The following is a 57,671-nucleotide window of genomic DNA, read 5'->3' as shown; positions in this document are numbered from 1 at the left end:
TATCGCTGAACCTATATTATTTGGCCATGTTATTTACGGCATCTCTGCTAACGCGGATAAACAAGATTTGTTTACAAATATAGGCCTATGGATGGGCTTTGGCATATTTAATATTATAGCATATGTACTAGTAGCAAGAAGCGCGGACAGACTAGCACATAAATGCCGCATAGACTTATTAGTAAATAGCTTTACTAAAATTATCAGCATGCCTATAGACTGGCATCAAAAAAAAGGTTCATCCAATTGCTTACATATTATGCTCCGCGCTTGCGACTCTATGTCTAGCATTTGGTTAGATTTTATGCGTCAACATTTATCTACAGCTGTGGCCTTACTTATATTAATTCCCACAGCTATGGCCATGGACCTTCGCCTTTCCAGTATATTGGCTGTTTTAGCTTTTATTTACCTAATGGTTGCTCGCTTAATAATGCGAAAAACAAAAAGCGGACAGCAGGCAGTAGAAAAAAATCATCACAACGTTTTTTCCCATATTTGCGATGTTATAACAAATATAAAAGTAGTCCAAAGCTACAATCGTATTAAGGCCGAAAGCGACACCCTTGTACAGCAAGCTGACAGTTTACTAGCAGCACAATTTCCAGTATTAAATTGGTGGGCTCTTGCCAGCGGACTGAACCGCATGGCTTCAACTCTTTCTATGGTTGTAGTCTTATTTTTAGGTGCAGTTTTAGTGCTCAAGGGGCAAATGAATGTTGGAAAAGTTGTCGCTTTTGTTGGCTTTGCACAATTAATGATTAGTAGACTTGATCAAATCAGCGCTTTTATAAATCTTACAATTGCTGCAAGAGAACCATTGAATCGTTTTTTTGAAATAGAAAAAGAAACAAACGCCTTTAATCCAAAAGGCGGAGAAAATAAATTGGGTAATATCAGCGGCAAAATTACATTTAATAATGTCACTTTTCAGCACAAAGAATCTAATCAAGGTGTTTTTGACATCTCGTTTGAGATAGAGGCAGGCCAAACAGCTGCCATCGTAGGGCCTACAGGCGCAGGAAAAACTACAATAATAAATTTACTGCAAAAGATCTATCAACCTGACAAAGGTAAAATTATGATAGATAACCAAGATATACAAGACGTAGAAAATGATTCTTTACGTAACAATTTATCCACGGTGTTTCAAGAAGCAGGACTATTCAACCGCAGTATAAAAGATAATATAAAAATTGGCTGTGAAACCGCTTCCTATGCTGAAATAATTGACGCGGCAGCAAAAGCAAGTGCCCATGAGTTTATAAGCAACAAAACATATGGGTATAACACAAAGGTTGGAGAACAAGGCTCTCAACTATCTGGCGGCGAAAGACAACGCCTTTCGATAGCTCGCGCTATATTAAAAAATGCACCTATCTTAATTCTAGACGAGGCAACAAGTGCACTAGATATGGAAACTGAAAATAGAGTAAAAAACGCTATTAACCTGGTAAGTAAATATCGAACTACGATAATAATAGCTCATAGATTATCTACTATAAAAAATGCCGATGTCGTATTTTTTATTGAAAAAGGACGAATCATAGAATCAGGGAGCTTTAATGAGTTAGCGGAAAAAAAAGGTCGTTTTGCGCAATTACTCAAAGCCGCAGAAATTACCATAGACAGTACAGAACCCAACAAAAGGCCGTTGGAACGGGTATCCTAAATTTTCAAACTCTATACGTCTAAAGATACTCGTAAATATTCTTTTAGACTATGCAAAGCTTGCTGCGCATTTTGACCTAAATGCCCCCCTGCCTGTGCTAAGTCCTTGCGACCACCACCACTTTTACCACCGAGCTCTTTTGCTAAGATTTTAACCAAATCTACAGCATTATAAGAATCCAATAAATCTTTACTAATACCTACAATAGCACTGGCCTTATTTTCTTCATCCACTGTAATAAAAGCAATAATACCAGTTTTTACAATTTTTCTTGCTTTATCAACTAGTGGCTTTAGCTCGCGGGTTGCTATATTCTGCAAAATATCAAAAAGAATTTCTATATTACCAATTTGCTCTATATGACTTGTATTTACTCCATCAGTGATTTGCAAAGCAGTAGCTATAGCAACTTGTTTTTTCAAATTTTTGCCTTCATCTAATAAATTTTCTACACGTGGTACAACCGAAAGCATTGTAGTTTTTAAAAGCTTCGCTGTGTTATCCAATTGCTGCAGGCGTTCATTTATATAACTAAGCGCTTGCAGCCCAGTAACAGCTTCGATACGGCGTATACCTGACGACACGGAACTTTGAGCAATAATCTTAAAAACCCCAATGTCTCCTGTAAACTTGACGTGCGTCCCACCACACAACTCCATAGACCAAAATTTATTTTCCATATCGTGTGAACCCATTGAAACTAATCGCACTAGGTCACCATATTTTTCTCCAAACAAAGCCATAGCTCCAGCTTCAACAGCTTCACCCTTAGACATTAAAGAAATTAATACAGGATTATTTAATATAATTTGCTGGTTTACCTCTAACTCAATTATCGCCAAATCTTGCATTGTAAGGGCTTTATTATAAGCAAAATCAAACCGCAAGCGGTCCCACATAACATTAGAACCTTTTTGGGTAACTGTATTGCCCAATCTTTGTCGCAACGCTTTATGCAGCAGGTGTGTAGCTGAATGATTTGCGCTAATTAATTTTCGTAAAGCTCTGTCAACTATGGCTTGACCAAAAGCACCTATTTTCACTACACCTTTTTTTACCTTTGCCTTATGAACATAAAGAGTATTTAATTTTTTTTGCACGTCTAAGATCTCTATAGTAAAATCTCGCCCCTGAATAATGCCACGATCTCCAATTTGACCACCAGACTCTGCATAAAAAGGGGTTTTATCTAAAAGTAAAAAGCATACCTCTCCTTCTTTAATAGTTGAGAAAGTAGCCATGTCTTTTACTATAGCTTTTATTTGCACCTCACTTTGGACCTGTTCATAACCTACAAAATTACTGTCACCCATTTCATTTTTTAAGCTAAACCAAATAGCATCGGTAGCTATATCACCCGACCCAGCCCAATTAGCACGTGCTCGCGCTTGTTGCTCTTGCATGGCTTTATCAAAGCTAGCTTGCTCTAATTGATGATTAGAGCCTCTTAAAATATCAATTGTCAAATCTAAAGGAAAGCCATATGTATCATATAATTTAAATGCTGTTTCACCACTTAATTTTTGATCAGCACTGAGTAGAGAAATCTCTTGAGACAAAAGTTCTAAGCCACGATGCAACGTTTTACCAAATCGCTCTTCTTCATCCTTAATTGTTTCTTGTATTATTTTTTCCTCTATGGATAACTGCGTATAAGCCGCTCCCATTTCTTGCACAAGGACTGGAACTAACTGCCAAATCATGGGCTCCTTTGCCCCCAATAAGTGAGCATGACGCATAGCGCGGCGCATAATTCGTCGCAAAACATAGCCTCTCCCTTCATTGCTTGGCGAAACTCCGTCTGCAATCAAAAACGCCATCGCCCGCAAATGATCCGCGATTACCCTATGGCTAACAGCTTTTTTTCCAATCGCCTTAATAGAAGAAACGTCCTCTACCGCACTTATCAAATTTTTAAAAAGATCAATATCATAATTATTGCAAACGCCCTGTAAAACAGCCGCTAACCGCTCAATTCCTGCTCCAGTATCAATAGATGGTTTTGGCAAAGACACTCTTTGTTCAACAGATATTTGGTCATATTGCATAAAAACCAAATTCCATATCTCAACAAAACGGTCTCCATCTTCATCCGGGCTCCCAGGTGGACCACCCCGTATGTGTGCTCCATGGTCATAAAAAATTTCTGAGCACGGTCCGCACGGACCTGTATCACCCATAGACCAAAAATTATCACTTGTTTTTATAGAAATAATTTTTTCATCCGCAAACCCGGCAACCTTTTTCCATAAAGCTTTGGCTTCAAGATCGTCATGATAAACAGTAACAAGAAGCTTATCATTAGGTAAGGCTAAAACCTGCGTTAAAAACTCCCAGGCATAAACTATAGCTTCTTCCTTAAAATAATCACCAAAAGAAAAATTGCCCAGCATCTCAAAAAAAGTATGATGCCGAGCTGTATAACCTACATTATCTAAATCATTATGTTTGCCTCCAGCACGCACACATTTTTGCGCTGTAACGGCTTTTGTATAATTGCGTTTTTCTAACCCAGTAAAAACATTTTTAAACTGCACCATACCAGCATTGGTAAACATAAGAGTAGCATCATTGTCTGGAACCAATGAGCTAGAAGGCACAATCTTATGCCCATTTTGTTGAAAAAAACCAAAAAAGCTATCTCTTATATTATTTACGGTTTTCATAATCTATTCTTCTATAAGTGGCTCTTCTAAAAATTCAGGCTCTGCTGGTACGGCGATGATATCAGCAATCAATCCTGCGTTGCGCCGTAAAGAAGTTTCTATTTCATCAGCAATAACAGGATTTTCACGCAAAAACTGCTTTGCCTTTTCTCTTCCTTGTCCTAAACGCTGCGAATTATAAGAAAACCAAGCGCCAGATTTTTCTACTATACCGGCTTTTACGCCTAAATCAACTAATTCACCAACTTTAGAAATACCTTCGCCATACAATATGTCGAATTCAACTTGCTTAAATGGAGGGGCAACCTTGTTTTTTACCACTTTCACCTTAGTTTGATTACCAATTACCTCATCACGCTCCTTTATCGCCCCAATACGCCGTATATCTATACGAACAGAAGAGTAAAATTTCAAAGCATTGCCGCCAGTAGTAGTATCAGGTGTGCCAAACATCACACCTATCTTCATGCGCATCTGATTAATAAATATTACCATGCATTTAGAGCGAGAAATAGAAGCAGTAAGTTTACGCAAAGCCTGACTCATTAACCTTGCTTGCAAACCTGGTAACTGATCTCCCATTTCTCCTTCAATTTCTGCCCTTGGTGTTAAAGCGGCAACGGAATCTATTACTAAAACATCCAAACTACCTGAGCGCACCAAAGTGTCTGTAATTTCTAATGCCTGCTCACCTGTATCTGGCTGCGAAATATATAAATTATCTAACTGAACACCCAATTTTCTTGCATAAACTGGATCTAAAGCATGCTCAGCATCAATAAAAGCACAGCAACCACCATTTTTCTGCGCTTGAGCGATAGTTTGTAAAGCCAACGTAGTTTTACCAGAACTTTCTGGGCCGAAAATTTCTATCACACGGCCTCGCGGAAACCCGCCAATGCCAAGCGCTATATCAAGCGACAAAGAGCCACTGGAAATAGCCTCTATTTCATCTAGCTTTGCTCCAGCCTCTAACCGCATAATAGAACCCTTACCAAATGCGCGTTCAATTTGCGATAATGCTGCTTCTAAAGCTTTTACTTTTTCCACTTTTAAATCCTTTTGCTTTACTAAAAAGCTTAAAAATTACTTAAGCCCTAACAAATATTACACCACTTAATATTGCAATTCAATACGTTAGCTACTGCTATTCATGTTCTTTTTAAAGTCTCACGCAACTTATTCCACCAAGTAAGACGCTTTGCAATTTCTCGTTCAAAACCACGTTCTACAGGGTGATAATAAATTTGATGCCCTAGTTCTATAGGAAAATACTCCTGTCCAGAAAATCCATGCGGTTCATCGCCATCATAAATATAGCCAACCCCATAATTCTCACTCTTCATCAACTTAGTTGGAGCATTTAAAATATATTTAGGCGGCATCAATGACCCGCGTGAAACGGCATCTCGCATTGCTTTATTGTATGCTTTATAAACAGCGTTAGATTTAGGAGCAGTAGAAAGATACACACAAGCATTAGCTAGCGCCAACTCCCCCTCTGGCGACCCTAAAAAATGATATGCATCTTTTGCTGCATTCGCAATTAATAAAGCTTGCGGGTCAGCTAGCCCTATGTCCTCTACGGCCATACGCACAAAACGCCTTGCTAAAAACATCATATCCTCACCCGCATCGACCATACGAGAAAAATAATATAACGCAGCATCTGGATCGCTACCACGCACTGATTTATGCAAAGCAGAGATTAAATTATAATGTCCATCTTGATTCTTATCATAAATAACGGCTTTTTTTTGTACCAGTTTTTGTAATTTATTAGCATCCAAAATTTCTTCTTCTTTAGCAACACGCCATATTTCTTCAGCAAAACTTAATAAAACACGTGCATCACCATCGGCAAGCTTAAGCAATAATTCTCGAGCAACTTGATCTAGCGGTAAGGATTTTTCTTCCAACCTCTCCGCTCTATGAAGCAGCATACGCAGACTTTCTATATCATGAGCCCGAAAAATTACAATCCTCATTCGAGACAAGAGAGCCGAGTTAAGTTCAAAAGAAGGATTTTGTGTGGTAGCACCAATACATATAATAGTACCATCCTCTATAACTGGTAAAAGGCTATCTTGCTGGGCCCTGTTAAATCTATGAATTTCGTCAATAAACAATAAAGTAGTACGGCCCTCACATTTTTTTTGGCGCGCTGCCGCAAAAATTTTTTTTAAATCAGCCACGCCAGCAAATATGGCAGACAATTGGATAAAATCATAACCAATATTATTAGCCAATATTCTTGCAATTGTAGTTTTTCCACTACCCGGAGGCCCCCAAAACACCATGGATCCAATTGAGTTAGCTTGCAACAACCGTGTAAATAAACCATCTTTATCTGTTAAATGAGGTTGTCCAGCAACCTCTTTGAAATCAAGCGGACGCAATTTATTTGCTAAAGGTTCACTTTTTGATCCATCATTCATTATGATAAACTCTTAAAGCTCTAAAACAGAAAAACACCACTGCTATTATCACAGTGATGTTAAATAAATTATAAAAAAACAACAAGCTAACGATTAGGCTGATTCCGGTAAGTCGACCTTAGGTTTAACATCAACTAATTTTGCATTTATATCACGATCTACAAATTCTATAACAGCCATAGGCGCACTGTCTCCCGTACGAAAGCCAGCTTTCATAATACGTAAATAACCCCCATGACGGTCTGCGTAACGCGGAGCCAATACATCAAATAATTTTGCAACCAATTTAACATCCTTTATAGCAGCGATAGCTTGTCTACGCGCATGTAAAGAACCTATTTTTCCAAGGGTTAATAACTTTTCCAAAATAGGACGTATCTCTTTTGCCTTAGGAAGAGTTGTAGTGATTTGCTCGTATTTAATCAGCGAGGCAGCCATATTGGCAAACATTGCCTTACGGTGGCTAGCAGTCCGATTTAATTTACGTCCTGAATTACCGTGACGCATATGCTATCTCCTTAATTTTATCTATTATTAAATTAATAATTCTCATTATATTGTTTAGCAAGCCCCTCTATATCAGCAGGTGGCCAACCAGGTACCTCCATACCAAGATACAACCCCATACTCGCCAATACTTCCTTAATTTCATTTAATGATTTACGTCCAAAATTTGGCGTACGCAGCATATCAAACTCAGTTTTCATTATAAGATCACCGATATATACTATATTATCATTTTTCAAACAATTGGCTGAACGAACAGAAAGCTCTAGCTCATCAACTTTTTTTAACAAAACTGGATTAAAAGGAATTTCACGGGCATAATCCGCAGCCCCTTCTTTTGGCGGCTCCACGAAATTAACAAATATGGAAAGCTGATCCTGTAATATACGTGCAGCATAAGCTACTGCATCCTCTACACTCACGGCACCATTCGTCTCAACAGACAAAATTAGCTTATCATAATCCAATACTTGACCTTCTCGTGTATTTTCAACCTTATACGATACTTTACGGACTGGAGAATATAGACTATCTACCGCAATCAAACCTATAGGTGAAGATTCATCGCTATTTTTTTCTGCCGGAACATACCCCTTACCCTTTTGCACATAAAGTTCCATATTAACTTCAGAGCCTTCGTCAAGAGTACAAATCACATGATCTGGATTTAAAATTTTTGCATCTCCAGAAAGCTGAATGTCATCGGCAGTAACTACCCCTGGGCCCGTTTTGTTAATAACAAAACGCTTAGCGCCATCTTCGCCAAGCTTAAACGCCACTTCTTTCAAATTTAAAATTATGTCTGTTACATCCTCACGCACACCAGAAATCGTAGAAAACTCATGCAACACGCCAGAGATACGGACGGCTGTTATAGCAGCACCTCGCAACGAGGACAACAAAACACGTCTCAAAGCATTACCAAGTGTAAGTCCAAACCCACGCTCTAATGGCTCCGCAACAACAAAAGCCAAATGTGGTTTACTACCCGGATTAATCTTAACATTATTCGGCTTAATTAATTCTTGCCAATTTTTCTGAAACATTTATAATTCCTATTTTCACTAACACCATTCATTCGTGGTAGCTAACATAAGCAAAAAAAGCTATCAAGCTTTTTTAAACCAATTTAAACACGACGCCTTTTTGGCGGACGACAACCATTATGCGCTATTGGAGTAACATCACGTATAGAAGTTACAACCAAACCAACAGATTGCAATGCCCGCAAAGCAGACTCTCGACCTGATCCAGGCCCTGCTATTTCAACCTCAACCGTTCGTAATCCATGTTCTTGAGCTTTTTTAGCACAATCTTCAGAGGCCACCTGTGCCGCGAAAGGGGTAGATTTACGCGACCCTTTAAATCCATGCGCCCCTGCAGATGACCAAGCTATAGTATTTCCCTGAACATCAGTTATAGTTATCATTGTATTATTAAAAGTTGAATTTATATGAACCACCCCCGTAGAGATATTTTTTCTCTCTCTACGTTTAATTCTACTAGATTCTTTTGCCATTCCTGTCCTTTCAAGATATCTACACTGCCGGAACCACAGCAGCTACATCATAATCATTAATAGGCAATTATTTCTTTTTGCCTGCAATCGCCTTAGCTGGACCTTTACGCGTACGTGCATTAGTATGCGTTCTTTGCCCACGTACAGGCAGTGAACGACGGTGTCTTAAACCACGATAACAACCAAGATCCATTAAGCGCTTAATATTCATCGCAACTTCACGACGTAAATCACCTTCGACTTTATAATCACGATCAATAATTTCACGAATACGTAAAATTTCACTATCAGACAAACCATTTACACGCTTGTCTAATGATAAACCTACCTCGTTTACTATTTTTTGTGCAAATTTTGGTCCAATCCCATGAATGTACTGAAGAGCAATAACTACTCGTTTTCCAGATGGAATATTAACACCAGCAATACGTGCCACGTTTGTCTCCTTTATATATCATAACATTCACGCTAATCCTTAATTACAAAAAATACATCCTTTGTCAACTAAAAAATAACATTATGCCCTATCTTAATTAGTAAATAAAATATTATTTATTTGTGCTGAAACTATGTCTATTTTTTCCATAGCATCAATTTTTTCTAATATATTAATGTTATCGTAAAAATCCAAAAGAGGTTTAGTTTTTTCTCTATATTCAGCCAAACGTTTAACAAATGTCTCGGGATTGTCATCACTTCTGACAGATTTTCCGCGCTGTGACGCAGCCTTAGCACGCGCCTTTACTCGCTTTAATAAAATTGTATCATTAACAGTAAACCCTATAACTTTATCTATAGGCTTATTATAAGTTAAAAGAATAGAATTTAATACGATAGCCTGTTCAACAGTTCTGGGATAACCATCTAAAATAAATCCTTGATATTCTGGCAAGGATTTTATAGCCTCTTCTACAAGACTGTTCACAGTTTCATCATCTACCAACTCACCAGCAGCCATAAGAGATTTGACAATAATACCTATCTCAGTCTCTTGATTAACAGCCTCTCTCAGCATATCCCCTGTTGATAAATGCTTCAAATGATATTTATTACAAAAAATTTTAGCCTGTGTTCCTTTTCCAGCGCCCGGCGGTCCCAAAAAGACAAAATTTCTCACCGATTTTTACCTTTCCTCAGCTTAGATTTTTTGATAAGCGCCTCATATTGATGAGTCATCAAATAACCCTGTATTTGTGCAACCGTATCTAAAGTCACGCTAACAACAATAAGCAAAGAGGTTCCGCCAAGTTGAAAAGGAATAACAGGAACAAGCATTCTGATAACTTCCGGCAAAAGACATATAGCAACAATATAAACAGATCCTATAACTGTTATACGCGTAAGCACATAATCAATATATTCAGCAGTACGAGCGCCTGGACGATAACCTGGAATAAATCCGGATTGTTTCTTTAATTGTTCTGCTGTATCAACTGGATTAAAAACAATAGAGGTATAAAAAAAACTAAAAAATATAACTAAAAAAGCAAAGCTTATCATATATAAAGGTTGGCCACGACCAAAATTATAAGCAAGTCCCTGTATCCAATGTGGCATATGTGAAGAAAAATTTGTCAAAGTTGCTGGTAGCATTAATAAAGAAGAAGCAAAAATTGGAGGAATAACACCAGCAGTATTTAACTTTAATGGTAAATGCGAAGACTCTCCCTGAAAAATTCTATTTCCCATTTGCCGCTTAGGATACTGTATCAAAAGCCTTCTCTGCGCTCTTTCAGCAAAAACTACGGCAAAAACTACGGCAAAAACTAATAAAATAATTCCAACTACAGCAAAAGATGAAAGATTACCGTAACGATTAGCAGACAACAGACTAAAAAAAGCAGACGGCAACTGGGCTACAATTCCAGAAAAAATTATTAAAGAAGCCCCATTTCCTATTCCACGACTTGTAATTTGTTCACCCAGCCAAATAAGCAGCATGGTACCACCAATTAAAGTAACCATAGCGATAAATCTAAATCCCCAGCCGGGTTCAATTACCAGATGATAATTAGTTCCCATCCCACTTTCTAAAGCCAAAGTTATAGCATAAGATTGGAAAATCGCTAAAACTAAAGCGCCGTAACGTGTATACTGGGCTATAGTTCGGCGACCTGCTTCCCCTTCATTTTTTAAACTCTCTAACGCAGGAACGGCAGTAACCAACAACTGCACAATAATTGATGCTGAAATATACGGCATAACTCCAAGAGCGAAAACAGCCATACGACCGACAGCACCACCAGCAAACATATTAAACATACCCAACATACCGCTCGCATGCTGAGCCATCATCATTTTTAAAGCATCAGTATTTATCCCAGGCAAAGGCACATAAGTACCCAAGCGAAAAACTAGCAATACGACAAGAGTAAATAATATACGTTGTTTTAACTCCGTTGCTTTAGAGAAAGCCTTAAAATCTAAATTAGAAGCAAGCTGCTCAACAGCTGAAGCCATATATTAACTCCTTAAAAATAAGAAAATTCAATTTAACATTAAAATTAAGCAGAAGGGGCTAATTTTAAAATCTTAACTACCCCTCCAATTTTTTCAACTTTTTTTAACGCCACTTTAGAAACTGAAAAAACCTCAAAAGTTAATTTCGTTTTAAGCTCGCCATCAGCCAAAAGCTTAACGCCCTGCTTTAATTTACTTATCAGCCCAGCTTGCTTAAGTAAATCTTGGGTAATCACCTGAGAGCTATCGATTTTATTTGAATCAATAGCCGCCTGTATACGTCCCAAAGAAATTATATTAAATTCCTTTGCAAAAATATTATTAAATCCTCGCTTTGGCAAACGACGATAAATAGGCATCTGACCACCCTCAAAACCATTTATCGCAACACCAGAACGAGATTTTTGGCCTTTTACGCCCCGCCCAGCTGTCTTACCTTTGCCCGAACCTATCCCGCGCCCAACTCTCTTAGAGACAGTAATGGCACCTTCACAGTCACGTAATTCATTCAATTTCATTAATAATTACTCCAAATATAATTAATAACTTAGCTTTCTAAACAAACTAAGTGTTTAACTTTAGCAATCATTCCACGTATAGACGGAGAATCTTCCAAAATACGTACACGATTTAACTTATTCAACCCCAGGCCAATTAAGGTAGAGCGTTGATTAGATGAGCGGCGTATAGGACTTCCAATTTGTCTCACTGTCAAACCTTTAGAAGAGGGGGCTTTCTTAACCATTTCATATTCCTTTTACAGCAAAAGCGACTTATTCGCTTACATTTACACGACCACGTCGCGCTTGAAGAGTTGCATACTTCAAATCTCTTTGAGCAGCTATAGTCCTCGGATGTATTTGCTTTTGCAAAGCATCAAAAGTTGCACGAACCATGTTATACGGATTAGAAGACCCAAGAGATTTAGCAACTACATCTTGTACACCTACAGCTTCAAATACTGCGCGCATAGGCCCACCTGCTATAATTCCTGTACCAACAGAAGCTGAACGTAAAAGAACTTTACCAGCTCCATGCCTGCCCTCTATGTCATGATGCAAGGTTCTACCTGCATTCAAAGGAACACGTATAAGAACACGCTTTGCTGCATCAGTAGCTTTTCGAACAGCCTCTGAAACTTCACGAGCCTTACCATGCCCGAAACCAACTCTGCCTTTTTGATCCCCTACCACCACAAGAGCAGCAAAACCAAACCTACGTCCACCCTTAACAACTTTTGCTACACGATTGATATGAACCAGACGTTCGACAAAAGCATTAGTTCGATTTTCATCATTATTTCGTTCTTTTGGTGCCATTCCTATATTCCTTTTTCTTTTCCGGAAGCACTCCGATTTAATGCAAGCTTAAAAACTTTACCTTAAGCCAAGCACAATAAATTAAAAAGCCAAACCACCTTCACGAGCAGCATCGGCTAAAGCTTTCACACGACCATGATAAAGGTAAGCCCCCCTATCAAACACTAATTTTGAAATATCTTGCTTAATTGCACGCTCCGCAAGCAGCTTTCCCACAGCGATCGCAGCGTTGACGTTACCGCCATTTTTAAACTCATTTTTTAAAATTGAATCCAAAGAAGACGCGGAAACAAGCGTCAAACCTTTAGAATCATCGATTATTTGAGCATAAATATTCAAGTTAGATCGATAAACACTTAAACGAAATCTATCGGCAGATACCGCCTTAAGCTTACGACGTACTCTAGCAGCACGACGGTGAATCATTTTTTTAGACGAAGACATAATGCTATTTCCTACTTTTTCTTACCTTCTTTACGAACTACACGTTCATCAACATATTTTATTCCCTTACCCTTATATGGCTCCGGCGAGCGATATTCACGAATTTCAGCAGCTACTTGACCAACTTGTTGCTTATCTATACCAGAAACAATAATCTCTGTGGGTTTTGGCACAACTACAGTCACACCAGAAGGCACTTTATATAATACATCATGGCTAAAACCTAATGATAATTGCACATCTGCCCCCTTCATAGCTGCCCGGTAGCCCACGCCATTAATTTCAAGTTTCTTCTCAAACCCAGTTGTAACACCTTTAACCAAATTTTCAATCATACTACGAGAAAGCCCCCACTTAGCACGAGCACTTTTAGTTTGATCACGTGGTTCGACTGAAATAAAATTATCAACTGACTTTAACATTATTTCATCATTAGCTACAAAAACTAATTGACCCTTGGGCCCCTTAATTGTTACTTTTTGCCCAGAAACCTCCGCTGTAACACCAGAAGGAAGAGAAATAGGTTTTTTACCAATACGAGACATCAACTTATCCTGTCTTCTTTATAACATATTTTAGTTATTATTAAAAAATCTGGCACAATAACTCGCCGCCAACATTTTTTTCCTTAGCTTCATGATCAGCCATAACCCCACGAGGTGTAGACAAAATTGCAACACCCAGCCCATTCGAAATCTGTGGGATAGAATCTACTGAAACATAAACACGACGTCCAGGCTTAGAAATTCTTGACAACTTTCTTATTACTGGCTGCCCATCATAATATTTAAGTTCAATTTGTATTTTAGATTTACCATTTTCATAAGCAATTTTAGAGAAATCTTTAAGATATCCCTCAGCTTTCAACACCTGCAAAACTCGCAGCCGTAAAGTAGAAGCAGGAGTTTCAATTTTTTCTTTTCTACGAGCTACAGCGTTTCTTATACGAGTAAGCATATCACCTATAGGATCAGATATCGACATAATAGTTCCTTTTACCAGCTAGATTTAACAATACCCGGGATATAACCCAGAGACCCAAGCTCACGCAAAGCTATACGAGACATCTTTAATTTACGATAATAAGCACGTGGACGCCCAGAAACCTCGCATCTATTACGAATACGATTCTTTGCAGAATTTCTAGGCATTTCAGCTAATTTTATAGTTGCCTTAAACCGCTCTTCAAGCGGAAGCGATTGATTCATAACTAAATCTTTAAGACGCTTACGACGATTAAAATTACTTTTAACCAATTCCTTACGACGATTGTTTTTTTGAACTGAACTTACCTTAGCCATCTAATCTCACTTACCTTTTTGTGTAATACGAAAAGGAAAATTAAAGGCCTTGAGTAACTCCCGTGCCTCATTATCCGTTTTCGCCGTAGTACAAACAATTATATCCATACCCCAAATCTGATCAACTTTATCATAATTAATTTCTGGAAAAACTATATGTTCTTTTAAACCAAATGCAAAATTGCCTCTACCATCAAAGCTCTTTGGGTTAAGCCCGCGGAAGTCACGAACACGAGGCAAAGCAATATTAATCAAGCGATCAATAAACTCATACATATGATTTTTACGCAAAGTAACTTTTGCACCCAAAGGCATGTTCTCCCGCACCTTAAACCCAGCGATAGAGTTCTTTGCTCGTGTAACTACGGCTTTTTGCCCTGCAATCAAACTAAGATCAGCTGCCGCCGTCGTTGGCTTCTTTGAATCACCAACAGCCTCACCTACTCCCATATTAAGTACAATCTTAGAAATACGAGGGATTTGCAATTCATTAATATACGAGAACTGCTCCAAAAGCTGCTTGGAAACAACATCTTTATAATATTTCTTCAAACGTGCTTCGTGCGTATACTCAGCCATCTATTTTTTCTCCTGAACGCTTAGACACTCTCAGCTTCTTACCATCTTCAATAATAAAACCGATTCTAGTTGGCCTGCCTGTTGTAACATCAAGAATAGCGACATTGGACAAATGAATTGGAGCTTCTTTACTAATTATGCCACCTTCTTGCTTTTGATTCTGTTTTTGATGCCGTTTTACAATATTAATATTTTCTACAACAACGCAATTGTCCCTAATATGCACCTCTAAAACAATACCAGATCGCCCCTTATCCTTACCAGAAAGCACGACAACCTTATCGCCTTTTTTTATTTTCTGCATTTACTTAACTCCTTACAGAACTTCTGGTGCCAGTGACACAATTTTCATATGCCCCTTACCACGAAGTTCACGAGGGACAGGTCCAAAAATACGAGTCCCTATCGGCTCTTTTTTATTATCTACCAAAACTGCAGCATTATTATCAAATCTAATTACACTACCGTCAGCGCGGCGTATGTCCTTTGCCGTACGAACAACAACGGCTTTCATAACATCACCCTTTTTAACCCGCGCGCGCGGGATAGCTTCTTTAACGGAAACCACTATAATATCTCCCACCGAAGCAAATTTACGCTTAGACCCGCCTAGCACTTTGATGCACATAACACGACGAGCACCGGAATTATCTGCGACATCAAGATTGGTTTGCATCTGAATCATAGCTAGCTGCCTTCCTTCATAATTAATTCATCACAACATGTTTGACATAACTAAGATCAACTGTCAAACAATTATTTTAAGTTACAAGCAAATTAACTATTATTTGCTAAAACTATCCAACATTTATCTTTGGAAATCGGTCGCGATTCTTGAATAGAAACTTGATCTCCAATATTAAAAGCATTGTGCTCATCATGAGCTTTATATTTTTTTGTCTGACTCACAGTCTTTTTCAAAAGCGGGTGAGAAAAACGACGTTCAACTTTAACAACAACAGTCTTATCACCCTTATTACTGGAGACAACACCTTGTAAAACACGCTTTGGCATACTCAGTAGATCCTTATTCTTTATTTAGCTTTTTGACAGACTATTGTGCGAACGCGAGCAATTTGACGTCGCACCTTTTTAATATCTGAAGTTTTTTCTACTTGTCCAGCTGCCTGTTGAAAACGTAAATTAAACTGTTCTTTTTTTAATTTAGAAAGCTCTTCACGCAGCTGATCAAGCGATTGTAGTTTTAACTCTGATAACTTCATTTAATCCTCACCATAAAACCTAATCAATAATACGTTGCACAAAACGAGTTTTTACAGGCAATTTAGCAGCGCCTAATCTAAAAGCTTCACGAGCAATTTCCTCTGATACTCCGTCCAACTCAAATAGAATACGACCAGGAGCCACACGCATAGCCCAATAATCTACGCTACCCTTACCCTTTCCCATACGAACCTCAGTTGGCTTCGCTGTGACAGGAAGATCTGGAAAAATTCGGATCCAAACACGACCAGCTCTTTTCATATAACGAGTAATTGCACGCCTAGCCGCTTCAATTTGCCTAGCAGTTACACGTTCTGGCTCAAGAGCTTTAATGCCATAAGTTCCAAAATTTAATTCAACTCCGCCCTTAGAAACACCATGAATCCGCCCTTTAAATTGCTTTCGAAATTTTGTGCGCTTTGGCTGTAACATTTCAGTATACTCCCATATCCCTTTACATTAACGCTTAAGCGTTCTCATGACGACGACCAGCTGTTTTATTCAAACTATCACCATCTAAAAAACGTCGCTCAGCAGCCATAACATCATGTTCCAAAATTTCGCCTTTAAAGACCCAAACTTTTACACCACAGATGCCATACGCTGTAAGAGCTTCTGCCGTGCCATAATCTATATCAGCACGCAAGGTATGAAGAGGAACACGACCTTCCCTATACCACTCCATACGAGCAATTTCAGCACCGCCAAGGCGACCTGAACAATTAATTCTGATACCTTCTGCGCCTAATCGCATAGCAGCTTGTACAGCTCTTTTCATAGCCCTACGAAAAGCGACACGCCGTTCTAGCTGCTGCGCTATAGAGCTAGCAATAGAATTAGCGTCAATCTCAGGCTTACGAACCTCAACTATATTAAGGGAAACCTCAGAATTTGCCACAAGCGCAATACGGCGACGTAACTTTTCAATTTCAGCACCCTTTTTACCAATAAGCAGCCCCGGACGAGCGCAATAAATAGTAATTCGACATTTACGATGCGGTCTCTCTATAAAAATTTTTGAAATACCAGCTTGTTTAATTTCCTTATTAATCAGAGATCTAATCTTTAAATCATTATGTAGTAAATTTCCAAAATCCCCAGAATCGGCATACCACTTTGAATCCCAAGTGCGATTTATCCCCAAACGCAAGCCAATTGGATTTATCTTTTGACCCATTACGCCGCCTCCTCTGTATCAGGCATTTGTTTAACAATTATAGTAAGATGAGAAAAAGGTTTTTCTATTCTACTAGCTCGGCCACGACCTCGAACATGAAAACGCTTCATAACCATAGCTTTACCCACATATGATTCTTTAACAACCAACCTATCAATATCTAAATTGTGATTATTTTCCGCATTTGAAATAGCAGATTCAAGAGTCTTCTTAACAGTTAGCGCGATTCTTTTTCTTGAAAATTGTAACTCAGCCAAAGCAACAGCGACGTTTTTATTACGTATCATAGCAGCAACTAACTGCAACTTTTGTGGACTAACACGTATAGACTTAGTTACAGCCTTAGCTTCATCATCTTTCAAATAGCGAGGAGTCTTAGATTTACTCATTATTACTATTTCCTCTTTGCCTTTTTATCGGCCCCATGGCCGTAATAAGTTCTAGTAGGAGAAAATTCTCCAAATTTATGCCCAACCATTTCTTCAGTAACCGAAACCGGTATATGCTTAATACCATTATATACTGCAAAGGTTAATCCTACAAATTGAGGCAAAATTGTAGACCGCCTACTCCACATCTTTATAACATCATGACGACCACTATTTTTAACAGTATCAGCTTTTTTAAGCAGATACCCATCAACAAATGGTCCTTTCCAAATTGAACGTGACACGGTAAAAATTCCTCACTTATTTTTTGCGCTGATGACGTGACCTCATAATAAACTTATCAGTAAGTTTATTAGAACGTGTTTTTTTGCCTTTAGTAGGCTTCCCCCAAGGGGAAACTGGATGACGCCCGCCTGAAGTACGACCTTCACCGCCACCATGCGGGTGATCAACTGGATTCATAGCAACACCACGGACATGAGGGCGCTTACCTCGCCATCTAGACCGACCTGCTTTACCATCTTTGATATTAGAGTGATCTGGATTGGAAACAGCCCCTATAGTAGCATAACAAGACCCAAGAACCAAGCGTTGTTCACCAGAGTTTAATCTAACGATAACCATACCCTGATCCCTGCCTATCAATTGTGCATACGCCCCAGCAGAACGAGCTATTTGCCCCCCTTTACCTGGTTTAAGCTCTACATTATGAATAATAGTTCCAACCGGAATATTAGAAAGCATCATAGCATTTCCAATTTTAACATCAACAGAGTCCCCAGCCAGCACCACATCGCCAACAGACATCTTTTGCGGCGCCAAAATATAACTATATTGTGAGTCCTGATACCTTATCAAAGCTATAAATGCAGATCTATTTGGATCATACTCCAAGCGCTCAACATTACCAACAATGTTTCTCTTACTTCTTTTAAAATCTATTAACCGATAAGTACGTTTATGGCCACCACCTTGAAAACGTGCAGTAATACGACCTGTATTATTACGCCCACCCTTAGAAGACAATCCCTGAGTAAGAGTTTTTAAAGGCTTACCTTTATGCAAAGATGAACGATCCACAGAAACTAACTGGCGCTGTCCTGGCGTTGTCGGGTTAAAATGCTTAAGTGCCATATCCTACTCTCCCAATTTTCCTAAAGACTACTTGAAACATCTATTGATTGACCAGCCATCAAACGCACAAATGCCTTCTTTAAATCGCGTTGCTTACCGACAACCCCCTTAAACCTTTTGGTTTTTCCTTTACGAATAGAAGTATTAATAGATTTTACATTAACACCAAAAAGAGCTTCAACAGCTGCCTTTATGGATGGTTTAGTAGAATCACGCGCAACTTTAAAAACAAAAACATCGCTCTCAGACAATAAAGTAGATTTTTCAGTTACTATTGGACTAAGAATTGTGTCATAATGTCGTAAATCTATCATTTAAAACGCTCCTCAAGAGATTCCACAGCTGCCTTTGATAAAACAAGTTTATCACGACGCAAAATATCGTAAACATTAATACCAGCAACTGAAAGCACATCAACATTTGGAATGTTTCGTACTCCGCGAGAAAATATCTCCGCCTCATCTCCATCAGCGATAAAAAGAACATTCAACAAATCGAGAGAATGAAGCAACTTGCTAATACTAGATGTTTTTACATCATCAATATCAAACTTGTCAACCACCAACAAATCATTTGTTTGAGTTTTTGAAGAAAGCGCACACTTCAAGCCCAAAGCACGTATTTTTTTAGGAAGATCTATAGCATAAGATCTAGTAACTGGACCGTGAGACTTTCCACCACCTCGAAACTGCGATACCCTGGCCGAAGAATGCCGCGCTCGCCCAGTACCCTTTTGCTTATACATCTTGGCACCAGTTCTACTAACATCAGATCTAGTTTGCACATCATGCGTACCCTGTTGCCGTTTTAGCAACTGCCATCGAACCACACGTTGCAAAATATCTTCACGAGGAGGCAAAGCAAATATAGAATCAGAAACTACTATAGCCCCCAAATCTAAGTTAGTCAAACTCTTAACAGATAACTCCATTACGCAACCCCCTCAGTAACAAAGCCTACATTATTTGCAATTTCGCTAGATACAAGCCCAGCTGGAATTGGCACATTAACTGGTAAAGAAGACTTTATAGCGTCCCTCATAAGCACCCAGGACCCCTTAGCTCCGGGGACAGCGCCTTTAACCAATATAAGTTTACGATTAGTGTCTGTAGAAACAACTTCCAAATTTTGTATGGTTACGCGGCTATTTCCCATATGCCCAGCCATTTTCTTTCCTTTAAAAACTTTACCAGGATCCTGACATTGCCCTGTAGAACCATGAGCACGATGAGTTATAGAATTACCATGACTAGCTCTATGCCCACCAAAATTATGCCGCTTCATAACACCAGCAAACCCCTTACCTATAGAAATACCAGTAATATCAACCTTTTGCCCAACAACAAAATGTTCTACGCTAAATTCTGCACCTGGTGGTAAAAGATTTTCAGCAGAAACCCTAAATTCAACCAATTTCATCTTAGGCTCAATTGAGACTTTAGAAAAATGCCCCCGTAATGCCTTAGAAACATTTTTTACTTTGGCTGCTCCTATAGCAAGCTGAAGAGCTACGTAACCATTAGTTTCCTTAGTAAGCTGTGTAACAACTTGACATCCATCTAACTGCAGAACAGTTACAGGAATATGATCACCCGCATCGTTATAAATACGAGTCATACCTAGCTTTTGCGCAATAACACCTGACCGCATCTAGCACCCCCTCTATATTCAAGCTCAAAGCTTGATTTCAATATCTACACCTGCAGACAAATCGAGCTTCATAAGAGCATCAACAGTCTGCGGTGTTGGATCAATAATATCAAGCAAACGCTTGTGTGTACGGATTTCAAATTGCTCACGACTTTTTTTATCGATATGAGGACCTCTATTAACCGTAAATTTTTCAATTCTAAGCGGTAACGGAATAGGCCCACGCACATTAGCACCTGTACGCTTAGCCGTCGAAACAATTTCCCTTGTAGAAATGTCAATAATCCGGTGATCAAACGCCTTAAGGCGAATACGGATATTCTGGCCATTCATATTAAAAATCCTTATATCTTGGAACCAACAAAATCGAAAGAAACTTATTCTATTGAAAAGTTCCTATATACTCTTACTCTATTATCTTTGCCACTATTCCAGCCCCGACGGTCCGACCACCTTCACGTATAGCAAAACGTAATTTTTCTTCCATTGCTATTGGAACAATCAACGAAACATCTACAGCAACATTATCACCTGGCATCACCATTTCCACATCAGCCGGAAGGCTAACTATACCAGTGACATCTGTAGTCCTAAAATAAAATTGCGGACGATAATTTGTAAAAAATGGAGTATGGCGACCACCTTCATCTTTTGTCAAAATATAAGCCTCTGCCTGAAATTTCGTATGTGGAGTAACTGTTCCGGGCTTTGCTAAAACCTGCCCACGTTCAACACCTTCTCTGTCAACCCCGCGCAACAAAGCCCCAATATTATCACCAGCTTCACCTTGATCTAGAAGCTTGCGGAACATTTCTACACCAGTTACTGTAGTTTTTGAAGTAGGTTTAATACCCACAATTTCAATTTCTTCGCCAACTTTCACCACGCCACGCTCAACACGCCCTGTAACAACAGTACCACGACCAGAAATAGAAAAAACATCCTCGATTGGCATCAAAAACGGCTGATCAATCGGGCGCTGAGGAGTTGGAATATATTTATCAACTTCGGCCATTAATTGTCTAACAGCATCTTCTCCAATAGTTTTATCACTGTCCTCTAACGCAGCTAAAGCAGAACCCTTCACAACAGGTATGTCATCGCCGGGAAAGTCGTATTTAGATAATAGCTCACGAACTTCTAGCTCAACTAATTCCAGAAGCTCTGCGTCATCAACTTGATCTACCTTATTCAGAAAAACCACTATAGCAGGAACCCCAACTTGTCGAGCAAGCAAAATATGCTCACGCGTTTGCGGCATAGGGCCATCAGCTGCAGAAACAACCAATATCGCTCCATCCATCTGAGCCGCACCAGTAATCATATTTTTTACATAATCGGCATGTCCAGGGCAATCCACATGCGCATAATGGCGCTGTTCTGTTTCATACTCCACATGAGCCGTAGAAATAGTTATACCGCGAGCTCTTTCTTCTGGAGCTGCATCGATTTGATCATAAGCGCGAAACTCACCGAAATATTTCGTAATTGCCGCCGTCAATGAGGTCTTTCCATGATCAACATGCCCTATCGTACCTATATTAACATGCGGCTTATTACGTTCAAACTTACTTTTTGCCATGTGAAATCTCCACTTTTGCTTTTAAAATTTAATTAACCTAACGCAGCAGTTACAATAATTACTACGCATATTTTTTCTGAATTTCTTGCGAAACCGCTGCAGGCACAGCCTCATAATGATCAAATATCATTATATATTGAGCCCGCCCCTGACTCATAGACCTAAGGGAGTTAACATAACCAAACATGTTCGCCAAAGGAACCATAGCATTAACCACAGTAGAAACACCCCGAGTTTCTGTACCAGATATCTGCCCACGACGTGAATTTAAATCTCCGATAACATCTCCAACATAATCTTCAGGAGTAACCACTTCAACCTTCATAATCGGCTCTAAAAGCTGTGCTCCAGCTTTTTTAGCACCATCCCGAAAAGCAGCACGAGCAGCAATCTCAAACGCCAAAACAGAAGAGTCAACATCATGATAAGCACCATCAATTAAAGTAGCTTTTACACCAAGCATAGGAAACCCAGCCAACGGCCCAGATCCCATTACGCTTTCTATACCCTTCTTTACACCAGGGATATATTCTTTCGGCACAGCCCCACCAACAATTTTTGAATCAAAGACAAAATCATCGCCATCATGAGGCTCAAAAACAATTTTAACACGAGCAAACTGACCAGAACCACCGGACTGCTTTTTATGCGTATAATCAATTTCAGCTTCGCGAGTAATAGTTTCACGATAAGCTACCTGAGGCTGCCCAACATTAGCCTCCACCTTAAACTCACGCTTCATCCTATCAATAATAATATCCAAATGCAACTCACCCATACCAGCTATTATAGTCTGACCAGATTCTTCATCAGATTTCACGCGAAAAGAAGGATCTTCTGCAGCCAATCTATTGAGTGCCAATCCCATTTTTTCCTGATCAGCTTTAGTTTTTGGTTCTATAGCGATCTCAATAACAGGCTCAGGAAACTCCATGCGCTCCAATATTATCGGCTTGAGAGGATCACACAATGTATCGCCAGTAGTTGTCTCTTTAAGACCAGCAAGAGCTATAATATCACCAGCAAAAGCCTCCTCAATATCTTCACGAGAATTGGAATGCATTTGCAACATACGCCCCAATCGCTCCTTTTTACCCTTAACAGTATTTTCTAAAGAAAGCCCTTTTGTAACCTTTCCAGAATAAACACGACAAAAAGTCAAGGATCCAACAAACGGATCATTCATGATTTTAAAAGCCAACATCGAAAGAGGAGCATCATCAGAAGACTCTCGAGTTGCTTCTTGCTCAGTCTTAACGTCAATCCCAGAGATAGCAGGAACATCTACTGGAGAAGGAAGATAAGCAATAACCGCATCCAAAAGCGGCTGAACACCGCGATTTTTAAAAGCAGACCCACAAAGCACAGGATGAAAATTTACTTTTATCGTACCACTACGTATAAGAGCAACAAGCTCCTCATTAGTAGGCATAACACCATTGAGATAAGCTTCGGTAGCAGCCTCATCTACTTCCACCGCTGTCTCTATAAGAAGCTCACGATACTGCGCGGCCCTATCTTTCAAATCTTCAGGAATATCAATCTCTGTCGCTGACGCACCAATAGTACCATCCCAGATATAGGCCTTCATTTCAACTAAATCAACTATACCCTGAAAATCATTTTCAGCGCCTATAGGTAATTGCAAAACTAAAGCCTTCGCACCCAGTCTTGACCCAACCATTTCAACAGAACGATAAAAATCTGCACCAATTTTGTCCATTTTATTAACAAAAACCATACGAGGCACACGATATTTCTCCGCCTGGCGCCAAACTGTTTCCGTTTGAGGCTCAACACCAGCATTAGCATCCAAAAGCGCTATAGCACCGTCCAGAACACGCAAAGAGCGCTCCACCTCTATAGTAAAATCAACGTGGCCAGGAGTATCTATAATATTAAAACGACATTTTTGACCATTTTTATCTTGCCAAAACGTTGTAGTAGCGGCAGAAGTAATAGTAATACCACGCTCTTGCTCTTGAGCCATCCAATCCATAGTAGAAGCGCCATCATGCGTCTCCCCAATTTTATGATTTTTACCCGTATAGAACAAAATACGCTCCGTCATCGTAGTCTTACCAGCATCGATATGAGCCATAATACCAAAATTACGATAATCCTGTATCTTATATTCGCGCGCCATTTATTTTGCCTTCGTTAATCTACATTTACCATTTATAGTGCGAGAATGCACGATTAGCCTCAGCCATACGATGCGTATCTTCACGCTTTTTAATCGCCGACCCACGATTATTAGCAGCGTCGGCCAACTCAGCAGAAAGACGCCCCACCATAGTATTTTCATTACGAGAACGGGCAGCGGAAATCAACCAACGAATTGCAAGAGCCTGACGACGGCTAGGACGAACCTCCACCGGAACCTGATAAGTAGCACCACCAACACGACGAGAGCGCACTTCAACATGCGGAGCCACACTATCCAAAGCTTTATGAAAAATCTCAACAGGATCAGACTTAAGCTTAGATTCTATCGCATCTAAAGCACCATAAACGATACGCTCTGCTACCGATTTTTTACCATTATACATGATAGAATTCATAAATTTCATCAACACCAAATCACCATATTTAGGATCTGGATTAATTTCACGTTTTTCGGCTTTATGACGACGCGACATCTTTTACCCTTCTAATATTATTTAGGACGCTTAGCGCCATACTTAGAGCGACGCTGCTTTCTGTCTTTAACACCCTGCGTATCCAAAACACCACGAATAACATGGTAACGAACACCAGGCAAGTCTTTTACACGCCCTCCACGAATCATAACAACAGAGTGCTCTTGAAGATTATGCCCCTCACCAGGAATATAACCTATAACCTCGAACCCATTAGTAAGTCTAATTTTAGCAACTTTTCGCAAAGCTGAGTTAGGTTTTTTGGGCGTAGTAGTATATACCCTAGTACAGACACCACGCTTTTGTGGATTTTCTTGCAAAGCAGGCACTTTATTACGCTTACCAGGAACCTCTCTAGGTTTACGTATCAACTGATTTACGGTAGGCATATAACCTTTTCCCTTTTTAAAAGCTCTTTAAATAAGAGCAAGATAATTAACAAACACAGCAAGCAAAAGCAAGCAAAAAAAACAAAATCTCTACGGCTAGCCACAAATTAGCACACGCGAAACTAGCACGCCCTTAATATGATAGGAAGCAAAAGCTTCATCAGATAGCAATAGAAATAAAATCAATAAAACCGACACAAAACATAATGGGTTAAACATTAAACTTTGTAGTCGTTTACAGTGATCTATTGATACGCATTAATTAACTATATGTCAAGAGCTTATACATAAAATTGCGAGATAATTTTATTTTATTTTCAAAACACTATCCGAATGTACAATTTATGCTAATAGCCACATGGAATATCGCTGGAATCAAAGCTCGATTAGGAACTTTATTAAAATGGATCGAAGATTGCAACCCAGACATAATATGCCTACAAGAAACTAAAAGCGCGCCAGAAAATTTCCCTTTTAACGACTTTGAAACCTTAGGTTACCAAATCGCCTTAAATACACAGCCCCAATTTAATGGTGTAGCAATCTTAACAAAAGAAAAGCCTTCTCAAATTGTTTGGGGGCTTGCAACACTAGAATCAAATGAACAGGCCAGATTGATTAAAATAACTATTAATAACAAATGTGGAGATATCCATTTATATTGTTTATACGCGCCTAACGGGAATCCATTACACAGCGAAAAATATATTTATAAATTAAATTGGTTAAATGACTTTTACAATTTATTAAAAATCCAAGCCTCTCTAGATAAAATTATAATTCTTGCTGGCGACTTTAATATTATTTCAAAAAAAACTGATGCAAAAGACATAGAGCAGTGGAAAGAAGATGCGCTATACAGTTTACAGGCCAGGAAAAGCCTAAATAAAATAAAGCAGCTGGGCTTTCTTGACGCTAATGAATTATGTAATTTAAACTCACATTATAGTTTTTGGGATTTTCAGAAAGGTGCATGGCAAAAAAACAACGGCATAAGAATAGATTTTTTATTATTATCCCCAAGAGCAGCAGATTTTTTAACGTTTTCTTCTACACAAAAATATGTACGGAATTGGGAAAAGCCATCCGACCACGTGCCTGTAATAGCAAAGCTAAACTTTACTGTGGCGACAAAGCGCGCATAGCATTTTCTAATTTTTCCTTTATGTCATGTAATTCGGCCAAACGCTGCTTGCTATTTTCAATGATTTCTATCTTAGCTTTTTTAATAAAATTCTCATTATTGAATTTAAACATTAGCTTATCTATTTCAACGCATATCTGAGATAACTCTTTCTCTAAGCGCTTTTTTTCAGCTGTAATATCAATAAATTTTCCTAAATCCATATAAAAAACAGCATCATTGATGATAATTTGCACGGCAGAATTCAAGGGCTGAGTTATTTTTTCAATAGAAGAAATACGCGCCAATTTTTTAATAATTTGCTCGTACGTACCAATAGCCTTTATTCTATCCTCATCGACTTTATATATTAGTAAAGAAGGCAAAGCGCTAGGAGCTATATTCATTTGTGAACGAACTGAACGAATTTCAGTAATTAAACTTATTATAAAATTAAGTTCCATAGCAGAATTTACAGCAGAAAATTTTAACTCAGGCCAACTAGTTACCGCTAACGCCCTGACCTCAGCCATGGGAGCAGTCGTCTGCTGCCACAACTCTTCTGTGATATATGGCATAAAAGGATGCAATAATTTATAAATCTGCTGCAAACAAAAGCCCATAACAAAGCGTACTTCTTGCTTATTATCGTCAGTTTGATCACTAAGCAAAATTGGCTTAACTAGTTCTAAATACCAATCGCAAAATGCCCCCCAAGTAAATTTATATAATTGCGAAGCAGCATCATTAAAGCGATTCGTGCCAATTGCTTCGGTAACAGCACAAATCGTTTGCGACAACTCATGCAAAATCCAAGAATTTATTGAGTAAGAAATCTTACTTAAATCAATTTCTTTAGCAAAATTTGCCTCATGCATTTGTGCAAATCGCGTCGCATTCCATAATTTAGTTGCAAAATTCCTATAACCAGCAATACGGGCAGGATCTAATTTAATATCTCGTCCCTGTGCGGCCATGATAGCCAAGGTAAAACGTAAAGCATCAGCTCCATATTCATCTATAAGCTCTAAAGGATCTACAACATTTCCCTTAGATTTAGACATCTTAGCTCCATATTTATCACGCACAAGTGCATGCATATATATAGTTTTAAACGGCACTTTATGGGTAAAATGCACGCCCATCATAATCATACGAGCTACCCAGAAAAAAATTAAATCAAATCCAGTTACCAGGTAATCTGTAGGATAATAAAGCTGAAAAGCTTCTGTCGGCTCTGGCCAACCCAAAGAAGAAAATGGCCACAATGCTGAAGAAAACCAGGTGTCCAGCACATCTTCATCACGCCTTAAAGAAACAGATTTACCATAATGGGCAAAAGCTGCAGCTTGAGCCTCCGCTTCTGTTTTTTCCACAAAAATTTTATCATCTGGACCATACCAAGCCGGAATTTGGTGGCCCCACCATAATTGACGTGAAACACACCAAGGCTGAATATTTTCCATCCACTGAAAATACGTCTTTTGCCAATTTTCCGGAACGAATTTAATTTGACCATCTCGTACAGCTTCTATAGCTGGTCCAGCAAGCGCTTTGGCATTTACGTACCATTGCTCTGTCAAAAACGGCTCAATTACAGCGCCACTGCGATCACCATGAGGAACAGCATGCGTATGATCTTCTATGTTATCTAAATAGCCATGCAACTCTAATTCTTCAACCAAGAGCTTACGCGCCTCGAATCTATCTAACCCCTCAAACTTATCCACCAACTGCATTAATTCTCTAGAGGAGGGTATATTTGCCCAAAATTCTGAATTTTTTTGCAAGAACAACTGCGCCCTACGGGAAAAAATATTGATAATAGGTAATTTGTGCCGTTTGCCAAGCTCGAAATCATTAACGTCATGCGCTGGCGTAATTTTTAACGCCCCAGATCCCAAAGTAACATCTACATAATCATCAGCAATTATAGGAATTTCGCGGGCAATGCAAGGAACAAAAACTGATTTACCTATTAAATCGTTATACCTATAATCAGTTGGATTTACAGCTATAGCGCTGTCACCAAAGATAGTTTCAGGTCTAGTTGTGGCTACAATTATAAAACTACTTTCGTTATTAGAATCAAACACCTTACCAGCTATAGGATACCTAATATAATATAAGGCGCCCATAACTTCTTTTTGCTCTACTTCTATATCAGAAATAGCTGTCAGCAAAGCCGGGTCCCAATTAACCAGGCGCTTATCTTTATAAATTAATCCTTCTTTATACAGGGTCACAAAAACTTCTAAAACTGCCTTTGACAAGCCTGCATCCATAGTGAAGCGCTCACGAGACCAATCACAAGATGCTCCCAGGCGCTGCATCTGATTTCCTATAACGCCTCCATATTGATCGCACCAAGACCAAACTTGCTTTAAAAATTCTTCTCGCCCTAGCTCTTGGCGGCTTGGTTGACCAGTTTGTGCTAAATGGCGCTCTACAACCATTTGCGCCGCAATGCCAGCATGATCTAACCCAGGTTGCCACAAAACATCCTTACCAGACATACGCATAAAACGAGCTATTATATCTTGTATAGTATTATTAAGAGCGTGGCCCATATGCAAAGAGCCAGTAAGATTAGGTGGGGGCAGCATCATAGAAAAAGTTTCAGCACCGATATTTTTACCAGCCTCAAAACACTTTTCTGCTGCCCATTTTTCTGAAATTTTCTTTTCTATTATCGCTGTATTATAAGTTTTTTCAAGCATCTAAAATAAACTAACTGTTATAAATTATTTCATATTTTTTAAAGAATGAGCAATTTCTTCATGCAAAAGATCTTTTATTAGTCTAGGCAAATTTTCCTGCACCCATTTCGCAATAATTACCTTAAGCTGGGACTTAATATCTTCAATAGCCTGATCAAAAAGTGAATTTATCAGATCTTTATCCCCTATTACAGGATTGTGCTGCGCTATATCTTCGTTACTTACCGCCAAAGCCTCTTTAGCCGCCACATCTTTTGAAAGCGGAACACCAATTTGTTTGGCCAAAACACTCATAGCCTCATCCACCGAAACTGCTGATTTTTCTATGGATTGTGCAGAAAAATTTAACTTTGCGGTATTATTTAGCACTGGCACAGGATTGGCATAATGCTTAGCAGTATTTTCCTCTATAATCTCCTTTATAGATGATAGAATTTCATCGACAGAAGAATCACGCTCGGTATTAAAATTATATGGCATTAGGGTCTCCTGATTATAAAAGTTATATCGCTTAATCTAAAGGTGAAACATTATTACCAATGAACCTATACTCCGTTTGATGATAATGCAACAAAGGATCGTATAAATCCACATTTAACTTCAAAAACGGCGCGGTCATATGACCTATAGCAGCCTTTACATTATAACTTGCAATCACCAAATTACGACGAGCATTAACCAAGGCAACCTGCATAGTTATTAACTGACTTCTAGTATTAAGAACATCTAATAATGTCGCCTGTCCAACTTTATTTTCAGAAATGCGCCCATCCAAAGCAATATTAGCAGCCTTTACACTAGATAAATAAGCTTTAACCGACGCACGAGAACTCTTTAGCTTTGCCCAAGAGGAAAGCAAAGCTGCCCGAACGTTATTACGATATAAATCTAATTGCAAATGCGCTTGTGCAGATTGTTCTTTGGCCTTGCGGATAAAAGCAAAATTAGCACCGCCATGATAAAGAGGCAAAGATAATTGCAAGCCCACTGAGGTTGACGGGCCAGCATTGATAGATCCACCCAGCACCCCATGATTAGAATATAGCTTACTATAATTACGGCTAAAACCAAATCCAACTTCGGGTAACAAAGCTCCCTCTTTCGCGGCAACAATAAATTTACTCGCATTTAATGCTTCTTGCGCACTCAAAATAGCGGGGTGATTTGTAATAGCGATAGCATAAGCGTCATCTAAACTTTTTGGCAAAGCACTACAGGCCATAGGTCGATCTAGGCTATCTGGCTCAACACCTACAACTTGCCGATAAACAGCCTCTGCCTGTGTTGTTGACGCCAAAGCCTCGCTATACTCAGACAAGGCTCGAGAATAAGCGGCCTTTGCTTGAGCATAATCAGTTTTTGTACCTTCGCCTACCACTAAGCGAGCATTAGCTGAACGAACCTGTTCTTCTAAAGCTAAAAGGTTTTGATGCCGTAATTTCACAATTTCACGACTTGCAAAAACATTTGCATAAGCAGCTACAGTATTGTTTAGCTGATTTTGCTCTTCGTTTCTTAAGGCTTGGCGCTGTGCTGCAGCTTGTGCCCTGGCAGCTTTTATATTATTAGCTGCTTGAAATCCGTCAAATAATCTTTGACTAATCTGTATTTGCAATGCGCCAGTATCCGAATATTTGTGACTATCTGCATTTAACCACTGCGAAGAATAGCTACCAGTAACATTTATTACAGGGCGCACTGCCGACATTGCTACAGCAACATCTTCATCTGATGCACGTGCAGCATAACGTGAAGAATTAAGCGACACATTATTGTTATATGCTTTTGTCATAGCGCCAAGTAATGTTTCAGCACAGGCAAAATTGGCATATAATACGCTCAATAGCAGTGCAATTATTCTTATACTATTCCTCACATCAACCTCTTAAACTCTCTATCAAAGCATGATTAAAACGCATATGCTTCTGGCCTCGCAAATCCTGGAAGCTCTTTAACATTTAAATTAAAAGCAACGCGTGAAGATACTACACCGTTTTCTTTTAAATAAAGCTTGGCAACGCCATTTTTATAATTACCTTCCACCACTATTAAGCGACCATTTTCCTTTAATTGCTCAAACAGCGCATTCGGGACAAAGTCAACCGCCCCTTCAATAAAAATAACATCGAATGGCCCCTCGCGCTCACAACCAGCAGTTAATTGCCCACCTATAAATATCACATTATTACAATTATGTTGCTCAAGAATTTTAGCGGCACTACTCAACAAAGACGGCTCTTCTTCTACAGCAATCACCTTTTCAGCAAGTTTAGAAATAATTTCTGTAGCGTAACCTGTAGCAGCACCTATATGCAACACCGAATCAGTTTTCTTTACAGCAGCCAGCTGTAATAATTTTGCAAGCGGCCCAGGCTCCATTAGGTAGCGAGCTGTTGCTACATCAACCAAACGAATATCTTCATCTATATAAGCCAAATCTGCCATATTAGCAGGCACGAAATCTTCCCGCCGCGTGGTAGAAAACACATTTAATATGCATGGATCTGTGATATCTACGGTGCGCAATTGGTTATTAACCATATTTATACGAAATGTTAAAAAATCCACAGACATAAGCAAAAGCCCCCGTATAAAACATGCAATGAATCGTTAGAAATCTAACGCTCAAATTTATATACCATTAATTTTTGGAAAAATGCAAATATATTAATAATATATTAACAGAATTTAATTGCTCGAGCAATTTAAAAATGGAGGTCTCACCCAGAATCGAACTGGGATACAAGGATTTGCAGTCCTCTGCGTAACCATTCCGCCATGAGACCCCGTAGCTTTATTATCGTTTGCTATTCAACTTTAGTCAAGCTACTTGCTTAAAGATTTTGCAGTATTTTTATTTAATAAATTTTTTATAGTATTTTCAGATGGTTAAACGAAATGACTAAAAAAACAAACTAAATTGCTTGGCAAAAGCCATATATTTTTGATATAGAACAGTTGTCGCTGTTTAAGCAGGCACCGTTCCCCGGTAGCTCAGCGGTAGAGCAACCGGCTGTTAACCGGTTGGTCGCTGGTTCGAATCCGGCCCGGGGAGCCATTTTCAAAAGCCCTAATGTTTATTTAGTTATGATGCCCGTGCAGTTTTTGGCCTATATGGTTTGCGAGCACGATCAGATCTTTGGTCGCGGCTTGGCTTTTTGAAACTAGGCCTTAAGGGTCCACGCTTAGATTCAGACGCAGATGTATCCACCCCAGGCAAATCCACTGTTATAAAATCTACGATCTTCTTAGAAGTAGCTTTTTCTATAGCTTTCAGTAAACTATATTCATGAGCTTCGCTATACAAAGTAATAGATGTACCTGTAGCCTCATTACGACCAGTACGTCCAATGCGATGGACGTAATTTTCACCCTCTGTTGGCAAATCATAATTAATAACATGGCTAACATGTGGTACATCAATACCGCGCGCCACTAAATCAGTAGCCACCAAAATTGCAACTTCCTGCTTTCTGAAAGATCGCAGTGCATGCTGCCGCGCATTTTGTGATTTGTTACCGTGTATCACGGCTGCAGCCAAATCCTTACCAGCCAAGAACTTTTCTAGATTATCAGCGCTATGTTTGGTTTTAGTAAAAATTATCGTAGAAGCGAACGCCTGCTCCGTTAATAGCTTATGCAAAAGAGTTTTTTTATGCGAAGCAGGAACTTTATAAAAAAGCTGCTTAATTTGTTTACCAACTGTACCTTGCGGCTCTGCCGCTATATATACTGGGCGCTTTAACAAATTATTCGCCAATTGCTTTATCGAATCCGGCATTGTGGCTGAAAATAAAGCTTTTTGACATTGTGGATGCACCGCTGCAGATATATTTTTAATAGGCTGGATAAAACCCATATCTAGCATGCGATCGGCTTCATCTAACACTAAATATTTAGTAGCCTGTAAAGTTATCGCCTTGTCTCGCATAAGATCCATTAATCGACCTGGAGTAGCAATTAACACATCTACCCCTGGCGCGACCTTCTTGATTTGCGGCCCTTTAGCAACCCCACCCAGAACTAAAGCAACGGAAAGATGTGTTGAGCGCACAACAGTTCGTACAGCATGCTCTATCTGCACTGCCAGTTCACGAGTGGGAACCAAAATTATACATTCGGCTGTTTTTGGTGCCCTTTTAGCACCCTTTTGCAAAATCTTATTTATTAAAGGCAGACAAAATCCAAAAGTTTTACCAGAGCCTGTTTGCGCTACGGCTAATAAATCTTGCTCTTGTAATAGTTGTGGTATAGCTAAAGCCTGTATAGGTTTTGGCTCCTTAACGCCTATAGCATAGAGATTATTTAATAAAACCTGCGACAAACCAAACGACGCAAAATCGCTAACACGCGGCGTCAAAGAATCAGCTGCTTCGACTAAAGTAGAAGCAGATGGTTGCAGCGACGATTTGGGCGCTGCGAAATTTTTAGAGTAGCTAATGATATAACCTTTCAGATATTATTTTTGTATTACTTTATCTGGTCTTAACTCAACTCCCTCAAAAGAAGGATATATCAGCAAAAATGCAGGGTTTTGCACAGCACGCGCACCGCCATAAATTAAATGCCACCTGGCATTTTCAAATATAGCAAGCGTTTGGGATTCTACTTTTAATCTCTTATTTTCTTTTACCGTAGTAATTAAAGCATAAGCTTGACCATTAGAAGCGATATTATACTGAATATCATTTGATTTCAAGCTATATGTCATAGCATCTTCAGATTTTATTTGTTTCCCTAGCTGCATTTTCATATCATTTAATAATTCTTGCTTAGTTTTACCCAACCGCAATGCCATGGAATCCAATAAATGTTGCGGCATATTTTCTACAAAAAAGCTGATATCTTTTTGCTCTGCTGCCCTGTTAAACTGTACTATTAGCGAAGACAATTCACTCTTTTGAGTAGAAGATACAGCGGCACTGCTAGAAGCTGGCAGGCTAAAGATAACTAAAAATATAATTAATAAATTCTGCATAAGATTTTTCCTTTAAAACTAGAGCGAATATAACTGTAATATAAAATATTTTCAATTTTTTGCATTTTTTGCTTCACATATCGCTTTGGATGAATTATAAATGAGCGCAAGTGCGGACGTGGCGGAATAGGTAGACGCAAGGGACTTAAAATCCCTCGATCCAGGATCGTGCGGGTTCGAGTCCCGCCGCCCGCACCAACTTACTATAATTTATTGTGTTATTTTGGGAACATCCCTACTTTCTCATGCGTTTCTTTGACAGATTTGCGCATACTAACAGAAGGGACGGCCATGCTTAACGCTCTACCAAACCAATTTCAACACATATTCAGCGCGCAAAACACTGCTTGCAAAATTAATTATTGGCTGCCAAGCCAACCCCATTTTACATGCCTACCTGACTACACTATAGCTATTCCTATTTGCAATGAAGAAGAGCGACTATCAAAATGCTTAAAAGCGATAGAAGACTCAATGCTGGAAAGCAAGCAGTGTGGTCGCTTGATTTTACTAATCAATAACAGCACTGATAAATCTTTAGCAATAGCACTAAATTTCGCACAACAAACATCCTGCGCTGTCGAAATTTTTGATATTTCCTTAACACACCATGTTGGATGCGCTGGTCAGGCAAGAGGCTTAGCTTTGGCTTTGGCAAATTGTCTGAGTGGTCCCCACAGCGTTATAATTACCACAGATGCTGATAGTATAGCAGATCGAGATTTTGTAAAAAAACATCTAGAAGCCTTATCTGGGTCAATTGGAATGGTATGCGGCAATATAGAAATGGACCAAATTGAACAAGCTCAACTACCAAAAGAATTTCTACTACGCAATAAAGCAGAGGAAAACTATTGGCGCCTTAGTAATCAATTACGCAATATTATAGATCCAGACCCATTAAATCCATGGCCTCATCATTGCCACGTTTCAGGGGCAAACATGTCGGTAACAGCCGAGGTGTATAGACGCATAGGCGGCTTACCAAAAGTTGACGCTGGCGAAGACCGGGCTTTAGAACAGCGAGTAAAACAATACGACTATGCAGTATATTATAGTAATGAAGCCTTGGTTACCACGTCGTACCGCCTTTTTGGCCGTGCCAAATATGGAATGGCGAGCACACTAAGCCAACGAATAAAAACAAAAGATTTTTCTTGTGATAGCAGATTAGAACCAGCAAATATGGTTTGGCGCAGAGCTAATATTTGCGCAACTTTGCGCGATAAATGGCAAAACAAAGAAAAACTAACAAAGCTACTAAACAAATTGGCCTTAAGCGAAAAAAATATCGCGATAGCACAGCAATGTTATAGCTTTGGTGCCCTATGGCAATTAATAGAGCAAAACAGCCCTGTCCTTACTCAACAGCCGCTTAAAAACAGCCAAATAATTGCCGAAGGACAAAAATTACAAGCAATAATAAACAATGCAACCGCAATTGAGCAACAGGAAGATATATATGTTTTACCTTCAGAAACGATAATAACAGTTATGAGCGCCTGAAGCCGATGAAAGCATTAAAAATTGCTGTGATAGCTCATATAAAATATCCAATCAAGCAACCATTTGTTGGTGGATTAGAATGCTTTACCTATACTTTAACTAAAGGTCTGATTAAACGTGGCCATCAAGTTACCTTATTCGCAGCGGCTGGCAGCGACATCGAACTTAATTCAAGCTTTATATCTGACCCCACAGCAGATAATTTTGGCCCCAAAAAGCTACCAGCATATGAAATTTCTCCAGCTGAATTGACTATGTATCAAGAATATTGTGCTTATAACAAATTGATGTACAAGTTAAAAAACGCTGAATTTGATATAATTCATAATAACTCTTTACATCACACTGTGTTAGATTTTTCAGAAACCTTAAAAATACCAATGGTAACCACCCTACATACCCCGCCATTGGCGTGGCTTGCAGCCGCCTTTACCAGCCGACCAAAACAGAACAATTTTATTGTAACTATTTCCGACTATATGAAGCAGCTTTGGCAAGAGATAGCCCCAAGCAAGGCGGTAATATTAAATGGTATAGCTTTACAGCAATTTACCTTTGTACCAAATGAAGCTAAAGAAAATTATGCTATATGGTTTGGGCGCATCACGCCAGAAAAAGGCACCCATTTAGCAATACAAGCGGCACAAAAAGCCCAAATGCCACTAAAAATTGCAGGCGCTATATATGATCAGCTATATTTTGATAATTACATTCAACCACTGCTAAACAATCAAACTAACTATATAGGCCATCTAGATCATAATAACCTAGCCAAGCTTATAGGAAAAGCCAGGCTTAGTCTTTGTACGCCCTGTTGGGATGAGCCATTTGGCCTAGTAATAGCAGAATCACTCGCTTGCGGAACCCCCGTAGCTGCCTTTAAAAGAGGTGCCATACCAGAACTTTTGAGCCCACTGAGTGGAGCCTTGGCAGAACCAAATAATGTAGAAGCATTAGCAGCAGCCATAACCAAAGCTAGCAACCTAAGCCCTGTCGATTGTCGTGCTAGGGCGGAAGAAATTGCAAACTTCGACATTATGTTAAACAAATACGAAAAACTCTATGAAACAATACTCAAAAAAATATAAAATAGGCTATTATATACATCACCATGGTGACGGGCACAGACAACGAGCGCTGGCCATAGCCTCATATGCCCCAGAATATTTTACTTTATTGGGTACGAATCTTGCAGGAAACTGTGACAATTTTGATTATATAGATCTAGAGGATGACAAAGTAGCACCGGGATATAGGCGCCACAACGAATATCTTGTAGCAACGCACTACACCCCTATCGGCGTTAGCTCTATTAAACAACGCGTACAACGAATCACTCAGTGGATAGCAAAAACTGAACCAGCATTAATAGTAGTAGATGTATCGGTAGAAATCGCGATGTTGGCACGCTTATGCTCAACACCAACTATCTATGTCCGCCTCACTGGCAACAGATTGGATACTGCGCATATCGAAGCGTTTAGCAACGCTAACGCTTTATTGTGCCCTTATCATCGATTACTAGAAGCGAACGACACGCCAGATTGGATAATAAAAAAATCACATTTTTTTTCTAATTTAACACAATTTTATAATAAACAAAAAAACCAACAAAAAATTATCACTATCGTTTTAGGCGCTGGAGGCCATGATCTTTCAATTGATAGGCTAATAGAAATAGCACGACAATTGCCATTGTGGCAATTAGAAGTAATAGGACCAATAGACGCAAAAAAAACTACCCAACCATTGCCTAAAAATTTAAAGCTAAATGGCTGGGTAAAAAACCCTGAAACATATATACAAAAAGCAAATTTAGTAATTGGCTCAAGCGGCGATGGCCTATTGGCTAATGTTATCTCGGCAAACAAACCATATATTTGTCTACCCCAAAGGCGCCCCTTCGAGGAGCAGTGGGCAAAGGCTAAACGGTTACAAGAAATAGGGGCCGCTATTGTGCCCCAAGGCACAACAATTAACTGGGCAGAATTGGTAACTCAAACGCTGAACAAAGGAAATCTAATGGGGCTATTACAAGATGGACAAGATGCAGCGAAAGCAGCACAATTTATATTAACTACAGCACATGGCAGCTTATAATGCCAAGCGTGCTAACTCTAAACAAAAATCGTGAGCTACATTTACTAAACCTAATAGAAGGCTTGAACCGCTCAACAAAATTACCAACAGAACTTATAATAGTAGAAATGGGTGATACTTCATATAAATTACCACAAAGCAACTTTCCAATAAAAACTATAGCCATGCCATGTGAAACCCTACCACTGGCTAAAGCACGCAACATAGCGGCAAAAAACGCAGTATCCTCTACTTTATTATTTTTGGATGTAGACTGCATTCCAGCAAGCAATTTTGTAGAAATTATGTTTCAAGCAGTACGCCATTATAATCAGATAATAAGCTGTGAGGTACGTTATCTGCCCCGAATCACACAAATGCAGCTAGAAGAAAAACAATTAAAGTTTTTAGGAAAACCGCACGAGGCACGCTCTTTCCCTAAAAAAGGTTATAAAATAGAACATAATCCTGGCTTATTTTGGTCTTTGGCCTTTGGTCTTAGCATAGATATTTTTACCCAAATCGGCTTATTTTCAGAAGATTATATCGGCTATGGAGCGGAGGATACAGATTTTGGCTTTCGAGCAGCAGCTCGAAACATAGAGCATTGGCTAACCAGCGAAACTCGCGTTTACCATCAATATCATGAAAGCACCGAACCACCCTATCAACATTTTTTCGACATAATAGCAAATGCCAAAACATTTTATAAAAAATGGCAACAATGGCCAATGGAAGGGTGGCTAACAACTTTTGCAAAGGAGGGACTCATAGAGTGGCGACCGCAGGATAATGATATTATTATACTAGCTGCACCCTACACAAGCTAAAATTTTTATGATAAAAGCAGATATTTATTATTTCAAATTCTAGCAAAGGTATATCCATGCGCTTTCCCCGGTTATCTGCTTTTTTATACACAGCAATCGTTTTAATAGGACTATTGCTGGCTTTGCCAAATCTTTTTAGTAAAGAGTTCATGCAAAAATATTTGCCATTCTTACCAGACACACGAGTAACATTAGGACTTGATTTAAAAGGTGGATCGTATTTAGTATTAGAGATAGATAAGGCTGCGCTAATCAAGGAAAAATTGCAAAATAAACTTGAAAATATTTCGCAGCAGTTAAACGACAAAAAATTACAAATCAATACAATCAAAGCTAACAATAATGCTATAACCATAACAGCAAAAAATCCAAAAGACCTCAATGCTATAGCCACTGCACTAAAAAATATAAATGCTATAAAAATCGCCTCGCAAGCTGAGCAGCTAAACATAACTTTGGCAGATGATGAACTAAACACACAACTTAAGCAAGCCATTGAACAAAGTGTAGAAATTATACGCAAAAGAATAGATGAAGTAGGCGTAGCAGAACCATCTATACAAAAAATAGGCAGTGACCGCGTCATGGTGCAACTACCTGGAATGCAGCAACCAGGACAATTGCGCGCCTTGCTTGGAAAAACAGCAAAACTTAGCTTTCACCTTGTTGACAGTACAGCAGATAAAAATGATCCGCCAGTGGGCGTGTCAATCTTACCAAGTTTTAAAGACAAAGCGCAAACTTTCGCTATAAAAGACCATATTTCACTGGATGGCAACACATTAACTGACGCTAGGGCCTATGATGATATGTCTGTGCCAGGCGGCCAAGTAAAAATCATGTTCAAGCTTAATGGCGAAGGCACCAGAGTTTTTAGAGAAATCACTGAGCAAAATATGCAAAAGCCTTTTGCCATAGTGCTAGACGATAAAGTACTAACGGCCCCCATAATTCAAGGCGTTATACCAAATGGAAACGGCGAGATAACGGGCAGCTTCACCATGCCAGAGGCAATACAATTATCAGCACTATTACGCGCTGGCGCTTTGCCCGCTCCCCTAACTGTAGTAGAAGAGCGCACTGTAGGGCCAGATTTAGGAGCCGATGCAATTAAAATGGGTGTCTATACGGGTATCGCAGGCTTTATCTTAGTAGCTTTATTTATGTTTTTATTATATGGCATGTGGGGGTTAATAGCTGATATCGCTTTAGCATTACATACAATTTTAACTTTTGCTGCCCTCAGCCTTTTAGGAGCAACTCTAACCTTGCCTGGTATAGCAGGTATAATCCTAGGTATCGGTATAGCTGTAGATGCCAATATTTTAATAAATGAACGCATAAAAGAAGAGACGCGTAAGGGCGCAGGAGCATTAGCAGCCCTTGACCGTGGTTTTTCCAATGCATTTTCTACCATCATAGATGCAAATGTTACAGCTATCTTAGCTACTATAGTTTTATATTATTATGGCTCTGGACCAGTACGTGGCTTTGCTGTAACAATGGGGCTTGGCATAATTATTTCCATGTTCACCGATATCACACTAGTGCGTATGATGATGGCTTGGATAATCAGGCAGCGCAAAATACAACGCCTACATATAACACCTTTTCTTACCTCCATACCGCAATATACAAATTTTAAATTTATGAATGCTCGCTTTATAGGCATAGCAACTTCTATCGTGCTTTCGGTGGCCTCCATTTTTCTCTTTTTTAAACCTGGATTAAATTATGGTATAGATTTTAAAGGGGGCACCCAAATTTTGATAACTACTCCACAGCCACCAGAGCTTAGTAATTTGCGCAAAACCCTTTCGCAACTTGGCCTAGGAGAAATTGCTTTGCAACAAGTAAACAATGAAAATTCTGTTATGATTCACATTGAGCGACAAGCAGGAGGCGAGCAAACACAAACACAAGCGGCAGATAAAACTAGGGCAGCAATTACCAAGCTATACCCAAATGTTAAATTTGGCAGCACTGACATTGTAGGACCAAAAGTTTCTAGCGAGCTAGCTAAAAATGGCTTAATCGCTGTTATTTTAGCAGGCCTCGCAATGACAGCTTATATATGGTGGCGCTTTGAATGGTATTTTGCCATAGGCGCTATTATCACCCTAATACTTGATGTAACGAAAATGTTAGGATTTTTTGCCATATTTCAAATAGACTTTAATTTAACGGCAATAGCTGCACTTTTAACAATAGTAGGCTATTCAGTAAATGACAAAGTAGTAGTATATGATAGAATGCGCGAAAATTTACGAACCAATGTAAAAGTGCCCTTACGACAGATTATTGACAATTCTATAAATCAAGTATTTATGCGCTGTTTGTTTACATCACTTGCAACCATACTGGCTATGTTGCCAATGGCTCTTTGGGGCGGCGTTGCAGTACACAATTTTGCAGTGCCTATGGTAATTGGCGTGATTATAGCTACCTCCTCTTCTATATTTATTGCCGCACCAATTCTATTACTCTTAGGCGATTGGCAAAAAAAACGCCATGATAAAAAGTAAGTAAAGCTATTTAAATTTAACCTATATTGCTTATTTGTAATGTTATAATATTTTATAAATTATATTTATAAGTTCTAGCCAAGCGTATCAGAAAGGCAAGCAAAATGGCATCCGCTACACCGCTTATAACTACTATTAGCGTTGGTTTATGCCTGGCTTTTCTTTTCGGCATAGTAGCGAATAAGTTAAAAATCTCTCCCTTAGTAGGGTATTTATTAGCTGGTATAATTGTAGGGCCTTATACGGGTGGCTTTCATGCTGACCCAGAGCTCACACACCAACTGGCTGAATTTGGCGTAATTTTATTAATGTTTGGCGTAGGTCTGCATTTTTCGCTAAAAGATTTACTTTCTGTGCGTACTATAGTGATACCAGGAGCAATATTGCAAATTCTCGTATCAACGCTCTTAGGGTTACTTTTAGCGTGCATTATGGGCTGGGGCATGGCCAGCGGCATTGTTTTTGGCCTTGCACTTTCTACAGCCAGTACTGTTGTTGTATTACGTAATTTACAAGAGCGACGTTACATTGACAGCGACGCAGGACGTATTGCCGTAGGTTGGCTAGTGGTAGAAGATCTAGTAATGGTATTGGCTTTGGTTCTAGTACCATCGCTTGGTACAGGCTTGGCAACAAAAGCTCATAAATATTCTGACCCCTTGCTATCCGCTTTTCACCTCACTATTACTGGCGTCGTAGCGCTAACTATAATCAAAATCTTACTTTTTATAGCCGTTATGCTTATTATAGGACGGCGCTTAATACCTTGGTTGTTGGAATTAACAGCTCAAACTGGTTCAAAAGAACTTTTTCGGCTTAGTGTACTAGCTATTGCCTTGGGAGTTGCTTTTGCTGCCTCAGAAGTTTTTGGCGTATCATTAGCTCTAGGTGCTTTTTTTGCTGGTATGATAATGAGCGAAACAGATTTAAGCCAACGCGCCGCAGAAGAATCTTTGCCTTTACGCGATGCTTTTGCCGTATTATTTTTTGTCTCTGTAGGCATGTTGCTTAACCCAGCAACTATTTGGCACTCCTTTTTTCCTTTATTGCTAACTCTATTGATAATATTGGTAGGCAACGCTACCACAGCCTATATATTAGTTCGAGCATTTAGATATAATATCAAAACAGCTCTTACTATAGCTGCATGCTTGGCACAGATAGGCGAATTTTCCTTCATGCTAGCAAGTCTTGGGAATAATCTTCATTTATTAAATAATCTAGCTCGTGACCTTATTGTAGGTGCAGCAATAATATCTATTATTGTAAACCCTTTAATTTTTATAGCTACCGATAAAATAAAAGAACTCCTAGAGAGTAAGCAACCTCGCGATGATATAATACCGCTCGACGATACAGCAGAAGAAGAACTCTATTTACCGCAAGCGAATTTTACAGATCATATTATCCTAATAGGTTTTGGCGCTATAGGCTCTATATTATATTCCTCTCTTTCGAAAAAGGGGGAACAGATTGTGCTTATAGACGAATCGCGTAGACCAACACAATTGGATAACCAAAATACAATTTTTATTCGAGGTAATGGTGTAAATAAAGAGATTCTACTTGCAGCCAATATCGCAAATGCTAAATACCTTGTTTTAACTATGAGTCATACTTTCGAGGCAGGCCAAATAATTATACTGGCCAAACAACTAAACCGCAATATTTATATTGTTACAGATACTAAAGAAGCTTCAGCTGCACGCTATATGTTAGATCTAGGAGCTAACAAAGTTGTAACAGACGCACAAGAAATAGCTAATGGTATTCTAAAAATACTACAAGAAAAAAGTACTAATAAGCAATTATTAGTAAGCGATAAACGGAGCGAAAGTGAAAATTAAACAATATATATGGCCAATATTTGGCGTTATCGTAATGCTATTATCAGCTCGTCTGCTTTATCATGAGTTCTACAACCCACATAGCCAATTATTTCATCTTTCAATGAGCGACCTGCTCTCACGTCTAAAAAATATAGGCTATAGCAGATGGGTAGCAGCAAGCATATGTACTGTCGTTGCTTACACTGCATTAGCTGGATACGACCGCATTGCGCTTGAGCATTTAAACCGCAAAATCTCTTGGTGGTTCATAGCCATATGCTCTTTTAGCGCTTATGCTTTATCCCATAGCATAGGAGCATCTATATTTTCTGGCGCGGCCATACGGTATCGCGCTTACTCTACACAGGGTTTGAGTGGTTCTGAAGTAGCGATTTTGGTTGGTTTTTGTTCGTTAACTTTTGCTCTAGGCGTTACTATACTTACGGCTTTTATTTTATTGATAAAACCAGATATTGTTTACTTAATACAACCATATTTAACACATATCCTACATAGATCCTTCACGGAGCCATATTTAAAAACGGCTGCTTTTGCAATGGGGCTTATACTAACAGGCATAATTATTTTATATATAGCTGGTAGTTGGTTGCAACTACGGCCGCTTACTTTGGGCAAAAATATAAAACTTACCTATCCCAAATTACCTATCGTTTTAAAACAACTCAGCCTAAGTCCTTTGGAAATTTTGGGCTCAGCTGGTATTATATATTTTATGCTACCATCAGCCCTACACGCCAATTTTATAATTGTTCTCGCGGCTTTTTTAGCATCATTTACTATAGGTATTTTATCAAATGCTCCAGGAGGTGGACTTGGAGTATTTGAAGTTATTTTCATAAGTCTAGTGCCAAACATAGATGCACGCGACTTACTCGTAGCCTTAATTGTCTTTCGCTGTTTATACCTTATTTTACCATTAATAATTTCATTATTTTTCGTAGCTATATTTGAAATACAACAATATCGTATAAGACATAAAACTTAATACGGGCCAGCAACCCTATATTAAAGATTAAAGGACAGACACGCAACTAGCTTTAGTTCTTTTTATTTCTATGCCCACCGCCTTGGGCGCCAAATCCAATTTTTCAACACGTACCTGAATAGACTGTATCAACTCATGTTGTAACAAATTAGAGCAAAGCATCTCAGCCAATGTTTCAACAAAATCTATATGAGTATGAGTAGCTAAATCTAATATAGCGTCTAAAATTATATCATAAGAAAAAATATCGCAAATATTCTTTACAGATGCCCGCGGAGCCAAGATTTCTGCTATTACATTAAAGCATACACGTTGTTTTACACCACATTCATGCGCATAAATACCCACATCCATATCAAGAATATAATCCCGTACGTATATACGCATTAGATGCTCTACGTTTGGCAAAGTAACATCAGCGATAGGCGTTAATAAATTTGCCACTTCATCTAACAATACACGCTCTATTAATAAAAAATCTGGATCATAAGGCAAAATACGAGCAACATCAGCAGAAGCAAACGGCGCAGACAAGCCAATTACTAGACTTTGCTGTTTACAAAATCTGATAAATTGAAAAATATCAGCTATATTAAATTTGTGCCACAAAAACTGCTCGCTAGCATCTAGCCACAGAATTACACCAGAAAATACCTCATTAACTGTACTAATTATCTTATTTGAGATATAAAGCAATGGAGCTATTTTTTGCAACAAACTATATTCATTCAAAAACTTTATATCAAATTCTTGCAAAGCAATGTAAAGAGGCGGTTTTTCTTGCAAAAGCTTGTATTTCTGCATTACTTCAGCAACTGAGCCATACACAATAGCTGAAGCTGCTATAGCTGGCGACCAATTAACCATGCTTAAAAAAATTATATGACTAATCGAATCTAATGATCCAGACTTAAGATCGGCTTTTACTATCAGCTGTGTCACTCAATAACCCTATAGGAGTAATACGAACTTGCGAAATATTACGTTGTTCCATTTCTATTACAACAAAGTAAAAACCGTCCGCCTCAAAACTTTCGTCCTTTACCGGTATATGCCCAAAATGCCATAGCATATAGCCTGCTAGCGTAGTATAGCGATCTCCTTCATCCACTAAATCCGTATTAAGCACACCACTCAAATAACGTATATCCACAAAAGCTTCTACTAACCAACTACCATCCTTACTCTGCTCTATAACTACCTGCTCATCATCTTCACGCAGGAAGTCACCTGTTATAGCTTCAAAAATATCTGTAGGCGTTGCTACACCTTCAAAAGATCCATGCTCATCTACAATTATGGCCATTTGTACTGGTGCTTGTCGCATTTTTTCCATTAAGCTCAAAACATTTGTATTTTCGTGCACAACTAAAGGCTGCCTCATAAACTTTTTCCAGCTTATTTTTTTACCGTCTAGCCAAGCGGTCACTAAATCTTTTGTTAATGCTACACCTACAAATTCGTCCACCTTGTCACGCGCCAAAATTACTCGGCTATGTTTAAAGTTGGCAATAGTCTGTCGCATCTGCTGCTCATCACCGCTCAAATCAAGCCACTCAATTTCGTTACGAGGCGACATAATAGAGCGCACAGGTCGATCCGCTAAATCTAACACCCCACGTATCATTTCTTTTTCTTCAGGTTTAAACACCTGTCCGGCTACGCTGTGTTCAGCTATCATATCCGTATTTTCACCTAAGTTAGAGGAATCCTCACCTCTAACTCCGCCCAAAAGACGCAAGACCATATCTGCCGTACGAGAGCGCAAATCATTACTATTCGTTGCTTGTTTTTTTCTACTATATTGCGCAAGTTGGTTTAACCCCTCTATTATAATAGAGAAACTTATAGCTGCATACAAGTAGCCCTTTGGTATATGAAAGCCAAACCCCTCTACCACCAAGCTAAATCCTATCATCATCAAAAAGCCTAAGCACAGCATAACTACCGTGGGATGCTTATTTACAAACCCCATTAAGGGCTTCGATGCCAACATCATAAGCGCCATAGCTATACTAACAGCAATTATCATTATAGGAATATGATGCACAATACCCACGGCGGTAATGATGCTATCTAGTGAAAATATAGCGTCTAACACAACTATCTGAGCTATAACCTGCCAAAAAACAGCCTTACCGCTATTTAATTGCCGTTTGGCTATATCGCCCTCTAGCCTTTCGTGCAGCTCCATAGTGCCCTTAGCCAACAAAAAAGCACCGCCAAATAACATTATTAAATTACGCGCCGCAAATGGCAAACCAAAAATAGTAAATAAAGGTTTAGTTAATCCAACGGCCCAGCCAATGCATAAAAGCAAAATTATACGCATAATAAGAGCGCAAGACAGCCCAGTGATACTAGCTTTGCGCGCTATCTCTGGTGGCAGCTTTTCCGCCAATAATGATATAAAAACTAAATTATCTATACCTAATACTAACTCAAGTATAGTTAAGGTTAGCAAACCCATAATTGTGTCTGCGCCTAGTAAGGATTGCATTAATATGTCTCTTTATTAAACTACATTAGTAATAAATATATCACATTATTATTATAACAAATATTTTTCTTATACACTATAGACAAAACCAACAGGATTATCTATACATTATATCTGTGGGTGATTAGCTCAGATGGTAGAGCAGCTGACTCTTAATCAGCGGGTCACAGGTTCGATCCCTGTATCACCCACCAATCAGTTAAGTACTGCCAAAAAACGCCCCACAGCACGCTCCATTCCATAAAGCAACGCATCTGCTGTTAAAGCATGGCCTATAGAAACTTCACTGATTTTATTAACTTTATCTAATAACAACGGCAAATTTTCTACCGTTAGATCATGGCCCGCATTTACAGCTAACCCTGCTAACTTAGCGGCATGCGCTGTGCTAGCCAAGGCTTCTACGGCAAAATTAGCTGCAGCTTCATTATTATAACAAGCGGCATAAGAACCAGTATATAATTCTATACTATCTACACCTATGGCTGCTAATTTGTTATGACCCGTTGCACCTGCATCAAGAAAAACTGAAACTTTAATAGGTTTTTGCTTAATATGCTGTATTATAGGCACTAATACAGCTATTTGTTGCTCTATATCCCATCCATGATCTGAAGTATTTTGGTGCGGATCGTCTGGCACCAGAGTTATTTGCTGTGCATACGGCATAGCAAGCTCTAAAAATTCTACACTAGGAAAGCCTTCAATATTAAACTGAGCAGCCGGAAATTCAACTTTTAAAAAATTCGCCAACAACTCAATATCTGCATAACGTATATGTCGCTCATCCGGCCGCGGATGTACTGTTATCCCGCTAGCACCAGCCTTCAGTGCTATACGTGCTAGGTCAAGCATATCAGGCCAAGGCAAATTTCTTCTATTTCTTAATAAAGCTATAGCATTTAAATTCACGGATAAAGTTGTTTGTTGCGCAACCATATAATTATCTCACTATAGTAAGTGTTTTTGCTGCTCTCGTTATCGCAGTGTAAAGCCATTTTTCTTTATCCTCTCGAAAAGCGTAGCTTTCATCAAAAAGTAAAATATTATCCCACTGCGATCCCTGAGCCTTATGAACTGTTAAGGCGTAGCCATATTCAAAATCATCATAGCGCTTTTTTAATTGCCACGGAATATCTATCAAAGGATTAATAAAGCTTTCTTTTAGCAATTTTACTTTTACTGATTTTTGTGGCTCATCCTCTGCTTTTATTAATAAATTCATATATGGCTTACCAGACATAATACCAGCTTGCAAGACTTTCCAACAAGAACCATTCATCAGCCCTTTAGCAGCATTATTTCGTTGTGCCACTAACTTATCGCCAGCAGCTGGCAAATCGGTAGAAAAACCTAATAACTCACGAATACGTTTATTATATAACCTTCTAGTTTTATGAGTGCCAATAAGCACCTGATCTGCAGCAAGCACCATGCTTGCAGTTATTTCTTGTCGCTTAATAATTTTAACATCGCCGTAATCTCCATAATCCATTGGCTGCCCCTCTCTAGCCAATTTGGAAAAATGCAAAATCATATTATCTTGCGCTTGCCTAAAGATCTCTTCTAGCTGTATGTCTGGCTTATGATTAGTAAAAAATCCACCGCCACCAATGGGTGGCAATTGCCCCGGATCCCCTAAAACCAAAATTGGCACACCAAAACTAAGCAAATCCTGCCCCAATTTTTGATCTACCATAGAACATTCATCAATAACAACCAATCTGGCTTTTAAAATGTCACTATCGCGATTTAAAACAAAACTCGGTTCTGTCATTTTTTGACCATTTACTTCATCCGCTACTTCAGTCAATCCCGTAGGCCGATAAATCAATGAATGTATAGTAGACGCCCCGTATGCTCCTTTAGAACGCAACACTTGAGCAGCCTTACCAGTATATGCTGCAAAGCGCACTTTTTCACCTATAGTAGAGGCAAAATATTTAGCAAGGGTAGTCTTTCCGGTACCAGCATAACCAAATAGCCTAAATATAGGCTTTTGTTTTTTTTTAAACCAACTCTCTACCTCTTTCAAGGCGAGTTCTTGTTTTACTGAAAGTTGCATATCTTATTTCATTGAGCTTGTTATAAAAAGCCATTTCTAGCATGATTTGCAAATAAAATAAACAAATTATACTTCAAAACGCTGCCAACTAAGATCTAATTGATGCCGCTGCCACGTCAATTGCCTTTTCGCATATTGCTTGGTGCGTGTTTTTATCTGCGCTAAAGTTTGTTGCAGACTATTTTTCTTTGCCAAATAACTCATGAACTCTACCACTCCAATTGCACGCATAGCAGGCAACTCCTCGCTTAACTGCAAATCTGCAAATTTTTGTACTTCCTCCAACGCACCATTAGCAACAAATCCTTCACAGCGTTTTTCAATATTATTATACAGAAGCTGCCTTTCTACATTTAAAATAATTTTTTTGCTATGCTCCCGTGAGATCAAAGCCGGTTGCTTAAAGCCTTGCCAATAACTCAAAGGTTTACCAGAAGATTCTAAAACCTCCAAAGCTCGCACTATACGATGCCCATCGCCAGCATCGATTCGTTGCGCAGATGTTGCATCTTGTTGCTGCAATAATTTATGTAGCTCTTCACTACCTTCAGAAAATAACCTCCCACGCCATTTTTCTCGTATAGCTTCAGCTGGTTTAGGAATTACCGCCAAATTACCCAACAGAGCATTAAAATATAGTCCCGTTCCACCAACAAATATAATTTTACTAGCTGCTGGCACTTTATTTATCAAAAAACTTACATCAGAAAGCCAATCCCCCACACTATAAGCTAGCTTAGGACTTACATAGCTATATAAACAATGATCTACCTGCAAATATGCATCTGCGGGCGGTGCAGCAGTTAAAATCTCTAGCCCCTTATAAATTTGCATCGAATCACAATTTATTATCACCGCATCATACTGTTCGGCTAAGCGCATAGCAAAAGCAGATTTTCCGCTGGCAGTAGCACCAGTTAATAAAATATAGCGATAATCAGCTAATTGCATTTAAGATTCACGCTCATAGATAGCAAAAACGCTATTATAACTATCTTTTGCTCCCTTTCGGATAATTTTACGCAATTTACGAACCCAGTTACCAGGAAAATCGCCAAAAAATATATGCGCGTCTCCAACCAAAAAAGCTAATATTATCGTAACATATAGCTTACTTATATAAGGCGCGGCCTGTTTATAAATTTGCTCGCCACCAATAATAAATACCTCCTCTGTCTTTAAGCCTGCTGCTGCTACAACCGACACTGCCATTGCTTCGGCCAAAGAATCGCAAAATATAACTGGCGTAGAAGAGCCACTATTGTCTACAGACTTCAAACTGCGACTTACTACAATATTGGTTCGGCTCTTAAGAGGCTCGGGCAAGCTTTGCCAAGTCTTGCGCCCCATGATAACAGGATGGCCAGATGTTAGCTGTTTAAATCTACTTAAATCACTTGGCATATGCCAAGGCATACGGCCACCCTGGCCAATAACTCCATTTTTTGTAACAGCCAGAATAGCCGAAAAACTAGGCTTCACACCGCCACCATAGCCTTTATGTGTGGATGCGCAACATAATTTTGCAAGTTGAAGTCCGTAAAATCAAAGGCAAAAATATCGCTAACATTTTTATTCAACTGCATAATTGGTAACGGATGTGGTTGCCGCTGCAGCTGAAACTGCGCCTGGTCAATATGGTTATTATAAAGATGTACGTCACCAAAGCTGTGTATAAATTCGCCAACTTCTAACTTGCATATTTGCGCTATCATAAGAGTGAGCAACGCATAAGAAGCTATATTAAATGGTACACCCAAAAAAACATCTGCCGAACGCTGATACAATTGACAAGACAATTTTCCCTCTGCAACATAAAACTGAAACAAACAATGGCATGGCGGAAGAGCCATTTCGCTTAAACAAGCTACATTCCAAGCACTTACTAGCAAACGTCGTGAGGTCGGATTAATTTTTATCTGTTCTATAAGATTTTTTATCTGATCAATATGCTCGCCATCACTTGTAGGCCAAGAACGCCATTGATAACCATAGATTTTACCTAAATCGCCACTTCTGTCAGCCCATTCATCCCAGATAGACACGCCATGCTTATTCAGCCATTTTACATTAGTATCCCCACGCAAAAACCATAAAAGTTCTGCTATTACAGAGTGGATATGTATTTTTTTTGTAGTTAAAAGCGGAAAACCTTGCGCCAAATCAAACCGCATTTGATAACCAAATATAGATTTAGTGCCAACGCCAGTGCGGTCACTTCTCGATGTACCGTTGTTTAACACATGTCGCAATAATTTAAGATAGGCTTGCATAAAATTATTTTTATCATAGATAAAAGCAAGACGTCAATGATTAACAAGCTTGCCAGTTTTATATTTTTGATATAGCTTGAGCAAAAATTTTAACCACGGGGAACTTATGACAATAACAAAGAACAACGAGCAAGAAGAGCTAAAAGTAGGTAACTTTAAAGCCATTCTTATAGCTGCATCTGGAAATTTAATAGAGTGGTATGATTTTTATATTTATGCTGCCACTTCTATATATTTCGCATCCCAATTTTTTCCTTCAAATGGGGATATCATAATAGAGCTACTTAAATCAGCTAGCGTATTTTTTGTCGGCTTTTTAATGCGCCCTATAGGTGGATGGCTATTTGGTAGCCTAGCCGACAAGCACGGGCGCCGTACGTCTATTCTCATCGCAATATCGATTATGGGGTTAGCCTCTTTCCTCACAGGCTTAGTGCCGACTTACGAGCATATAGGCGCTTGGGGGGCGTTGCTACTTGCTATTTTACGCATGCTGCAGGGGCTTTCAGCTGGCGGACAATACGGTTCTATAGCAGCTTATATTAGTGAAGCATCGGTAAAAGGTCGCCGCTGTTTCTTTTCTTCCTTTCAGGCTATGACCTTAGTTAGCGGTATGCTTATAGCCAGTCTTGTAGTCTATCTTTTAAGCACAAGCTTGCCAGAAGCGGCAATGCGTAACTGGGGATGGCGTATTCCCTTTCTTTTAGGCGGATTAGTTTCAATACTAGCTTTTATTTCTCAGTCTTACCTACATGAAACCGTAAAAATAGAAGACAAAACGCAAAAAGAAACTGGCAATATAGTTACATTATTTACTACCTATAAAAAAACGTTTTTATTGGTTTCCGGATTTACGGCTGCTGGCTCCCTAACCTTCTATACTTTTACGACCTATATGCGTACATATTTATTCACAACAAGCGACTTTAGTAAGTCTACGGCACAAGCAATAGTAACTGGTGCCCTTTTTGTATATATGATATGTTTACCGCTGTTTGGCTGGTTGGGTGATAAAATTGGCACACGTGCCTGCTTGCGCATATGGACAATATTATCAATAATAACAATTATTCCACTGTTAAATATTATAGGCCGCACCCATAACAGCATGATAGCTTTCGCTTGCATTGTCAGCTTGCTATGGATTTCTTCCTTATATTATGCCGTTAGCAATATCGTTAAAGCCGAAATGTATCCACGCTCTATTCGAGCTCTTGGAGTAAATGTTTCCCATGCAGTAGCTAATGCGCTTTTTGGTGGATCTGCTAGCATGGTTGCGCTTTACTTCAAAGATATAGGATATGGCCATGTATTCGGCTATTATGTAACCTTTATGATGATAATAGCGGCAATATCTAGCTGGTTAATGCCAGATGCTAGAACCTATAGCGATCTTTATAAATAAAGGGCTTTCAATTTCCCTAATTGCTTTGCTACTAGATAGTAAAAAATTATTCTATTTTTTTTCGTTTCACTAGACATAAGCTGTGCTACTTCATGCACAGCTTTTTTTGCCGTTTCTATATCAACATCTAGCTTATCCATAGCAAAATTTTTGGCTACCAATTCTAATTCTTTTTCATCGCTGACAGCTACATAACGGGCATCTTGATCCTGCATAATCAAACGCAAATCACTGGAAAGTTTTTCTATCGCCTTTGTGTCAGGATTTTTATCATAATTTTTTATGTCATCTATATATTTACACATAAAGTTTCGCTTTCATTAATCTATCTGTTTTTAGTTAGCTAGCGCAAAAGGTACATAGAGCAAGAGCTAACTTGGGTTAAAACTTTTAAAAGCTACCCCCTTTCAAATTAGCAAAAAATAGCTTATATTAACTATGCTGATTATAATTTCAGCTATGGTAATAAATTGGCAATGCAATAAGCCTATTGGACCCGGGGGCGGTACCCGGCGCCTCCACCAAAAAGTTATTTATGGGGGCGAAACAGGATCGACAAGGGTCTAAAGATTGTACTTTTACTCGGCATTGTACCGCCGTTATCGGGCTAAACTTGTAGTTGCAAACGACAACTATGCAGGAGCTGCTCTCGCTGCTTAGGCAGTGCGAAAGCTCAATTATGAGTCTTAGATCTTTGCAGGTTTAAGCGGGGCCTGGGGGCGCCTGGCAACAGAAGCCCCCGCCGAGATTTATATATTTGTAAAGGCAGTAGAATGGCAGATGATCTTATACGTTATGATATTTTAGTAAAAGATGCTCTGCGAGAAGTCATACACAAGGTTTTGCTAGAGGTTTCTATAGCAGGATTACCTGGCGACCACCATTTTTTTGTTACTTTTTTAACCACGGCTCCAGGCGTCAAAATCTCTTCCCGGTTAAAAAAGCTTTATCCCTCTCAAATGACTATAGTTATACAACATCAATTTTGGGATCTTATCGTAAATGACCTACAATTTGAAATCAATCTTTCTTTTAGCAATATAGCGGAAAAATTGGTAGTACCTTTTGCTGCTATACAGTCTTTTTACGACCCACAGGCCTCTTTTGAAGCAGCGTTTGATTTACCAGATGTCGCGCAAGAAACCTCTCAAGCCCCCAGTCCAATTACAACAAAATCACGCTCTTCGCTAAGTAACTTCGCATCCGGCAATCCTACAGCTAATACAGAAAAGCCTAATAAAAAAGCGCAAAGCGAAAATATAGAAACAACAGAGAAAACCCCCGCCGCTAGTAATCCAGCACGTGTAGTTTCTCTAGACGATTTCCGTAAAAAAAGAGATTAACAGTTAAAATTATTATGGCCAGGAAACAAAAAAGTAAACCTGACTATATTTCTATACTTAATCCGACGCAGCAAGAAATTGTTGAAAATACCGAGGGGGCTTTATTGGTATTAGCTGGGGCTGGTACTGGTAAAACTAAAACCTTAACCACAAGAGTAGTACATATTTTGCATACTGGTCTGGCACAGCCAGATGAAATTTTGTGCGTTACATTCACCAATAAAGCTGCGAAAGAAATGAAGCTGCGCATAGAGGCTTTGATTGGCGCCGATGTAAATAATATGACCTGGCTTGGAACGTTTCATGGCATAGGCGCAAAATTTTTACATCGTCATGCTCAGCTTATCGGATTAAAAAATGATTTTACCATCATTGATAAAGACGATAGAAAAAAAATATTAAAAAAAATTCTTGAAACAACGGCAATAAAAAATGAAGACATTGTTAGAAAAACAATTGCTGATAACATAGAATTATGGAAAGGTAGCGCGCTTTTACCAACCGAAATCAGCGAAGCTGTCATTAAAAGTCCAAAAACTGAGGCCGCGCCTTTTTTAACCCTAGATTTTATACGCAATGTTTACACAATTTATCAACAAACATTAAAAAATATGAATGTTTGTGATTTTGGTGATTTGCTGATGTATACAGGAAAAATTCTACAACACAATCCGGACATCTTATCTTATTATCAAAAAAAATTCCGCTATATATTAGTGGATGAATACCAAGACACAAACCTAGCACAATACTTATTCTTAAATCGCTTAGCAAGAAGAACAGATGGCTCCGCTCCAAATATTTGCTGCGTTGGCGACGACGACCAATCTATTTATAGTTGGCGCGGCGCTAATACAGAGCATATGCTACGCTTTACTAAAGATTTTCCAGAGGCAAAAATAATTCGCTTAGAGCGCAATTATCGCTCTAGAGATCACATATTAAATACAGCTAATCAGCTAATAGCAAAAAATGCAAATCGCTTAGGAAAACAGCTATATCCAAACCAACCTACACAGCATAACGCAAAAATATATTACTACGAAGAGCAAACCGGAGAAAATGAAGCCGACCGAATTGTAGAAATTATAACTAGACTGCATAGTAATGGCCAAGCGCTTAACGACATGGCTGTCTTAGTGCGATCACGTATGTTGCTAACTGAATTTGAGGGACATTTTACAAGAGCACAGATAAAATACCGGCTCGTAGGCAGTAGTAATAGAAATGACAAAAAGGAAAACAAAGATTTACATGCTTATTTAGCTTTGCTTATGCACCCAAATAACAATTTAGCCTTTGAGCGTATTATTAATACTCCGCGCCGTGGTCTAGGAAAGACAAATTTACAAAAAATACGATTATATGCCGAAAATCACCAGCTTTCGCTATATGCAGCTTTAGTTGAAATGGTCGAAGCTAAAGCTTTTCCTAGCAAACTAAACGAAACTTTAAATAAATTTATCCAAAATTTTAAAGATTGGTCCGATTTCATGAAAATTGCTAGTGTAAAAGAATTAGCGATTAACATTTTGGACAAAACTGGCTATAAAGATATGCTTCTCGACAAAGATCCTGAAGGAGAAAAAAAGCTACAAAACTTGAATAATCTGATAAATGAAATGGCACATTATGAAAGTTTAAATGTATATTTAGAAGCCATTAGCTTACAAATAGAAAATACTGAAACCGATAACCTAGATGCTGTAAATTTAATGACTATGCACGCGGCAAAAGGGCTAGAGTTTGAAACAGTATTACTGCCAGGTTGGGAAAAAGACTTCTTTCCATTTTTGCACAGAGGTAATGACATAGAAGAAGAACGCAGATTGGCCTATGTAGCTATAACACGCGCCAAAAACAACATTTATATAACCTATGCCAAGCTTCGCTATATCTATGGCAAATTGCACCTGACAGGAGGAAGGTCAAATTTTATAAATGAATTGCCTTCTGAATTATTACAACATAAAGAGAACATACCATTTGCAAAACCAAAAACTAAAATAAATATCCATTATCGGCATAATTTTCAAATCGGCGATCGCATAAGTAGCAAGTTAGGCTTCGGCACAATCGTAGACATCGAAGGCGATAAATTAACAGTGGATTTTGATAATGAAGGAAAAAGACCTGTAATGGCAAATTGGGCAAAATTTGTAAAAGATTAAAAATATATTTGCTAGCCTACATAATTTTTGCTATCATACAGCTTGCCGATTAATTTTATAGGCTAGCGTAATGAAAGCTTTTTTTTCCTTTATAATTTTAACACTGCTATTTATAACAGCTGTATATTTTTACAATCAACATCATCAACCTGGTCCAGTAGGAGGTGCTTTTACTCTGATCAGCTCTAATAAACAAATAGTCACAGAAAAAGACATAAGGGCAAAGCCAGCTGTAATTTTCTTTGGCTATACCATGTGCCCAGATGTATGCCCAACTACTTTATTTGATATGCAACAATGGATAAAAGCCTTGGGTAATGATGCAGATAAATTAGGTTTTTGGTTTTTCACCGTAGACCCTGAGCGCGACACACCTGAAATTATGAATGAATATCTCAGCAATTCACCCAAAAATATCATTGGCGTAAGTGGAGATCCTGCAGAAGTCCGTAAAGTTATAAAAAACTTTAACATCGTGGCGATAAAAGTCCCAGGAGAAAATAAAGATTACTCTTACGATCATACAGCCGCAGTTATATTGTTACACAAAGGTGGGCGCTCCTTTGGCATCATACCATACCAAGCAGATATCGGCGCTAATAGTGAGCGCGGTAATATTGGCCTAGATAAATTACGCCAACTCATAAAAGAAGACACACAATAATATGCAGCAAGCCAGGTTATATAGCGAAATTCAGGGGCCAGCGGCAAAGGAATATTTCGACAAGCTTACCCAACTTTTTGAAGAAGAAGGACTGCCTGTTGCCATAGTCGAGATATGTGATTCTAAGCAGCTTTATGAAATTTCCTTATACACCAACGAAACAGAATTAGAGCTTGTGAAGCAAAAAATGTTGCAGCTACAACTAACACTACATCTGGCCATAATCGTACAAATCGAAATCTTACCAGATATAGACTGGGTAAAACATTCGCTGCAAGGCCTAAAGCCAGTAGAGACAGAAGCTTTCTTTATTTATGGGGAACATCAGCGTGATAAAATACCACCACATAAATTACCCATAGAAATAGAAGCAGGTCAAGCTTTTGGTACGGGCCATCATGCCACTACAGTAGATTGCCTAAAATTTTTAGAATATTCTATTCCAGTAGTTAAGCCAGAAAAAATCTTAGATATTGGTACCGGCAGCGGCATTTTATCTATAGCAGCAGCAAAATTAGCAAAAAAATTAAACATACATACCCAAATTACTGCTAATGACATAGATCCTGTTGCAGTAAAGGTAGCCCTAGAAAATATCGAGTTAAACAATGTAAAAAGTTCGATAAGGATATACCACGCAGATGAGCAAGATATAATTAAAAACGCAGCCCCATTCAATTTAATAGTTGCAAATATTTTAGCCAGCCCCTTAATACATCTTGCTCCAACGATAAGCAATATTATAGCCCCTAACGGTGCATTGATATTATCCGGTATATTAATTAGCCAAGCAGAAAAAATCGTAGAAATTTATAAGCAACACGGCTTCGCTTTAGAAAGTCAACTATATACAACAGAATGGGCTAGCTTATATTTTCGTACTATATCCCAAAAAAATGAGGCCAACGATGTTTCAGTCCTTTTCCATTAATAGCGATGCTAGCAAGAGCAGAGAGCGTATAAATGCACTACGGGCATTAATGCAAAGTAAAAATATAGATGCATATTTCGTACCCTTATGCGATGAACATCAAGGGGAATATATTGCGCCTTACGCGCAACGCCTACAATGGCTAACAGGATTTACTGGCTCAGCTGGCATGGCGTTGATACTAAAAGATGCAGCCATTTTTTTTACCGATGGGCGTTATCAATTACAAGTGCGCAGCCAAACAGATGCAAGCCTTTTTACTTACGAAGATTTTACTATAGTCTCGCCTATAGCTTGGCTAAAAGCTAACGGCACTGGATTAAAACTAGCAATAGATCCCTGGTTGCATACAATACAGCAAGTTCAACAATTAAAGCAGCAGCTTAATGAACAAAATGGTGAGCTTATCTGCATAGCAGAAAATTTAGTGGATGCTATATGGCTCGAGCAACCAGAAAAGCCACATACCGCTGTAAAACAACATGATGTAAAGTATAGCGGCAAACCCGCACAGGAAAAAATCAAAGAACTGCAGCAAACACTTATCCAAAGCCAAAAAGAAAATCTTATCTTAACCGATACGACATCTATAGCCTGGTTATTTAATATACGGGGCAACGATGTCGATCAT

At 38.9% G+C, this 57,671-nt stretch carries 63 protein-coding genes, 4 tRNA genes and 1 other RNA gene (2 of these 68 cut by a window edge); 19 read left to right on the top strand and 49 right to left on the bottom strand.

What is annotated here, in order from left to right; all coding sequences use genetic code 11:
- On the top strand, positions 1–1,672 hold the 3' portion of the coding sequence (locus tag QVL57_RS04830; RefSeq protein ID WP_290076161.1) for a glucan ABC transporter ATP-binding protein/ permease. Its footprint begins 104 nt before the window's first position; 1,672 of the gene's 1,776 nt are visible here — the last part of the coding sequence; its start codon lies off the left edge, out of view; the stop codon is at positions 1,670–1,672.
- An 11-nt stretch (positions 1,673–1,683) separates the two neighbouring features.
- On the opposite strand, the gene alaS is transcribed toward QVL57_RS04830, so the two are convergent.
- The 34 genes from alaS to rpsL all read right to left on the bottom strand — a co-directional run bounded on the left by alaS (position 1,684) and on the right by rpsL (position 25,092).
- Positions 1,684–4,338 (bottom strand): alanine--tRNA ligase, encoded by a 2,655-nt coding sequence (gene alaS / locus QVL57_RS04825; protein ID WP_290076159.1) that lies wholly within the window; start codon positions 4,336–4,338, stop codon positions 1,684–1,686.
- A gap of 3 nt (positions 4,339–4,341) precedes the next feature.
- Positions 4,342–5,388 carry a recombinase RecA gene (gene recA / locus QVL57_RS04820; protein WP_290076158.1) on the bottom strand — a complete coding sequence of 349 codons (1,047 nt, stop codon included), beginning with the start codon at positions 5,386–5,388 and terminating at the stop codon, positions 4,342–4,344.
- 101 nt (positions 5,389–5,489) lie between these two features.
- Positions 5,490–6,776, bottom strand: a complete 1,287-nt coding sequence (locus tag QVL57_RS04815) for a replication-associated recombination protein A (RefSeq protein WP_290076157.1) — start codon at positions 6,774–6,776, stop codon at positions 5,490–5,492.
- A gap of 93 nt (positions 6,777–6,869) precedes the next feature.
- On the bottom strand, positions 6,870–7,283 hold the full coding sequence (gene rplQ, locus QVL57_RS04810) for a 50S ribosomal protein L17 (RefSeq protein WP_290076155.1): 414 nt from the start codon (positions 7,281–7,283) through the stop codon (positions 6,870–6,872).
- Between the two features lie 32 nt (positions 7,284–7,315).
- Positions 7,316–8,329, bottom strand: a complete 1,014-nt coding sequence (locus QVL57_RS04805) for a DNA-directed RNA polymerase subunit alpha (RefSeq protein ID WP_290076153.1) — start codon at positions 8,327–8,329, stop codon at positions 7,316–7,318.
- Positions 8,330–8,412: 83 nt separating this feature from the next.
- Entirely contained in the window at positions 8,413–8,802 is a 390-nt protein-coding gene (gene rpsK / locus QVL57_RS04800) for a 30S ribosomal protein S11 (protein WP_290076151.1), read from the bottom strand.
- Positions 8,803–8,869: 67 nt separating this feature from the next.
- The gene (rpsM, locus tag QVL57_RS04795) at positions 8,870–9,238 is read right to left on the bottom strand and encodes a 30S ribosomal protein S13 (RefSeq protein ID WP_290076149.1); all 369 of its coding nucleotides are present in this window, start codon (positions 9,236–9,238) and stop codon (positions 8,870–8,872) included.
- 93 nt (positions 9,239–9,331) lie between these two features.
- Positions 9,332–9,919: an adenylate kinase gene (locus tag QVL57_RS04790; RefSeq protein ID WP_290076147.1), complete on the bottom strand. Its 588-nt coding sequence runs from the start codon at positions 9,917–9,919 to the stop codon at positions 9,332–9,334.
- Positions 9,916–11,262, bottom strand: a complete 1,347-nt coding sequence (gene secY, locus QVL57_RS04785; RefSeq protein ID WP_290076146.1) for a preprotein translocase subunit SecY — start codon at positions 11,260–11,262, stop codon at positions 9,916–9,918. Before secY ends, QVL57_RS04790 begins: the two co-directional genes overlap by 4 nt.
- Before the next feature lie 44 nt (positions 11,263–11,306).
- Complete coding sequence (rplO, locus tag QVL57_RS04780; protein ID WP_290076144.1) at positions 11,307–11,780, bottom strand: 50S ribosomal protein L15; 474 nt, start codon at positions 11,778–11,780, stop codon at positions 11,307–11,309.
- Positions 11,781–11,809: 29 nt separating this feature from the next.
- A complete protein-coding gene (rpmD, locus tag QVL57_RS04775; protein WP_290076142.1) occupies positions 11,810–12,007 on the bottom strand; it encodes a 50S ribosomal protein L30 in 198 nt (65 codons plus the stop codon).
- A 28-nt stretch (positions 12,008–12,035) separates the two neighbouring features.
- Positions 12,036–12,581, bottom strand: coding sequence for a 30S ribosomal protein S5 (gene rpsE / locus QVL57_RS04770; protein WP_290076140.1), 546 nt, complete (start codon positions 12,579–12,581; stop codon positions 12,036–12,038).
- An 81-nt stretch (positions 12,582–12,662) separates the two neighbouring features.
- Positions 12,663–13,025: a 50S ribosomal protein L18 gene (gene rplR, locus QVL57_RS04765; protein WP_290076138.1), complete on the bottom strand. Its 363-nt coding sequence runs from the start codon at positions 13,023–13,025 to the stop codon at positions 12,663–12,665.
- Positions 13,026–13,036: 11 nt separating this feature from the next.
- On the bottom strand, positions 13,037–13,570 hold the full coding sequence (gene rplF / locus QVL57_RS04760; RefSeq protein ID WP_290076137.1) for a 50S ribosomal protein L6: 534 nt from the start codon (positions 13,568–13,570) through the stop codon (positions 13,037–13,039).
- 40 nt (positions 13,571–13,610) lie between these two features.
- Positions 13,611–14,009: a 30S ribosomal protein S8 gene (rpsH, locus tag QVL57_RS04755; RefSeq protein WP_290076135.1), complete on the bottom strand. Its 399-nt coding sequence runs from the start codon at positions 14,007–14,009 to the stop codon at positions 13,611–13,613.
- Between the two features lie 11 nt (positions 14,010–14,020).
- The gene (gene rpsN, locus QVL57_RS04750) at positions 14,021–14,326 is read right to left on the bottom strand and encodes a 30S ribosomal protein S14 (RefSeq protein ID WP_290076133.1); all 306 of its coding nucleotides are present in this window, start codon (positions 14,324–14,326) and stop codon (positions 14,021–14,023) included.
- Positions 14,327–14,332: 6 nt separating this feature from the next.
- Entirely contained in the window at positions 14,333–14,905 is a 573-nt protein-coding gene (gene rplE, locus QVL57_RS04745; RefSeq protein ID WP_290076131.1) for a 50S ribosomal protein L5, read from the bottom strand.
- Positions 14,898–15,209 (bottom strand): 50S ribosomal protein L24, encoded by a 312-nt coding sequence (rplX, locus tag QVL57_RS04740; RefSeq protein WP_290076130.1) that lies wholly within the window; start codon positions 15,207–15,209, stop codon positions 14,898–14,900. Before rplX ends, rplE begins: the two co-directional genes overlap by 8 nt.
- 12 nt (positions 15,210–15,221) lie before the next feature.
- Entirely contained in the window at positions 15,222–15,590 is a 369-nt protein-coding gene (gene rplN / locus QVL57_RS04735; protein WP_290076128.1) for a 50S ribosomal protein L14, read from the bottom strand.
- A gap of 92 nt (positions 15,591–15,682) precedes the next feature.
- Positions 15,683–15,919, bottom strand: coding sequence for a 30S ribosomal protein S17 (gene rpsQ, locus QVL57_RS04730; protein ID WP_290076126.1), 237 nt, complete (start codon positions 15,917–15,919; stop codon positions 15,683–15,685).
- A 20-nt stretch (positions 15,920–15,939) separates the two neighbouring features.
- Positions 15,940–16,128, bottom strand: coding sequence for a 50S ribosomal protein L29 (rpmC, locus tag QVL57_RS04725; RefSeq protein ID WP_290076124.1), 189 nt, complete (start codon positions 16,126–16,128; stop codon positions 15,940–15,942).
- Between the two features lie 19 nt (positions 16,129–16,147).
- A complete protein-coding gene (gene rplP, locus QVL57_RS04720) occupies positions 16,148–16,561 on the bottom strand; it encodes a 50S ribosomal protein L16 (RefSeq protein ID WP_290076122.1) in 414 nt (137 codons plus the stop codon).
- 34 nt (positions 16,562–16,595) lie between these two features.
- A complete protein-coding gene (rpsC, locus tag QVL57_RS04715; RefSeq protein ID WP_290076121.1) occupies positions 16,596–17,306 on the bottom strand; it encodes a 30S ribosomal protein S3 in 711 nt (236 codons plus the stop codon).
- Complete coding sequence (gene rplV, locus QVL57_RS04710; protein WP_290076119.1) at positions 17,306–17,695, bottom strand: 50S ribosomal protein L22; 390 nt, start codon at positions 17,693–17,695, stop codon at positions 17,306–17,308. Before rplV ends, rpsC begins: the two co-directional genes overlap by 1 nt.
- A gap of 5 nt (positions 17,696–17,700) precedes the next feature.
- Positions 17,701–17,979 (bottom strand): 30S ribosomal protein S19, encoded by a 279-nt coding sequence (rpsS, locus tag QVL57_RS04705; RefSeq protein WP_290076118.1) that lies wholly within the window; start codon positions 17,977–17,979, stop codon positions 17,701–17,703.
- A gap of 16 nt (positions 17,980–17,995) precedes the next feature.
- Positions 17,996–18,829, bottom strand: a complete 834-nt coding sequence (gene rplB, locus QVL57_RS04700) for a 50S ribosomal protein L2 (RefSeq protein WP_290076116.1) — start codon at positions 18,827–18,829, stop codon at positions 17,996–17,998.
- 20 nt (positions 18,830–18,849) lie between these two features.
- Positions 18,850–19,143 carry a 50S ribosomal protein L23 gene (locus QVL57_RS04695; RefSeq protein WP_290076114.1) on the bottom strand — a complete coding sequence of 98 codons (294 nt, stop codon included), beginning with the start codon at positions 19,141–19,143 and terminating at the stop codon, positions 18,850–18,852.
- Positions 19,140–19,760 carry a 50S ribosomal protein L4 gene (rplD, locus tag QVL57_RS04690; protein WP_290076113.1) on the bottom strand — a complete coding sequence of 207 codons (621 nt, stop codon included), beginning with the start codon at positions 19,758–19,760 and terminating at the stop codon, positions 19,140–19,142. Before rplD ends, QVL57_RS04695 begins: the two co-directional genes overlap by 4 nt.
- Positions 19,760–20,479, bottom strand: coding sequence for a 50S ribosomal protein L3 (gene rplC / locus QVL57_RS04685; protein ID WP_290076111.1), 720 nt, complete (start codon positions 20,477–20,479; stop codon positions 19,760–19,762). Before rplC ends, rplD begins: the two co-directional genes overlap by 1 nt.
- A gap of 24 nt (positions 20,480–20,503) precedes the next feature.
- Positions 20,504–20,812 (bottom strand): 30S ribosomal protein S10, encoded by a 309-nt coding sequence (gene rpsJ / locus QVL57_RS04680; RefSeq protein ID WP_290076109.1) that lies wholly within the window; start codon positions 20,810–20,812, stop codon positions 20,504–20,506.
- A 73-nt stretch (positions 20,813–20,885) separates the two neighbouring features.
- On the bottom strand, positions 20,886–22,061 hold the full coding sequence (tuf, locus tag QVL57_RS04675) for an elongation factor Tu (protein WP_290076107.1): 1,176 nt from the start codon (positions 22,059–22,061) through the stop codon (positions 20,886–20,888).
- Positions 22,062–22,122: 61 nt separating this feature from the next.
- A complete protein-coding gene (gene fusA / locus QVL57_RS04670; protein WP_290076106.1) occupies positions 22,123–24,207 on the bottom strand; it encodes an elongation factor G in 2,085 nt (694 codons plus the stop codon).
- Between the two features lie 25 nt (positions 24,208–24,232).
- Complete coding sequence (gene rpsG / locus QVL57_RS04665) at positions 24,233–24,703, bottom strand: 30S ribosomal protein S7 (protein ID WP_290076104.1); 471 nt, start codon at positions 24,701–24,703, stop codon at positions 24,233–24,235.
- A gap of 17 nt (positions 24,704–24,720) precedes the next feature.
- On the bottom strand, positions 24,721–25,092 hold the full coding sequence (rpsL, locus tag QVL57_RS04660) for a 30S ribosomal protein S12 (protein WP_290076103.1): 372 nt from the start codon (positions 25,090–25,092) through the stop codon (positions 24,721–24,723).
- Between the two features lie 344 nt (positions 25,093–25,436).
- Between rpsL and xth the strand changes: the two genes are divergently transcribed.
- Entirely contained in the window at positions 25,437–26,237 is an 801-nt protein-coding gene (gene xth, locus QVL57_RS04655; protein ID WP_290076101.1) for an exodeoxyribonuclease III, read from the top strand.
- Here the strand turns inward: xth and QVL57_RS04650 are convergent.
- The 5 genes from QVL57_RS04650 to QVL57_RS04630 all read right to left on the bottom strand — a co-directional run bounded on the left by QVL57_RS04650 (position 26,212) and on the right by QVL57_RS04630 (position 31,721).
- Positions 26,212–28,935: a valine--tRNA ligase gene (locus QVL57_RS04650; RefSeq protein WP_290076099.1), complete on the bottom strand. Its 2,724-nt coding sequence runs from the start codon at positions 28,933–28,935 to the stop codon at positions 26,212–26,214. The two genes, xth and QVL57_RS04650, sit on opposite strands and share 26 nt — an antisense overlap.
- A 24-nt stretch (positions 28,936–28,959) precedes the next feature.
- Complete coding sequence (locus QVL57_RS04645) at positions 28,960–29,415, bottom strand: DUF2497 domain-containing protein (RefSeq protein WP_290076098.1); 456 nt, start codon at positions 29,413–29,415, stop codon at positions 28,960–28,962.
- Positions 29,416–29,446: 31 nt separating this feature from the next.
- On the bottom strand, positions 29,447–30,811 hold the full coding sequence (locus QVL57_RS04640) for a TolC family outer membrane protein (protein WP_290076096.1): 1,365 nt from the start codon (positions 30,809–30,811) through the stop codon (positions 29,447–29,449).
- 32 nt (positions 30,812–30,843) lie between these two features.
- Positions 30,844–31,509, bottom strand: a complete 666-nt coding sequence (locus QVL57_RS04635; protein WP_290076095.1) for a protein-L-isoaspartate O-methyltransferase — start codon at positions 31,507–31,509, stop codon at positions 30,844–30,846.
- A gap of 138 nt (positions 31,510–31,647) precedes the next feature.
- Positions 31,648–31,721 (bottom strand) — tRNA-Cys (locus tag QVL57_RS04630).
- A gap of 197 nt (positions 31,722–31,918) precedes the next feature.
- On the opposite strand from QVL57_RS04630, the gene QVL57_RS04625 reads away from it, so the two are divergent.
- Positions 31,919–31,993, top strand: a tRNA-Asn gene (locus QVL57_RS04625).
- Positions 31,994–32,020: 27 nt separating this feature from the next.
- Here the strand turns inward: QVL57_RS04625 and QVL57_RS04620 are convergent.
- A complete protein-coding gene (locus QVL57_RS04620; RefSeq protein WP_290076093.1) occupies positions 32,021–33,295 on the bottom strand; it encodes a DEAD/DEAH box helicase in 1,275 nt (424 codons plus the stop codon).
- A 99-nt stretch (positions 33,296–33,394) separates the two neighbouring features.
- Positions 33,395–33,913 carry a hypothetical protein gene (locus QVL57_RS04615; RefSeq protein ID WP_290076091.1) on the bottom strand — a complete coding sequence of 173 codons (519 nt, stop codon included), beginning with the start codon at positions 33,911–33,913 and terminating at the stop codon, positions 33,395–33,397.
- Positions 33,914–34,025: 112 nt separating this feature from the next.
- Here QVL57_RS04615 and QVL57_RS04610 point away from each other — a divergent pair.
- The 8 genes from QVL57_RS04610 (at position 34,026) to QVL57_RS04575 (ending at position 43,688) form a co-directional block, all read left to right on the top strand.
- Positions 34,026–34,111: transfer RNA gene (locus tag QVL57_RS04610), tRNA-Leu, on the top strand.
- A gap of 93 nt (positions 34,112–34,204) precedes the next feature.
- A complete protein-coding gene (locus QVL57_RS04605) occupies positions 34,205–35,419 on the top strand; it encodes a glycosyltransferase (RefSeq protein ID WP_290076089.1) in 1,215 nt (404 codons plus the stop codon).
- Between the two features lie 5 nt (positions 35,420–35,424).
- Positions 35,425–36,507, top strand: coding sequence for a glycosyltransferase family 4 protein (locus QVL57_RS04600; RefSeq protein WP_290076087.1), 1,083 nt, complete (start codon positions 35,425–35,427; stop codon positions 36,505–36,507).
- Complete coding sequence (locus QVL57_RS04595) at positions 36,482–37,519, top strand: glycosyltransferase (RefSeq protein ID WP_290076085.1); 1,038 nt, start codon at positions 36,482–36,484, stop codon at positions 37,517–37,519. The genes QVL57_RS04600 and QVL57_RS04595 overlap by 26 nt, the downstream gene beginning before the upstream one ends.
- Positions 37,519–38,328, top strand: coding sequence for a glycosyltransferase (locus QVL57_RS04590; RefSeq protein ID WP_290076083.1), 810 nt, complete (start codon positions 37,519–37,521; stop codon positions 38,326–38,328). The genes QVL57_RS04595 and QVL57_RS04590 overlap by 1 nt, the downstream gene beginning before the upstream one ends.
- A 56-nt stretch (positions 38,329–38,384) precedes the next feature.
- Positions 38,385–40,853, top strand: a complete 2,469-nt coding sequence (gene secD / locus QVL57_RS04585; RefSeq protein ID WP_290076081.1) for a protein translocase subunit SecD — start codon at positions 38,385–38,387, stop codon at positions 40,851–40,853.
- Positions 40,854–40,957: 104 nt separating this feature from the next.
- Positions 40,958–42,700: a YbaL family putative K(+) efflux transporter gene (gene ybaL / locus QVL57_RS04580; protein ID WP_290076079.1), complete on the top strand. Its 1,743-nt coding sequence runs from the start codon at positions 40,958–40,960 to the stop codon at positions 42,698–42,700.
- Positions 42,690–43,688: a lysylphosphatidylglycerol synthase domain-containing protein gene (locus tag QVL57_RS04575; protein WP_290076077.1), complete on the top strand. Its 999-nt coding sequence runs from the start codon at positions 42,690–42,692 to the stop codon at positions 43,686–43,688. Before ybaL ends, QVL57_RS04575 begins: the two co-directional genes overlap by 11 nt.
- 27 nt (positions 43,689–43,715) lie before the next feature.
- Here the strand turns inward: QVL57_RS04575 and QVL57_RS04570 are convergent, their stop codons facing one another.
- Positions 43,716–44,630, bottom strand: coding sequence for a dihydroneopterin aldolase (locus QVL57_RS04570; protein ID WP_290076075.1), 915 nt, complete (start codon positions 44,628–44,630; stop codon positions 43,716–43,718).
- Positions 44,599–46,188 carry a TerC family protein gene (locus QVL57_RS04565; RefSeq protein WP_290076073.1) on the bottom strand — a complete coding sequence of 530 codons (1,590 nt, stop codon included), beginning with the start codon at positions 46,186–46,188 and terminating at the stop codon, positions 44,599–44,601. Before QVL57_RS04565 ends, QVL57_RS04570 begins: the two co-directional genes overlap by 32 nt.
- Before the next feature lie 118 nt (positions 46,189–46,306).
- On the opposite strand from QVL57_RS04565, the gene QVL57_RS04560 reads away from it, so the two are divergent.
- Positions 46,307–46,382, top strand: a tRNA-Lys gene (locus tag QVL57_RS04560).
- Position 46,383: 1 nt separating this feature from the next.
- Here the strand turns inward: QVL57_RS04560 and QVL57_RS04555 are convergent.
- From QVL57_RS04555 to QVL57_RS04535, 5 genes are all read right to left on the bottom strand, one after another.
- Entirely contained in the window at positions 46,384–47,127 is a 744-nt protein-coding gene (locus tag QVL57_RS04555) for a pyridoxine 5'-phosphate synthase (protein WP_290076071.1), read from the bottom strand.
- Positions 47,128–47,131: 4 nt separating this feature from the next.
- Entirely contained in the window at positions 47,132–48,253 is a 1,122-nt protein-coding gene (locus tag QVL57_RS04550; protein ID WP_290076070.1) for an ATP-dependent RecD-like DNA helicase, read from the bottom strand.
- A gap of 66 nt (positions 48,254–48,319) precedes the next feature.
- On the bottom strand, positions 48,320–49,204 hold the full coding sequence (miaA, locus tag QVL57_RS04545; protein WP_290076069.1) for a tRNA (adenosine(37)-N6)-dimethylallyltransferase MiaA: 885 nt from the start codon (positions 49,202–49,204) through the stop codon (positions 48,320–48,322).
- Positions 49,205–49,735, bottom strand: a complete 531-nt coding sequence (locus QVL57_RS04540; protein ID WP_290076068.1) for a dihydrofolate reductase — start codon at positions 49,733–49,735, stop codon at positions 49,205–49,207.
- On the bottom strand, positions 49,732–50,526 hold the full coding sequence (locus QVL57_RS04535; RefSeq protein WP_290076066.1) for a thymidylate synthase: 795 nt from the start codon (positions 50,524–50,526) through the stop codon (positions 49,732–49,734). The genes QVL57_RS04540 and QVL57_RS04535 overlap by 4 nt, the downstream gene beginning before the upstream one ends.
- Before the next feature lie 106 nt (positions 50,527–50,632).
- Here QVL57_RS04535 and QVL57_RS04530 point away from each other — a divergent pair, with 106 nt between their 5' ends.
- Positions 50,633–51,931: an MFS transporter gene (locus QVL57_RS04530; RefSeq protein ID WP_290076064.1), complete on the top strand. Its 1,299-nt coding sequence runs from the start codon at positions 50,633–50,635 to the stop codon at positions 51,929–51,931.
- Here the strand turns inward: QVL57_RS04530 and QVL57_RS04525 are convergent.
- Positions 51,922–52,236, bottom strand: a complete 315-nt coding sequence (locus tag QVL57_RS04525; protein WP_290076063.1) for a DUF2853 family protein — start codon at positions 52,234–52,236, stop codon at positions 51,922–51,924. The genes QVL57_RS04530 and QVL57_RS04525 overlap by 10 nt on opposite strands.
- 96 nt (positions 52,237–52,332) lie before the next feature.
- Here QVL57_RS04525 and ssrA point away from each other — a divergent pair.
- From ssrA to QVL57_RS04495, 6 genes are all read left to right on the top strand, one after another.
- Positions 52,333–52,675: a transfer-messenger RNA gene (gene ssrA, locus QVL57_RS04520) on the top strand.
- Positions 52,676–52,704: 29 nt separating this feature from the next.
- On the top strand, positions 52,705–53,274 hold the full coding sequence (locus tag QVL57_RS04515; RefSeq protein ID WP_290076062.1) for a ClpXP protease specificity-enhancing factor SspB: 570 nt from the start codon (positions 52,705–52,707) through the stop codon (positions 53,272–53,274).
- A gap of 14 nt (positions 53,275–53,288) precedes the next feature.
- On the top strand, positions 53,289–55,445 hold the full coding sequence (locus QVL57_RS04510; protein ID WP_290076060.1) for a UvrD-helicase domain-containing protein: 2,157 nt from the start codon (positions 53,289–53,291) through the stop codon (positions 55,443–55,445).
- A gap of 70 nt (positions 55,446–55,515) precedes the next feature.
- The gene (locus QVL57_RS04505; RefSeq protein ID WP_290076058.1) at positions 55,516–56,109 is read left to right on the top strand and encodes an SCO family protein; all 594 of its coding nucleotides are present in this window, start codon (positions 55,516–55,518) and stop codon (positions 56,107–56,109) included.
- 1 nt (position 56,110) lies between these two features.
- A complete protein-coding gene (locus QVL57_RS04500; protein ID WP_290076056.1) occupies positions 56,111–57,040 on the top strand; it encodes a 50S ribosomal protein L11 methyltransferase in 930 nt (309 codons plus the stop codon).
- Positions 57,018–57,671, top strand: the beginning of a protein-coding gene (locus tag QVL57_RS04495; RefSeq protein WP_290076054.1) for an aminopeptidase P family protein. 1,170 nt of this gene lie beyond the right edge of the window; 654 of the gene's 1,824 nt are visible here — the first part of the coding sequence; it begins with the start codon at positions 57,018–57,020; the stop codon falls past the right edge of the window. Before QVL57_RS04500 ends, QVL57_RS04495 begins: the two co-directional genes overlap by 23 nt.

Source organism: Bartonella sp. TP (assembly GCF_030406085.1).
In the GTDB taxonomy this organism is placed as follows: domain Bacteria; phylum Pseudomonadota; class Alphaproteobacteria; order Rhizobiales; family Rhizobiaceae; genus CALTWN01.
The sequence above is the reverse complement of the archived record's forward strand: the minus strand, read 5'-3'. Positions and strand labels throughout refer to the sequence as shown.

What these genes read in the sequence shown, in the direction of transcription:
- alaS (WP_290076159.1), bottom strand. Translation starts at nt 4,338, where the DNA reads ATGAAAACCGTAAATAATATAAGAGATAGCTTTTTTGGTTTTTTTCAA.
- QVL57_RS04815 (WP_290076157.1), bottom strand. Translation starts at nt 6,776, where the DNA reads ATGAATGATGGATCAAAAAGTGAACCTTTAGCAAATAAATTGCGTCCG.
- rplQ (WP_290076155.1), bottom strand. Translation starts at nt 7,283, where the DNA reads ATGCGTCACGGTAATTCAGGACGTAAATTAAATCGGACTGCTAGCCAC.
- QVL57_RS04805 (WP_290076153.1), bottom strand. Translation starts at nt 8,329, where the DNA reads ATGTTTCAGAAAAATTGGCAAGAATTAATTAAGCCGAATAATGTTAAG.
- rpsK (WP_290076151.1), bottom strand. Translation starts at nt 8,802, where the DNA reads ATGGCAAAAGAATCTAGTAGAATTAAACGTAGAGAGAGAAAAAATATC.
- secY (WP_290076146.1), bottom strand. Translation starts at nt 11,262, where the DNA reads ATGGCTTCAGCTGTTGAGCAGCTTGCTTCTAATTTAGATTTTAAGGCT.
- rplO (WP_290076144.1), bottom strand. Translation starts at nt 11,780, where the DNA reads ATGAAATTGAATGAATTACGTGACTGTGAAGGTGCCATTACTGTCTCT.
- rpmD (WP_290076142.1), bottom strand. Translation starts at nt 12,007, where the DNA reads ATGGTTAAGAAAGCCCCCTCTTCTAAAGGTTTGACAGTGAGACAAATT.
- rpsE (WP_290076140.1), bottom strand. Translation starts at nt 12,581, where the DNA reads ATGGCACCAAAAGAACGAAATAATGATGAAAATCGAACTAATGCTTTT.
- rplR (WP_290076138.1), bottom strand. Translation starts at nt 13,025, where the DNA reads ATGTCTTCGTCTAAAAAAATGATTCACCGTCGTGCTGCTAGAGTACGT.
- rplF (WP_290076137.1), bottom strand. Translation starts at nt 13,570, where the DNA reads ATGTCTCGTATTGGTAAAAAACCTATTTCTCTTCCTTCTGGTGTTACA.
- rpsH (WP_290076135.1), bottom strand. Translation starts at nt 14,009, where the DNA reads ATGTCGATATCTGATCCTATAGGTGATATGCTTACTCGTATAAGAAAC.
- rpsN (WP_290076133.1), bottom strand. Translation starts at nt 14,326, where the DNA reads ATGGCTAAGGTAAGTTCAGTTCAAAAAAACAATCGTCGTAAGGAATTG.
- rplE (WP_290076131.1), bottom strand. Translation starts at nt 14,905, where the DNA reads ATGGCTGAGTATACGCACGAAGCACGTTTGAAGAAATATTATAAAGAT.
- rplX (WP_290076130.1), bottom strand. Translation starts at nt 15,209, where the DNA reads ATGCAGAAAATAAAAAAAGGCGATAAGGTTGTCGTGCTTTCTGGTAAG.
- rplN (WP_290076128.1), bottom strand. Translation starts at nt 15,590, where the DNA reads ATGATTCAGATGCAAACCAATCTTGATGTCGCAGATAATTCCGGTGCT.
- rpsQ (WP_290076126.1), bottom strand. Translation starts at nt 15,919, where the DNA reads ATGCCAAAGCGTGTTTTACAAGGTGTTGTCTCCAGTAATAAGGGTGAT.
- rpmC (WP_290076124.1), bottom strand. Translation starts at nt 16,128, where the DNA reads ATGAAGTTATCAGAGTTAAAACTACAATCGCTTGATCAGCTGCGTGAA.
- rplP (WP_290076122.1), bottom strand. Translation starts at nt 16,561, where the DNA reads ATGTTACAGCCAAAGCGCACAAAATTTCGAAAGCAATTTAAAGGGCGG.
- rpsC (WP_290076121.1), bottom strand. Translation starts at nt 17,306, where the DNA reads ATGGGTCAAAAGATAAATCCAATTGGCTTGCGTTTGGGGATAAATCGC.
- rplV (WP_290076119.1), bottom strand. Translation starts at nt 17,695, where the DNA reads ATGAGTAAATCTAAGACTCCTCGCTATTTGAAAGATGATGAAGCTAAG.
- rplB (WP_290076116.1), bottom strand. Translation starts at nt 18,829, where the DNA reads ATGGCACTTAAGCATTTTAACCCGACAACGCCAGGACAGCGCCAGTTA.
- QVL57_RS04695 (WP_290076114.1), bottom strand. Translation starts at nt 19,143, where the DNA reads ATGATAGATTTACGACATTATGACACAATTCTTAGTCCAATAGTAACT.
- rplD (WP_290076113.1), bottom strand. Translation starts at nt 19,760, where the DNA reads ATGGAGTTATCTGTTAAGAGTTTGACTAACTTAGATTTGGGGGCTATA.
- rplC (WP_290076111.1), bottom strand. Translation starts at nt 20,479, where the DNA reads ATGCGGTCAGGTGTTATTGCGCAAAAGCTAGGTATGACTCGTATTTAT.
- rpsJ (WP_290076109.1), bottom strand. Translation starts at nt 20,812, where the DNA reads ATGAATGGCCAGAATATCCGTATTCGCCTTAAGGCGTTTGATCACCGG.
- tuf (WP_290076107.1), bottom strand. Translation starts at nt 22,061, where the DNA reads ATGGCAAAAAGTAAGTTTGAACGTAATAAGCCGCATGTTAATATAGGT.
- fusA (WP_290076106.1), bottom strand. Translation starts at nt 24,207, where the DNA reads ATGGCGCGCGAATATAAGATACAGGATTATCGTAATTTTGGTATTATG.
- rpsG (WP_290076104.1), bottom strand. Translation starts at nt 24,703, where the DNA reads ATGTCGCGTCGTCATAAAGCCGAAAAACGTGAAATTAATCCAGATCCT.
- rpsL (WP_290076103.1), bottom strand. Translation starts at nt 25,092, where the DNA reads ATGCCTACCGTAAATCAGTTGATACGTAAACCTAGAGAGGTTCCTGGT.
- xth (WP_290076101.1), top strand. Translation starts at nt 25,437, where the DNA reads ATGCTAATAGCCACATGGAATATCGCTGGAATCAAAGCTCGATTAGGA.
- QVL57_RS04650 (WP_290076099.1), bottom strand. Translation starts at nt 28,935, where the DNA reads ATGCTTGAAAAAACTTATAATACAGCGATAATAGAAAAGAAAATTTCA.
- QVL57_RS04645 (WP_290076098.1), bottom strand. Translation starts at nt 29,415, where the DNA reads ATGCCATATAATTTTAATACCGAGCGTGATTCTTCTGTCGATGAAATT.
- QVL57_RS04635 (WP_290076095.1), bottom strand. Translation starts at nt 31,509, where the DNA reads ATGTCTGTGGATTTTTTAACATTTCGTATAAATATGGTTAATAACCAA.
- QVL57_RS04615 (WP_290076091.1), bottom strand. Translation starts at nt 33,913, where the DNA reads ATGCAGAATTTATTAATTATATTTTTAGTTATCTTTAGCCTGCCAGCT.
- QVL57_RS04605 (WP_290076089.1), top strand. Translation starts at nt 34,205, where the DNA reads ATGCTTAACGCTCTACCAAACCAATTTCAACACATATTCAGCGCGCAA.
- QVL57_RS04600 (WP_290076087.1), top strand. Translation starts at nt 35,425, where the DNA reads ATGAAAGCATTAAAAATTGCTGTGATAGCTCATATAAAATATCCAATC.
- QVL57_RS04595 (WP_290076085.1), top strand. Translation starts at nt 36,482, where the DNA reads ATGAAACAATACTCAAAAAAATATAAAATAGGCTATTATATACATCAC.
- QVL57_RS04590 (WP_290076083.1), top strand. Translation starts at nt 37,519, where the DNA reads ATGCCAAGCGTGCTAACTCTAAACAAAAATCGTGAGCTACATTTACTA.
- secD (WP_290076081.1), top strand. Translation starts at nt 38,385, where the DNA reads ATGCGCTTTCCCCGGTTATCTGCTTTTTTATACACAGCAATCGTTTTA.
- ybaL (WP_290076079.1), top strand. Translation starts at nt 40,958, where the DNA reads ATGGCATCCGCTACACCGCTTATAACTACTATTAGCGTTGGTTTATGC.
- QVL57_RS04565 (WP_290076073.1), bottom strand. Translation starts at nt 46,188, where the DNA reads ATGCAATCCTTACTAGGCGCAGACACAATTATGGGTTTGCTAACCTTA.
- QVL57_RS04555 (WP_290076071.1), bottom strand. Translation starts at nt 47,127, where the DNA reads ATGGTTGCGCAACAAACAACTTTATCCGTGAATTTAAATGCTATAGCT.
- QVL57_RS04550 (WP_290076070.1), bottom strand. Translation starts at nt 48,253, where the DNA reads ATGCAACTTTCAGTAAAACAAGAACTCGCCTTGAAAGAGGTAGAGAGT.
- miaA (WP_290076069.1), bottom strand. Translation starts at nt 49,204, where the DNA reads ATGCAATTAGCTGATTATCGCTATATTTTATTAACTGGTGCTACTGCC.
- QVL57_RS04535 (WP_290076066.1), bottom strand. Translation starts at nt 50,526, where the DNA reads ATGCAAGCCTATCTTAAATTATTGCGACATGTGTTAAACAACGGTACA.
- QVL57_RS04530 (WP_290076064.1), top strand. Translation starts at nt 50,633, where the DNA reads ATGACAATAACAAAGAACAACGAGCAAGAAGAGCTAAAAGTAGGTAAC.
- QVL57_RS04525 (WP_290076063.1), bottom strand. Translation starts at nt 52,236, where the DNA reads ATGTGTAAATATATAGATGACATAAAAAATTATGATAAAAATCCTGAC.
- QVL57_RS04515 (WP_290076062.1), top strand. Translation starts at nt 52,705, where the DNA reads ATGGCAGATGATCTTATACGTTATGATATTTTAGTAAAAGATGCTCTG.
- QVL57_RS04510 (WP_290076060.1), top strand. Translation starts at nt 53,289, where the DNA reads ATGGCCAGGAAACAAAAAAGTAAACCTGACTATATTTCTATACTTAAT.
- QVL57_RS04505 (WP_290076058.1), top strand. Translation starts at nt 55,516, where the DNA reads ATGAAAGCTTTTTTTTCCTTTATAATTTTAACACTGCTATTTATAACA.
- QVL57_RS04500 (WP_290076056.1), top strand. Translation starts at nt 56,111, where the DNA reads ATGCAGCAAGCCAGGTTATATAGCGAAATTCAGGGGCCAGCGGCAAAG.